General features: G+C 73.1%; 54 protein-coding genes and 1 riboswitch (1 of these 55 only partly in view). Of the genes, 11 read left to right on the top strand and 43 right to left on the bottom strand.

Translation table 11 applies throughout. From position 1 onward, the window contains the following. Positions 1–122 precede the first annotated feature (122 nt). From araA to araB, 7 genes are all read right to left on the bottom strand, one after another. A complete protein-coding gene (gene araA / locus ACFFHU_RS27390) occupies positions 123–1,625 on the bottom strand; it encodes an L-arabinose isomerase (protein ID WP_377343197.1) in 1,503 nt (500 codons plus the stop codon). 32 nt (positions 1,626–1,657) lie between these two features. Further along, positions 1,658–2,647 carry a galactofuranose ABC transporter, permease protein YjfF gene (gene yjfF, locus ACFFHU_RS27385; protein WP_377343196.1) on the bottom strand — a complete coding sequence of 330 codons (990 nt, stop codon included), beginning with the start codon at positions 2,645–2,647 and terminating at the stop codon, positions 1,658–1,660. Continuing rightward, entirely contained in the window at positions 2,644–3,762 is a 1,119-nt protein-coding gene (locus tag ACFFHU_RS27380; RefSeq protein WP_377343195.1) for an ABC transporter permease, read from the bottom strand. The genes yjfF and ACFFHU_RS27380 overlap by 4 nt, the downstream gene beginning before the upstream one ends. Continuing rightward, positions 3,759–5,321, bottom strand: a complete 1,563-nt coding sequence (locus tag ACFFHU_RS27375; RefSeq protein WP_377343194.1) for a sugar ABC transporter ATP-binding protein — start codon at positions 5,319–5,321, stop codon at positions 3,759–3,761. Before ACFFHU_RS27375 ends, ACFFHU_RS27380 begins: the two co-directional genes overlap by 4 nt. A gap of 153 nt (positions 5,322–5,474) precedes the next feature. Beyond that, positions 5,475–6,467, bottom strand: coding sequence for an ABC transporter substrate-binding protein (locus ACFFHU_RS27370; protein WP_377343502.1), 993 nt, complete (start codon positions 6,465–6,467; stop codon positions 5,475–5,477). Positions 6,468–6,614: 147 nt separating this feature from the next. Then, positions 6,615–7,307, bottom strand: a complete 693-nt coding sequence (locus tag ACFFHU_RS27365) for an L-ribulose-5-phosphate 4-epimerase (RefSeq protein ID WP_377343193.1) — start codon at positions 7,305–7,307, stop codon at positions 6,615–6,617. Next, complete coding sequence (gene araB, locus ACFFHU_RS27360; protein WP_377343192.1) at positions 7,304–8,995, bottom strand: ribulokinase; 1,692 nt, start codon at positions 8,993–8,995, stop codon at positions 7,304–7,306. Before araB ends, ACFFHU_RS27365 begins: the two co-directional genes overlap by 4 nt. 885 nt (positions 8,996–9,880) lie before the next feature. Here araB and ACFFHU_RS27355 point away from each other — a divergent pair. Next, positions 9,881–11,362, top strand: coding sequence for a lectin (locus ACFFHU_RS27355; protein ID WP_377343190.1), 1,482 nt, complete (start codon positions 9,881–9,883; stop codon positions 11,360–11,362). Between the two features lie 69 nt (positions 11,363–11,431). Here the strand turns inward: ACFFHU_RS27355 and ACFFHU_RS27350 are convergent, their stop codons facing one another. Further along, positions 11,432–12,418 carry a LacI family DNA-binding transcriptional regulator gene (locus ACFFHU_RS27350; protein WP_377343501.1) on the bottom strand — a complete coding sequence of 329 codons (987 nt, stop codon included), beginning with the start codon at positions 12,416–12,418 and terminating at the stop codon, positions 11,432–11,434. Between the two features lie 142 nt (positions 12,419–12,560). Continuing rightward, positions 12,561–13,502, bottom strand: a complete 942-nt coding sequence (locus tag ACFFHU_RS27345; RefSeq protein ID WP_377343189.1) for an aminoglycoside phosphotransferase family protein — start codon at positions 13,500–13,502, stop codon at positions 12,561–12,563. Positions 13,503–13,662: 160 nt separating this feature from the next. Between ACFFHU_RS27345 and ACFFHU_RS27340 the strand changes: the two genes are divergently transcribed. Beyond that, positions 13,663–14,286 carry a LysE family translocator gene (locus ACFFHU_RS27340; protein ID WP_377343188.1) on the top strand — a complete coding sequence of 208 codons (624 nt, stop codon included), beginning with the start codon at positions 13,663–13,665 and terminating at the stop codon, positions 14,284–14,286. Here the strand turns inward: ACFFHU_RS27340 and ACFFHU_RS27335 are convergent. After that, complete coding sequence (locus tag ACFFHU_RS27335; RefSeq protein WP_377343187.1) at positions 14,283–14,777, bottom strand: GNAT family N-acetyltransferase; 495 nt, start codon at positions 14,775–14,777, stop codon at positions 14,283–14,285. The two genes, ACFFHU_RS27340 and ACFFHU_RS27335, sit on opposite strands and share 4 nt — an antisense overlap. A gap of 46 nt (positions 14,778–14,823) precedes the next feature. Here ACFFHU_RS27335 and ACFFHU_RS27330 point away from each other — a divergent pair, with 46 nt between their 5' ends. Continuing rightward, complete coding sequence (locus tag ACFFHU_RS27330) at positions 14,824–15,372, top strand: TetR/AcrR family transcriptional regulator (RefSeq protein WP_377343186.1); 549 nt, start codon at positions 14,824–14,826, stop codon at positions 15,370–15,372. A gap of 158 nt (positions 15,373–15,530) precedes the next feature. Here the strand turns inward: ACFFHU_RS27330 and ACFFHU_RS27325 are convergent, their stop codons facing one another. The 3 genes from ACFFHU_RS27325 to ACFFHU_RS27315 all read right to left on the bottom strand — a co-directional run bounded on the left by ACFFHU_RS27325 (position 15,531) and on the right by ACFFHU_RS27315 (position 20,477). Beyond that, positions 15,531–16,943: an aminotransferase class V-fold PLP-dependent enzyme gene (locus tag ACFFHU_RS27325; RefSeq protein WP_377343185.1), complete on the bottom strand. Its 1,413-nt coding sequence runs from the start codon at positions 16,941–16,943 to the stop codon at positions 15,531–15,533. A 7-nt stretch (positions 16,944–16,950) separates the two neighbouring features. After that, complete coding sequence (locus ACFFHU_RS27320; protein WP_377343184.1) at positions 16,951–18,360, bottom strand: FAD-dependent oxidoreductase; 1,410 nt, start codon at positions 18,358–18,360, stop codon at positions 16,951–16,953. 122 nt (positions 18,361–18,482) lie between these two features. Then, positions 18,483–20,477 carry an ATP-binding protein gene (locus tag ACFFHU_RS27315; RefSeq protein WP_377343182.1) on the bottom strand — a complete coding sequence of 665 codons (1,995 nt, stop codon included), beginning with the start codon at positions 20,475–20,477 and terminating at the stop codon, positions 18,483–18,485. A gap of 264 nt (positions 20,478–20,741) precedes the next feature. On the opposite strand from ACFFHU_RS27315, the gene ACFFHU_RS27310 reads away from it, so the two are divergent. Then, positions 20,742–21,653 carry an NAD-dependent epimerase/dehydratase family protein gene (locus tag ACFFHU_RS27310; protein WP_377343181.1) on the top strand — a complete coding sequence of 304 codons (912 nt, stop codon included), beginning with the start codon at positions 20,742–20,744 and terminating at the stop codon, positions 21,651–21,653. Beyond that, the gene (locus ACFFHU_RS27305) at positions 21,650–22,573 is read left to right on the top strand and encodes an RNA polymerase sigma-70 factor (protein WP_377343180.1); all 924 of its coding nucleotides are present in this window, start codon (positions 21,650–21,652) and stop codon (positions 22,571–22,573) included. The genes ACFFHU_RS27310 and ACFFHU_RS27305 overlap by 4 nt, the downstream gene beginning before the upstream one ends. Positions 22,574–22,665: 92 nt before the next feature. Here the strand turns inward: ACFFHU_RS27305 and ACFFHU_RS27300 are convergent, their stop codons facing one another. The 6 genes from ACFFHU_RS27300 to ACFFHU_RS27275 all read right to left on the bottom strand — a co-directional run bounded on the left by ACFFHU_RS27300 (position 22,666) and on the right by ACFFHU_RS27275 (position 26,603). After that, positions 22,666–23,205, bottom strand: a complete 540-nt coding sequence (locus ACFFHU_RS27300; protein ID WP_377343179.1) for a hypothetical protein — start codon at positions 23,203–23,205, stop codon at positions 22,666–22,668. 82 nt (positions 23,206–23,287) lie between these two features. After that, the gene (locus ACFFHU_RS27295) at positions 23,288–23,761 is read right to left on the bottom strand and encodes a hypothetical protein (protein WP_377343178.1); all 474 of its coding nucleotides are present in this window, start codon (positions 23,759–23,761) and stop codon (positions 23,288–23,290) included. Next, positions 23,748–24,719, bottom strand: a complete 972-nt coding sequence (locus tag ACFFHU_RS27290; protein ID WP_377343177.1) for a type VI immunity family protein — start codon at positions 24,717–24,719, stop codon at positions 23,748–23,750. The genes ACFFHU_RS27295 and ACFFHU_RS27290 overlap by 14 nt, the downstream gene beginning before the upstream one ends. Further along, complete coding sequence (locus tag ACFFHU_RS27285) at positions 24,716–25,711, bottom strand: WD40 repeat domain-containing protein (protein WP_377343176.1); 996 nt, start codon at positions 25,709–25,711, stop codon at positions 24,716–24,718. Before ACFFHU_RS27285 ends, ACFFHU_RS27290 begins: the two co-directional genes overlap by 4 nt. Positions 25,712–25,752: 41 nt before the next feature. Then, on the bottom strand, positions 25,753–26,457 hold the full coding sequence (locus ACFFHU_RS27280; RefSeq protein ID WP_377343175.1) for a hypothetical protein: 705 nt from the start codon (positions 26,455–26,457) through the stop codon (positions 25,753–25,755). Then, on the bottom strand, positions 26,454–26,603 hold the full coding sequence (locus ACFFHU_RS27275; RefSeq protein ID WP_377343174.1) for a hypothetical protein: 150 nt from the start codon (positions 26,601–26,603) through the stop codon (positions 26,454–26,456). Before ACFFHU_RS27275 ends, ACFFHU_RS27280 begins: the two co-directional genes overlap by 4 nt. A gap of 462 nt (positions 26,604–27,065) precedes the next feature. On the opposite strand from ACFFHU_RS27275, the gene ACFFHU_RS27270 reads away from it, so the two are divergent. Both ACFFHU_RS27270 and ACFFHU_RS27265 read left to right on the top strand, forming a co-directional pair. Continuing rightward, positions 27,066–27,644, top strand: coding sequence for a dihydrofolate reductase family protein (locus ACFFHU_RS27270; protein ID WP_377343500.1), 579 nt, complete (start codon positions 27,066–27,068; stop codon positions 27,642–27,644). A gap of 44 nt (positions 27,645–27,688) precedes the next feature. Beyond that, positions 27,689–28,144 (top strand): cupin domain-containing protein, encoded by a 456-nt coding sequence (locus ACFFHU_RS27265; RefSeq protein WP_377343173.1) that lies wholly within the window; start codon positions 27,689–27,691, stop codon positions 28,142–28,144. 71 nt (positions 28,145–28,215) lie between these two features. Here ACFFHU_RS27265 and ACFFHU_RS27260 read toward each other — a convergent pair whose 3' ends face one another. Beyond that, positions 28,216–29,127, bottom strand: coding sequence for an RNA polymerase sigma-70 factor (locus ACFFHU_RS27260; RefSeq protein WP_377343172.1), 912 nt, complete (start codon positions 29,125–29,127; stop codon positions 28,216–28,218). Between the two features lie 166 nt (positions 29,128–29,293). Here ACFFHU_RS27260 and ACFFHU_RS27255 point away from each other — a divergent pair, with 166 nt between their 5' ends. Further along, positions 29,294–29,779, top strand: a complete 486-nt coding sequence (locus tag ACFFHU_RS27255; protein WP_377343170.1) for a carboxymuconolactone decarboxylase family protein — start codon at positions 29,294–29,296, stop codon at positions 29,777–29,779. Here ACFFHU_RS27255 and thiD read toward each other — a convergent pair. From thiD to ACFFHU_RS27170, 17 genes are all read right to left on the bottom strand, one after another. Then, on the bottom strand, positions 29,776–30,621 hold the full coding sequence (thiD, locus tag ACFFHU_RS27250; protein WP_377343169.1) for a bifunctional hydroxymethylpyrimidine kinase/phosphomethylpyrimidine kinase: 846 nt from the start codon (positions 30,619–30,621) through the stop codon (positions 29,776–29,778). The two genes, ACFFHU_RS27255 and thiD, sit on opposite strands and share 4 nt — an antisense overlap. Beyond that, entirely contained in the window at positions 30,618–31,211 is a 594-nt protein-coding gene (locus ACFFHU_RS27245; protein ID WP_377343168.1) for a thiamine phosphate synthase, read from the bottom strand. The genes thiD and ACFFHU_RS27245 overlap by 4 nt, the downstream gene beginning before the upstream one ends. An 11-nt stretch (positions 31,212–31,222) precedes the next feature. Then, complete coding sequence (locus tag ACFFHU_RS27240; protein WP_377343167.1) at positions 31,223–31,990, bottom strand: thiazole synthase; 768 nt, start codon at positions 31,988–31,990, stop codon at positions 31,223–31,225. Between the two features lie 4 nt (positions 31,991–31,994). Continuing rightward, entirely contained in the window at positions 31,995–32,195 is a 201-nt protein-coding gene (gene thiS / locus ACFFHU_RS27235; RefSeq protein WP_377343166.1) for a sulfur carrier protein ThiS, read from the bottom strand. After that, entirely contained in the window at positions 32,192–33,322 is a 1,131-nt protein-coding gene (thiO, locus tag ACFFHU_RS27230; protein ID WP_377343165.1) for a glycine oxidase ThiO, read from the bottom strand. Before thiO ends, thiS begins: the two co-directional genes overlap by 4 nt. Further along, positions 33,319–33,942 carry a thiamine phosphate synthase gene (gene thiE, locus ACFFHU_RS27225; RefSeq protein ID WP_377343164.1) on the bottom strand — a complete coding sequence of 208 codons (624 nt, stop codon included), beginning with the start codon at positions 33,940–33,942 and terminating at the stop codon, positions 33,319–33,321. Before thiE ends, thiO begins: the two co-directional genes overlap by 4 nt. Continuing rightward, positions 33,939–35,306, bottom strand: a complete 1,368-nt coding sequence (locus ACFFHU_RS27220) for a purine-cytosine permease family protein (protein ID WP_377343163.1) — start codon at positions 35,304–35,306, stop codon at positions 33,939–33,941. The genes thiE and ACFFHU_RS27220 overlap by 4 nt, the downstream gene beginning before the upstream one ends. Then, positions 35,300–35,409, bottom strand: a riboswitch (TPP riboswitch). Its footprint overlaps the gene before it by 7 nt. Positions 35,410–35,542: 133 nt before the next feature. After that, positions 35,543–36,154, bottom strand: coding sequence for a class I SAM-dependent methyltransferase (locus ACFFHU_RS27215; RefSeq protein ID WP_377343162.1), 612 nt, complete (start codon positions 36,152–36,154; stop codon positions 35,543–35,545). Further along, a complete protein-coding gene (locus ACFFHU_RS27210) occupies positions 36,151–37,290 on the bottom strand; it encodes a prenyltransferase (protein ID WP_377343161.1) in 1,140 nt (379 codons plus the stop codon). Before ACFFHU_RS27210 ends, ACFFHU_RS27215 begins: the two co-directional genes overlap by 4 nt. Continuing rightward, positions 37,283–38,020, bottom strand: coding sequence for a class I SAM-dependent methyltransferase (locus ACFFHU_RS27205; RefSeq protein ID WP_377343160.1), 738 nt, complete (start codon positions 38,018–38,020; stop codon positions 37,283–37,285). The genes ACFFHU_RS27210 and ACFFHU_RS27205 overlap by 8 nt, the downstream gene beginning before the upstream one ends. Next, positions 38,017–39,342: a glycosyltransferase family 4 protein gene (locus tag ACFFHU_RS27200; RefSeq protein ID WP_377343159.1), complete on the bottom strand. Its 1,326-nt coding sequence runs from the start codon at positions 39,340–39,342 to the stop codon at positions 38,017–38,019. Before ACFFHU_RS27200 ends, ACFFHU_RS27205 begins: the two co-directional genes overlap by 4 nt. Before the next feature lie 171 nt (positions 39,343–39,513). Next, positions 39,514–40,290, bottom strand: coding sequence for a pectate lyase (locus tag ACFFHU_RS27195; RefSeq protein WP_377343158.1), 777 nt, complete (start codon positions 40,288–40,290; stop codon positions 39,514–39,516). A 279-nt stretch (positions 40,291–40,569) separates the two neighbouring features. After that, the gene (locus ACFFHU_RS27190) at positions 40,570–41,310 is read right to left on the bottom strand and encodes a polyamine aminopropyltransferase (protein WP_377343157.1); all 741 of its coding nucleotides are present in this window, start codon (positions 41,308–41,310) and stop codon (positions 40,570–40,572) included. 137 nt (positions 41,311–41,447) lie between these two features. Further along, positions 41,448–42,041, bottom strand: coding sequence for a dihydrofolate reductase family protein (locus tag ACFFHU_RS27185; protein ID WP_377343156.1), 594 nt, complete (start codon positions 42,039–42,041; stop codon positions 41,448–41,450). A gap of 96 nt (positions 42,042–42,137) precedes the next feature. Next, positions 42,138–42,596, bottom strand: a complete 459-nt coding sequence (locus ACFFHU_RS27180) for a DUF3291 domain-containing protein (RefSeq protein WP_377343155.1) — start codon at positions 42,594–42,596, stop codon at positions 42,138–42,140. A gap of 21 nt (positions 42,597–42,617) precedes the next feature. Beyond that, the gene (locus tag ACFFHU_RS27175; RefSeq protein ID WP_377343154.1) at positions 42,618–43,232 is read right to left on the bottom strand and encodes a helix-turn-helix transcriptional regulator; all 615 of its coding nucleotides are present in this window, start codon (positions 43,230–43,232) and stop codon (positions 42,618–42,620) included. Positions 43,233–43,242: 10 nt separating this feature from the next. After that, complete coding sequence (locus ACFFHU_RS27170) at positions 43,243–44,079, bottom strand: alpha/beta fold hydrolase (RefSeq protein ID WP_377343153.1); 837 nt, start codon at positions 44,077–44,079, stop codon at positions 43,243–43,245. Positions 44,080–44,189: 110 nt separating this feature from the next. Here ACFFHU_RS27170 and ACFFHU_RS27165 point away from each other — a divergent pair, with 110 nt between their 5' ends. Then, positions 44,190–44,609: a cupin domain-containing protein gene (locus ACFFHU_RS27165; protein WP_377343152.1), complete on the top strand. Its 420-nt coding sequence runs from the start codon at positions 44,190–44,192 to the stop codon at positions 44,607–44,609. A 31-nt stretch (positions 44,610–44,640) separates the two neighbouring features. Here the strand turns inward: ACFFHU_RS27165 and ACFFHU_RS27160 are convergent, their stop codons facing one another. Then, entirely contained in the window at positions 44,641–45,630 is a 990-nt protein-coding gene (locus ACFFHU_RS27160) for a quinone oxidoreductase family protein (protein ID WP_377343151.1), read from the bottom strand. A 109-nt stretch (positions 45,631–45,739) separates the two neighbouring features. After that, positions 45,740–47,176 (bottom strand): MFS transporter, encoded by a 1,437-nt coding sequence (locus ACFFHU_RS27155; protein WP_377343150.1) that lies wholly within the window; start codon positions 47,174–47,176, stop codon positions 45,740–45,742. Positions 47,177–47,278: 102 nt separating this feature from the next. Here ACFFHU_RS27155 and ACFFHU_RS27150 point away from each other — a divergent pair, with 102 nt between their 5' ends. Both ACFFHU_RS27150 and ACFFHU_RS27145 read left to right on the top strand, forming a co-directional pair. Beyond that, complete coding sequence (locus tag ACFFHU_RS27150) at positions 47,279–48,145, top strand: helix-turn-helix transcriptional regulator (protein ID WP_377343149.1); 867 nt, start codon at positions 47,279–47,281, stop codon at positions 48,143–48,145. Positions 48,146–48,493: 348 nt separating this feature from the next. After that, positions 48,494–49,828 (top strand): CE1 family esterase, encoded by a 1,335-nt coding sequence (locus ACFFHU_RS27145; RefSeq protein ID WP_377343148.1) that lies wholly within the window; start codon positions 48,494–48,496, stop codon positions 49,826–49,828. Between the two features lie 122 nt (positions 49,829–49,950). On the opposite strand, the gene ACFFHU_RS27140 is transcribed toward ACFFHU_RS27145, so the two are convergent. The 4 genes in view from ACFFHU_RS27140 to ACFFHU_RS27125 are tightly spaced (at most 6 nt apart) and all read right to left on the bottom strand, a layout consistent with a single transcriptional unit that may run on beyond the window. Further along, positions 49,951–50,916 (bottom strand): sulfotransferase family protein, encoded by a 966-nt coding sequence (locus tag ACFFHU_RS27140; protein WP_377343146.1) that lies wholly within the window; start codon positions 50,914–50,916, stop codon positions 49,951–49,953. Positions 50,917–50,922: 6 nt separating this feature from the next. Next, positions 50,923–52,134 (bottom strand): glycosyltransferase family 4 protein, encoded by a 1,212-nt coding sequence (locus tag ACFFHU_RS27135; RefSeq protein ID WP_377343145.1) that lies wholly within the window; start codon positions 52,132–52,134, stop codon positions 50,923–50,925. Then, positions 52,125–53,108, bottom strand: a complete 984-nt coding sequence (locus ACFFHU_RS27130) for a glycosyltransferase family 2 protein (protein WP_377343144.1) — start codon at positions 53,106–53,108, stop codon at positions 52,125–52,127. The genes ACFFHU_RS27135 and ACFFHU_RS27130 overlap by 10 nt, the downstream gene beginning before the upstream one ends. Continuing rightward, positions 53,105–54,512 carry the 3' portion of an O-antigen ligase family protein gene (locus tag ACFFHU_RS27125; RefSeq protein ID WP_377343143.1) on the bottom strand. The gene runs 56 nt beyond the window's last position, so 1,408 of the gene's 1,464 nt are visible here — the last part of the coding sequence; the start codon falls outside the window, past its right edge; the stop codon is at positions 53,105–53,107. The genes ACFFHU_RS27130 and ACFFHU_RS27125 overlap by 4 nt, the downstream gene beginning before the upstream one ends.

The following is a 54,512-nucleotide window of genomic DNA, read 5'->3' as shown; positions in this document are numbered from 1 at the left end:
TCGGGAGGCGTTGATCACATCCACCCCGCCCAGCCTCGGAGATCTTGGAATTCTGCTGCCCGGCAAAGGGCAGCAGAATTCCAAGATCTGATGTGTTCCGGACGCTCGGTCAGGCCCGGGGGTCAGAAGCCTCGAGCGAGGCGGTGGTACGCCTGGTTCCAGCGAAGCTCCTGGGCGAAGCGGCGTGGCTCGGTGTCGGCGTCGATGACGACCAGTTCGGTCCGGCTCATCTCGGCGAGGTCGTGCAGCTCCTCGACCCCCACGGCGGCGGAGAGCACGGTGTGGTGCGGAGCGCCCGCGGTGATCCACGCCTCGGCCGAGCCGGCGAGATCGGGGCGGGGGCGCCAGACGGCCCGGGCCACCGGCAGCCGGCGCAGCGGCTGCGGCGGTGGGACCACGTCGATCTCGTTGGCCACCAGCCGGAACCGCTCCCCCATGTCGGCGAGGCCGAGCACCACGGCCGGTCCGGGCGCGGCGTCGAAGACCAGCCGGACCGGGTCCTCCCGCCCGCCGATGCTCAACGGGTGGATCTCCACGGCGGGCACGTCCGCGGCGATGCTCGGACACACCTCCAGCATGTGGGCGCCCAGGATCAGCTCCTGGCCCGGGGTCAGGTCGTAGGTGTAGTCCTCCATGAACGACGTCCCGCCGTCCACGCCGACCGCCATGGCCTTGACGGTGTGCAGCAGGACGGAGGTCTTCCAGTCGCCCTCGCCGCCGAACCCATAGCCGTCGGCCATCAGCCGCTGCACCGCGATCCCGGGCAGCTGGCGCAGCCCGCCGAGGTCCTCGAAGTTGGTGGTGAAGGCCCGGAATCCGCCGCTGGTGAGGAAGTCGCGCAGGCCGAGCTCCAACCGCGCCGCGTAGCGCAGCGAGGCGTGCCGCTCGCCGCCGGGGCGCAGCTCGGGCACCACCCGGTAGCCGTCGTCGTACTCCTTGACGAGGTCGTCCACCCGCGCGTCGGCCACCTCGTTGACCACCCGGACCAGGTCGTTGACCCCGTAGGTGTTCACCGAGACGCCGAAGCGCAGCTCCGCCTCCACCTTGTCGCCCTCGGTCACCGCCACGTCGCGCATGTTGTCGCCGAAGCGGGCCAGCCGGAGCGAGCGCATGGCCGACCAGCCCAGCGCGGCCCGCGCCCAGGCGCCCACCCGGGCGAGCACCCGCGGGTCGCTGACGTGCCCGGCCACGGTCTTGCGGGCCACCCCCAGGCGGGTCTGGATGAACCCGAACTCCCGGTCGCCGTGCGCGGCCTGGTTGAGGTTCATGAAGTCCATGTCGATGTCGTCCCACGGCAGCCGGACGTTGGCCTGGGTGTGCAGGTGCAGCAGGGGCGTCCGCAGCGCGTCGAGGCCGCCGATCCACATCTTGGCCGGCGAGAAGGTGTGCATCCAGGCGACCACCCCGACCACGTCCTGCGCGGCGGCGTCCCGGCACACCCGGAGGATCTCGTCGCTGCTGGTCAGGACCGGCTTCCAGACGACCCGGACGGGGACGTCCGGCGAGTCGTCGAGCGCCGCCGCGATCCGCCGGGACTGCTCGGCCACCTGGCGAAGGGTGTCCTCGCCGTACATGGCCTGGCTGCCGGTGAGAAACCAGACCTCGGGCTCAGGGTGTGCTGCCATTTGCGCTTTGCCTTCCGCAGGAGAGGGTCGGATCACTTGTACCGGATGCCGATGAGGCGTTGGAGCAGGATGAACGCGAACAGCAGCCCCCCGATCACGATCCTGGTCCACCAGGAGTTGAGGGTGCCGTCGAAGGTGATGAGGGTCTGGATGACGCCGAGGACGAGCACCCCGAGCACGGTCCCGAAGATGTAGCCGGAGCCGCCGGTGAGCACGGTGCCGCCGATGACCACGGCCGCGATGACGTCGAGTTCCATGCCCACGGCGATCAGCGGGGCGCCGGAGAGGGTGTAGAAGGACAGCAGGATCCCGCCGATGGCCGAGCAGAGACCGCTGATGGTGTAGACGGCAATCCGGGTACGCGCCACCGGCAGGCCCATGAGCAGCGCCGACTGGCCGTTGCCGCCGACGGCGTACACGTTGCGACCGAGCCGGGTGTAGGCCAGCACGTACGCGGCCACGAGCACGACGGCGAACGCGATGAGCACGCTGATCGAGACGAAGTTGCCGCGCGGGTCGCCGATGCGCTTCTGCGACATGGCGGTCCAGAAGCCGTCGGTGATCGAGATGGAGCTCTTGCTGATGAACGTGCACATGCCGCGGGCGAAGAACATCCCGGCGAGGGTCACGATGAACGGCTGGATCTCGAAGAACTGGATCACGCAGCCCATTCCGAACCCGAGGAGGGGGCCGATGAGCAGCGCGATGACCAGCACCAGCGCCGCGGGCAGGCCGTGCTGCAGCAGCGACGCCGACACCATCGCGGTCATCGCCACCACCGACCCGACGGACAGGTCGATGCCGCCGGTGAGGATCACGAACGTCATCCCCACCGCGACCACGAGCAGGAAGCCGTTGTCGATGAAGACGTTGAAGACCACCTGGATGTTGGAGAAGGCGCGGTACTGCGAGACGCCCACGCCGTACAGGATCAGCAGCAGCACGAGGGTGGTCAGCACCGGGAGGTGCCGGCGCGGCAGCCGGGCCCAGCCCGGCACGGCCCGCAGCGAGATGGTGGTCATGCCGGTACCTGCTCCTTGGGTGCGTCCGCCACCACGGCGGCGGGTGGGGTGCCGGGCCTGCGCCGACGACGGCGCAACCTGGCCCGGAAGGCCGGCGCCTGGATCAGGCAGACGATGATCACCACGATGGCCTTGAACAGCAGCGCCGTCTGCGGGGCGATGTTCATGGCGTACACCGTGGTGGTGAGCGTCTGGATGAGCAGCGCGCCGAGGATGGTGCCGCCCAGCGAGAACCGGCCGCCGACCAGCGACGTGCCGCCGATGACCACCGCGAGGATGGCGTCCAGTTCCACCCACAGCCCGGCCGAGTTGCCGTCGGCGCTGGAGACGTTCGCGGTCATCATGAAGCCGGCGATGGCCGCGCAGGCGGCGCTGATGACGTACACCAAAAGGGTCACCCGGGCGGACCGGATGCCCGCCAGCCGGCTGGCCCGGGCGTTGCCGCCGACGGCCTCGATGATCATGCCGAGGGCGGTGCGCCGGGTCACCGCCGCGACCAGCAGCACGCCGGCCAGCGCGATGAAGATCGCGAGCGGCAGGGTCAGCAGGTGGCCGACGCCGATGGCCTTGTACGGGCCCGAGTTGATCGTGATGATCTGCCCCTCGGTGATCAGCTGCGCCACGCCCCGGCCGGCCACCATGAGGATGAGCGTGGCGATGATGGGCTGGATCCCGATGACCGCCACCAGGACGCCGTTCCAGGCGCCCAGCACCAGCGACGCCCCGAACGCCAGCGCCAGCGCGGTGAGCACCCCGGCCATCCCGTTCTGGTCGGGCTGCTTGCTGATGTAGAGGCAGGCGATCGCGCCGCTGATGGCGCAGACCGAGCCGACCGACAGGTCGATGCCGCCGGTGGAGATGACCAGGGTCATCCCCAGCGCCACGAGGATGAGCGGGGCGCTGAGCCGGATGATGTCGATCAGGCTGCCGTACAGGTGCCCCTGCCGGACCTGGATGGACAGGAACCCCGGCCGGTAGATCGTGTTGGCCACGACGAGGGCCACGAGCACGACGACCGGCCAGAACAGCCGGTGCGCGGTCACCGCCTGGAAGCGGCCGAGTCCCCCGGCACGCGGGTCCACGGTGGCCGTTTCGCTGCTGGTTCGCTCGCTCATACCTCTGCCCTCTCGTCCGTCCGGGCCCCCTCGTCCGGCCGCGCCCCGCCGGCGATCGTCTGCATGATCCGGTCGGCGTCGACGCTGTCGTCGTTGGTCAGCTGCGTGACCATCTCCCGGTCGCGCATCACGGCGATCCGGTGGCTGAGCCGGAGCACCTCGTCCAGTTCGGCGGAGATGAACAGCACGGCCATCCCGCCGTCGGACAGCTGCACCACCAGCTTCTGGATCTCCGTCTTGGCGCCGATGTCGATGCCCCGGGTCGGCTCGTCGAGGATCAGCAGCCGAGGCTCGGTGATGAGCCAGCGGGCCAGCAACACCTTCTGCTGGTTGCCGCCGGACAGGTTGGCCACCGGTATGTTCGGGTCGGCCGGCCGGATGCTCAGCGCCTTGACGTACCGCTCGGCCAGCTCCTCCTGGCGGCGGCGCGGAATCGGCCGGAACCAACCGCGCGCCGCCTGCATGGCCAGGATGATGTTCTCCCGCACGGTGAGTTCCGGTACGAGGCCCTCGGCGCGGCGGTTCTCCGAGCAGAAGCCGATCCCGTGATCGATGGCGGTCACCGGGTGCCGCAGCGCGATCGGTTCGCCGTCCACCGAGACGGCGCCGTGGTCGGCCCGGTCGGCGCCGAACAGCAGCCGGGCCACCTCGGTACGCCCCGACCCGAGCAGGCCGGCGAGGCCGACCACCTCACCGGCGTGGATCGTCAGGGTGAACGGGGCCACCGACCCCTTGCGGCCCACCTCGCGCGCCTCGACGAAGACGGTGTCCCGCCGCGCGGCGGCGGCGTCGCGCCCGGTCTGCTCGTCCAGCCGCTCGAGCACGTCGAGCTCCTTGCCGATCATCTTCTCGACCAGGCTGAGCTGTGGCAGTTCGGTGGTGGGGTACTCCCCCACGAGCCGCCCGTTGCGCAGCACGGTGATCCGGTCGCTGACCGCGTACACCTGGTCCAGGAAGTGGGTGACGAACAGGATGGCGATGCCGGAGTCGCGCAGCTGGCGCATGATCCGGAACAGCTGGGCCACCTCGCCGGCATCGAGGCTCGACGTGGGCTCGTCGAGGACCAGCACGCTGGCCTGGACGTCGATGGCCCGGGCGATGGCCACCATCTGCTGGACGGCCAGCGAGCAGCTGCCCAGCGGGGCGTTCACGTCGATGTCCAGGTCCAGCCGGGCGAGCAGCTCGCGGGAGCGCCGCCGGATGTCCCGCCAGCGCACCGCGCCGAAGCGCCGCGGCTCGCGGCCGATGAAGATGTTCTCCGCCACCGACAGGTTGGCGCAGAGATTCACCTCCTGGTAGACGGTGCTCACCCCGGCGGCCGAGGCCTGCATCGGGCCGGTGAACGAGACCGGGGCGCCGCGCAGCGTGATGGTGCCGCCGTCGATGCCGTACACGCCGGTGAGCACCTTGATCAGGGTGGACTTGCCGGCGCCGTTCTCGCCCATCAGCGCGTGCACCTCGCCGGGGAAGAGCCGGAGATCGACGTCCTGGAGTGCCCGTACGCCCGGGAACGACTTGTCGATCCCCGTCATCGTCAGCACCGGATGGCTCTCTGTCATCCCACCAGACCTTTCCTGAGGCTTCGAGCGGAGGGCGCGGGGTGGGCCGCGAGCCCGTCCGGTGGTTCCGATCCGGGAGGCGGTCGACGGGCCGCCGCGGCGGCCGGGCCCGAGGCCCGGCCGCCGCGGCGGAGCCTCGGCCCCGTGGTCGGATCAGTACTTGCGGCCCGGCAACGCCTCCTTGGCCTTGTCCTGGGTGAAGGTCGTCTCGATCGTCTCGATCCGCTGCGGGACCTCCTCGCCGTTGTGCACCTTCTTGACCAGGTCCATCAGCTGTGGGCCGAGCAGCGGGTTGCACTCGGCGATGAAGTTGAACTTGCCATCGGCCAGCGCCTGCATGCCGTCGTGGACCGCGTCCACCGTGACGATCTTGATGTCCTTGCCGGGCACCTTGCCGGCCGCCTGGATGGCCTCCAGAGCGCCCAGGCCCATGTCGTCGTTCTGCGCGAACAGCACGTCGATCTTCGGGTTGGCCTTGAGGAACTGCTCCATCACCTGCTTGCCGCCCTCCCGCTTGAAGTCGCCGGACTGGGAGGCGATGATCTTCAGCTTGGGGTTGGCCGCGATGGCCTCGGCGAAGCCCTTGGTGCGGTCGTTGGCCGGGGCCGACCCGGTGGTGCCCTCGAGCTGCACGATGTTCACCTGGCCCGTGGCGTCCTTGGTGTTCTGCACGACCCAGTCGCCGGCCGCCTTGCCCTCCTTGATGAAGTCGGAACCGAGGAAGGTCTTGTACAGCGACTTGTCCTGCGAGTCCACGGCGCGGTCGGTCAGGATCACCGGGATGTTCGCGTCCTTGGCCTCCTTGAGCACCGTGTCCCAGCCCGACTCCACCACGGGCGAGAAGGCGATCACGTCGACCTTCTGCTGGATGTAGCTGCGGATGGCCTTGATCTGGTTCTCCTGCTTCTGCTGCGCGTCGTCGAACTTCAGCTCGATGCCGGCCGCCGCCGCGGCGTCCTTGATCGAGGTGGTGTTCGCGGTGCGCCAGCCGCTCTCGGCGCCGACCTGGGAGAAGCCGAGCACGATCTTCTTGTCGCCGTCGGACTTTCCGCCGGTGTCGCTGTTGCCGCACGCGGCCATGCCGGCCACGAGCAGCGCGGCGCTGAGCACCGCGACGGCGCGGCGCGGCGCGAGGGACGTTCGCATCTTCCTCACGGGTACTCCTCGTTGGTGGGGGGCGTGATCGCCGATCGTCGGCCGGGCGTGGGGCCAACGGTCCGCGCGGGTGGTGCGGGTTCATCTGGGGTGGTGCACCGCGGCCGCCGGGGCGGTCCGGGGAGTCGGGCGCGACCGTCAGGGGCCGGCGGTCGACGCGGGACGCTGGCCGTAGACGTTCTGGTAGCGGTCATAGAGGGCGTCGACGTCGGCCGGGGCGATCGGCGCCGGGTCGCCGAGGGTCCGGGCCAGGTGCGCGGTACGGGCGACGTCCTCGCACAGCACCGCGGCCTTCACCGCCGCCCGGGCGTCCCGGCCGATGGTGAACACGCCGTGGTTGCGCATCAGCACGGCCGGCGAGCGGTGTCCGGACAGGGTCTCCACGATCCCCTTGCCGATGTCGTCGCCGCCGATCAGGGCGAACGGGCCGATCGGGATCTCGCCGCCGAACTCGTCGGCCTGCGCGGTGAGGTGGCAGGCGATCGGCTCGCCCCGGGCCGCCCAGGCGGTGGCGTACGGGCTGTGGGTGTGCACCACCCCGCCGACCTCGGGCATGGCGCGATAGACGTACGCGTGCGCGGCGGTGTCGCTGGACGGCGAGAGGTCACCCTCCACCACGTTGCCGTCGAGGTCGCAGACGACCATGGTGGCCGCGCTGAGATCGTCGTAGTCGACGCCACTCGGTTTGATCACCATGAGGTCGCGGCCGGGCACCCGGGCCGAGACGTTCCCCGCCGTCCAGGCCACCAGCCGATAGCGGGTGAGTTCGGCGTGCAGCCGGGCGACGCTCTCCCGGAGCCGCCAAAGCTGCTGGCCGGAGTCCGCGGTCATGCGACCACCTCCACGGGCGTCGGGGCCGGCGCGGCGGATCGGCCGGCGGCGGCGTTGCGGATCGCGCGCAGCCGCGACATCACGTCGTTACCGCCGCGCCCGAAGTGGTCGTGCAGCAGCCGGTACTCGGCGTACAGCGCGTCGTAGGCCCGCGCCCGGTCCGGGTCGGGCCGGTAGACGTCGCGGTCGACCCGCCCCATGGCCGCGGCGGCCGCGTAGACGTCGGGGTACGCGCCGGCGGCCACCGCGGCATGGATGGCCGAGCCGAGCGCGGGGCCCTGCGCGGAACCGATGATGCTCAGCGGCCGGTTGGTGACGTCCGCGTAGATCTGCATCAGCAACGGGTTGGAGAGCAACCCGCCGGCCACCACCAGCTCGTGGATCGGCACCCCCGCCTGGACGAACGCCTCGACGATCATCCGCGTGCCGTACGCCGTGGACTCCAGCAGCGCCCGGTAGATGTCGGCGGGCCGGGTGGCCAGGGTCAGCCCCACGATCAGGCCGCTCAGGTCGTGGTTGACCAGCAGGGAACGGTTGCCGTTCCACCAGTCCAGGGCGATCAGCCCGTGCGCCCCGACCGGCTGCGCGGCGGCCAGCTCGCAGAGCCGCTCGTGCGAGTCGACGCCCGCCGGCGCGGCGTGCTCGACGAACCACCCGAAGATGTCGCCGACGCCGCTCTGCCCGGCCTCGTAGCCCCAGGCGCCGGGGCTGAGCCCGCCCTCTACCACGCCACACATGCCCGGCACCTCGGCCAGCCGGGCGCCGTTGACCACGTGGCAGGTCGAGGTGCCCATGATGGCCACCAGGTGACCGGGGACCAGGGCCTGGGCCGCGGCCGCCGTCACGTGCGCGTCGACGTTGCCGGCCGCCACGGCGATGCCCTCGGGCAGCCCGGTCCAGGCGGCGGCCTGCGCGGTGAGCGACCCGGCCCGGGCGCCCATCGGCAGCAGCGGACCGTCCAGCTTGGTCACGAAGTCGACGAATGCCGGATCGAGCGCGGCCAGGAAGTCCTCGGCGGGGTACCGGCCATCCTGACGGATGCCCTTGTAACCGGCCGTGCAGATGTTGCGGCTCTCCGCCCCGCACAGCTGCCAGATGATCCAGTCGGCGGCCTCGATGAACCGGGCGGCACTGCGATAGATCTCCGGATCCTCGTCCAGCATCTGCAGCCCCTTGGCGAACTGCCACTCGGCGGAGATCTTCCCGCCGTACCGGTTGAGCCACGGCTCGCCGCGAGCCTCCGCGAGGGCGTTGACCCGGTCGGCCTGCGGCTGCCCGGCGTGGTGCTTCCAGAGCTTCACCCAGGCGTGCGGCCGGCTCCGCAGCTCGGGCACCTCGCACAGCGGGGTCCCGTCGGCCAGCGTGGGCAGGACCGTGCAGGCGGTGAAGTCGGTGGCGATCCCGATCACGCGCGCCGGGTCGATCCCCGCCGCCGCCACGGCCGCCGGCACCGCGTGGCGCAACACGTCCCGGTAGTCGTCGGGGTCCTGGAGGGCCCAGTCCGGCGGGAGGGCGGCGTCGGGCGCGTCCCCGGGAAGGGCGGAGTCGATCACCCCGTGCCGGTACTCGTGGACCGCCGTGCCGAGCTCCGCGCCGTCGCCGACCCGGACCACCAGGGCCCGGCCGGACAACGTTCCGAAGTCGACCCCGACGACGTACCGGTCCGCCGAGCCGTCCACACCCGCCATTTCCACCTCCGCATGCCGTGGATCACATTGTTAGCGCTCACATCGGCGTTGGTCAAGATGTGATCGCAACAGTCGGGTAACGGTGGCGTAATCCACGACGGCGACCCGCTGGCAGCTCCGGCGGCGACCACAAAGAGCGTTGTGAACGTTAACAGTTGTCGATCCTTTGCGGCATGCCTCATCGGACGGTCCGGGCGGGCATTCCCCGTTGTTGATCTGTTAGCGCTAACCGGCGTCCTTGACGGTGCCCGAGGGCGGCGAGCCGCGCCGGAACTCCATCCCGCATGCCCGGGGCCCCGGGGCGTCCGACCGCCCCGCCGGCGGTCGACGGCCCGCCGGCGGTCGACGGCCCGCCGGCATCGCGCCGGAACGGTCCAGGAACCCAACGCCCGTACGCCTGCGCATGCGCGACCCGGCGGCGGCAGCCGGGGCCGGGAGCGCCACCAAAGCGCCGTACCCGCGCCCCGAGCCGGGGCCGAGCCGTTGGGCGCGCTATGTCGCCGTGTCCGAAGCTTGATCAACACGACTTCCGCGTAGGTGGGCGATCGTGGTCGCCCGAACCCCCCAACTACACCGCTGTCGTGTCGATCAAGTGGCATGCCGGCGGGGTCGACCGGGGCCATGCTTCGATCCGCCTGCCGCCGGGCGGGGTCCGAGCACCGGGCGAGGTCCGGGCACCGGGCGAGGTCCGGGCACCGGACGGGGTCCGAGCACCGGACGGGGTCCGAGCACCGGGCGGCAGCCACACCGAAGGCGGCCGTGCGGAGTCGCCGAGCGGTCCGGCGAGCGCCCCAGCACCAAGACGTTGACATCCGCCAATATGAACGCCACGCTACGTATTGATGTTAACGCTCACACCGCTGTAACGACCTCTGGAGGGGATCGATGGATACCAACATCCGTCGCCGCCGGCTGGTGGCCGCCGCGGCGCCGCTGGCGCTGCTCGTCGCGGTCGCCGCGGCGCTGGCGACCGGCGCCGCGCCGCCGGCCCTGGCCGCCACATCCGGGCCCTGCGACATCTACGCCAGCGGCGGTACGCCCTGCGTGGCCGCGCACAGCACCACCCGGGCGCTGTTCGGGGCGTACAACGGTCCGCTGTACCAGGTCCGCCGCTCCTCGGACAACACCACCCGGGACATCGGCGTGCTCAGCGCGGGCGGGGTGGCGAACGCGGCCACCCAGGACTCGTTCTGCGCCGGCACCACCTGCCTGATCACGATCATCTACGACCAGACCAGCCGGCACAACAATCTCACCCAGGCGCCTCCCGGTGGCTTCTCCGGCCCGGCCGCCGGCGGCTACGACAACCTCGCCAACGCCACCGCCGCGCCGATCACGGTGGGCGGCCAGAAGGCGTACGGCGTCTATGTCGCGCCCGGCACCGGCTACCGGAACAACACCGCCACCGGCACCGCCACCGGCGACCAGCCCGAGGGCATGTACGCCATCTTCGACGGCACCCACTACAACGGCGGCTGCTGCTTCGACTACGGCAACGCCGAAAAGAACAGCCGCGACAACGGCAACGGCACCATGGAGGCCATCTACTTCGGCAACATCAAGGTCTGGGGCTACGGCACCGGCAACGGACCCTGGATCATGGCCGACCTCGAGAACGGCCTCTACTCCGGCGTCAACGCCGGCTACAACGCCAACGACCCCACCATCAACTACCGCTTCACCACCGCCATCATCAAGGGCGAAGCCAATCACTGGGCCATCCGCGGCGGCAACGCCCAATCCGGCGCGCTGTCCACCTTCTACGACGGCAAACGGCCGAACGTCTCCGGCTACAACCCGATGAAGAAGGAAGGCGCCATCATCCTCGGCATCGGCGGCGACAACAGCATCGGGGCGGCCGGCACCTTCTACGAGGGCGTGATGACCTCCGGCTACCCGTCCAACGCCACCGAGGACGCGGTCCAGGCCAACATCACCGCCGCCGGCTACTCGACGTCCGGCAGCACGCCGCCGCCGAGCGGCGGCCAGGAGATCGTGGGCGCCCAGTCCGGCCGGTGCGTCGACGTACCGAACGGCAGCACCACCAACGGCACCCAGGTGCAGCTGTACGACTGCTGGGGCGGCGACATGCAACGCTTCACCTACACCGCCAGCAAGCAACTGCAGGTGCTGGGCAAGTGCCTCGACGCCAACGGGCAGGGCACCAGCAACGGCACCGCGGTCATCATCTGGGACTGCAACGGCCAGGCCAACCAGCAGTGGAACGTCAACTCCGACGGCACGATCCGCGGCGTGCAGTCCAACCTCTGCGTCGACGCCAACGGCGCCGGCACCGCCAACGGGACGAAGATCATCCTCTGGTCCTGCAACGGCGGCGCCAACCAACGCTGGAGCCTGCGCAGCTGACCTGAAAGGACGAACCCTCCGGGGGCGCTTCGGCGCAGCATGCGCCGCCGGAGGGTTCGCTGGTCCGCCCTAACTGGACGGGGGCGCGACGCTCTGCCGAGGCACCAGGGTCGGCGCGATCGTCAACCGGGACTCGCCGACCAGGCCCGACTCGATCTGCGCCAGCAGCAGGTCGAGGCTGGCCCGGGCCACCGCGGTGAAGTCCGGCCGGACCGTGGTCAACGGCGGGATGAAGTATGCGGCCTCCGGCACATCGTCGAAGCCCACCACGCTGATCTCGTCCGGCACCCGACGACCGTTCTCGTGCAGGGCCCGCAGCACGCCCAGCGCGAGATGGTCGTTGGCCGTGAAAATCGCGGTGACCTCGGGCATCCGCGCCAGCATCTGCCCGCACCGGTAGCCGGAGGCCGCCGACCAGTCCCCCGGGATCAGCGGCGGCACGTCGGCGCCGGCCGCCCGCAACGTCTCGCGCCAGCCCTCGATCCGGCCGGCGCTGTCGAACCAGTCGGCCGGCCCGGAGACGTGCCAGACCGTACGGTGTCCCGCGTCCAGCAGGTGCCGCGTCGCGTCCCGGGCCCCCGCCACCTGGTCCACCGTCACCAGCGGCACCGGCCGGCGCGGGTCGCCGTCGACCGTCACCAGGGGAACGTCCTTGGGCAGGTGTTCCAGCGCCTCACCGGCCGACTCCACCGGGGCGATCACCACGATGCCCGCCACCCGGTGCGCGAGGTGGCGCTCCACCACCGCGGAGATGGAGACCCGGTCCAGGTCCCGCACGCTGCCGACGCTGACCGCGAAGCCCTCCTCGGCGGCGGTCTGCTCGAGCGCCGCGAGCAACGACGCCGGCCCGTACAGCGTGGTGTTCTGGGTCACCACCCCGATGACCTGCGAACGGCCGGTGACCAGCGTGCGGGCCGCCCGGTTGGGGCGGTAGCCGAGTTCGGCGATGGCCGCCTGCACCCGCAGCCGGGTCTGCTCGCGGACGTTGGGATGGCCGTTCAGCACCCGCGAGACCGTCTGGTGGGAGACCCCGGCAAGGCGGGCCACATCCGTCATCGCGGGACCACGCACGGCACCCACCCTTCCCGCCAGGCCCCCGATCACGCCCCGGCAATCGACGCCAGAGCGGCTGGACGCACCCGTTCGCGGCGCTGCCCCGCAACGGCACAGGCCAGCGTCAGTGTACGCCCTGACGTGATCACGTCACCGATGCGGACCGCTCGTGATCGTCGAGCACCTCCCGGATCACCCGCTGGTTGACCGCGGCCTGCTCGGGATCGGTGTCGATGGTTCCGGTCAGCACCAGCAGCGCCTTCCACAGGGCCCAGCCGCGGGCCCGGGCCCACATGCCCGCGTCCCGCGCCACCGTCTCCCGGAACGCCCGCCGGCTCGCGCCCGAGAACATCGTCCAGGCGATCACGAGGTCGCAGGCCGGGTCGCCGACCCCCGACGTACCGAAGTCGATGACGGCCGTCAGCCTGCCCTCGGCCACCAGCAGGTTCCCCGCCGCCACGTCGCCGTGGAACCACACGGGCGGCCCGGACCAGCGGGCGGCCCGGGCCGCCCGCCAGACCTCGGCGGCGCGGGCGGTGTCGACCCGTCCGGCGAGCGCGGTCAGGCAGCGCAGGGTTTCCTCCTCGTAGTGCGCCAGCGACGCTCCCCGGTAGAAGCTGTGCTCCCCCGCGGCCGGACCTCCGGTGGTGTCGCAGCGCTGCAGGGCCCGGATGAACTCGGCCACCGAAACGGCGAACCGCGGCAGTTCGTCCACGCGGCTGCGGTCGGCCGTCTCGCCGGGCAGCCAGCCGCGCACCGACCAGGGGTACGGATAGCCCTCGCCCGGCACTCCCAGGCCCAGGACCGGCGGCACCGCCACCGGCAACGACGGCGCCAGGCGGGGCAGCCATTCGTTCTCCTTGGCCACCGCCGGCACGTACCCGGCCGCGGTGGGCAGCCGGACGGTCATGTCCGTGCCCAGCCGGTAGGTCCGGTTGTCCCAACCGTCGACCGGCACCGGCGTCACCGGCAGCCGGCTCCACCGCGGGAACTGCGCGGCGACGAGCCGCCGCACCAGGCCGGCATCGATGCCGGCGCGACCGTCCTCGCCTGCGGGAACGATCGTTCCGGCGTCGCTGTCGAGCATCGGACCACCTCCGTCGCCGGCCTTTCTACCCGTGCGGGCCGTGCCGATCAAACCGTTTGCGCTGGCGGCGGGCCGGCCGTCCCGCTGGGCGAAAACGCCGCACCGGCCGTCGACGTACCGCCTAGGCTGACGCCTCTGGGGTGGAAGGGGGCAACGGGTCATGCTCGTCGGGCTGCTCGCCTACCTCGGCGTCGCGCTGGTGGTGATCTGCACGCCCGGTCCAGACACCGCGCTCACGGTACGGAACGCGCTCGCGGGTGGCCGCCGCAGCGGGGTCTGGACGGCGGCGGGGGTGGCCGCCGGGCAGCTCGTCTGGACGGTCGCCGCGAGCGTCGGCATCGCGGGTCTCATCCGTGCCTCCGAGCCGGTGTTCGTCACGATGAAACTGCTTGGCGCCGGCTACCTGATCTGGCTGGGCATCCAGTCGCTGCGCGCCGCGCACCGGGCCGAGGGCGGACACGGTCGGCCCGGCCCGGCGCCGCGGGTGGGCACGACCCGATCGCTCCGGCAGGGGTTGATCAACGACCTGGCCAATCCCAAGATGGCGGCGTTCTTCATGAGCCTGCTGCCGCAGTTCGCCCCGGCCGACGGCCGGGCGCTGCCGGCCATGCTCGGCCTCGGCCTGTTGTTCAGCCTGCTGACCTTCGCCTGGCTGGCGCTCTACAGCGTCGCCGTCGATCGGCTGCGCCGGCTGTTCACCCGCAGCCGGGTGCGCCGCGCGCTCGACGCCGTGGCCGGCACGATCCTTATCGCCTTCGGCGCCCGGCTGGCGTGGTCGAGCTAGCCGGACAGGTCGAGTTCGTAGGTCTGGCCGGTCAGGTGGGCGCCGAAGCTGTCGTGCGGTTCCTGGCGCACCAGGGTGAAGCCGCGGGACAGGTAGATGCGGCGGGCCGCCGCGAGTGGATCGTTGGTCCACAGGGTCATCCGCCGGTAGCCGGCGTCGCGGGCGAACCCGAGGCATTCGTCCACCAGCCGCCGGCCCAGCCCGTGCCCCCGGGCGACGGGGTCCACGAGCAGGATCCGCAGCTGCGCCGTGGTGGCGTCGGCGCGTACGCAGAAGACGCAGCCCACCCGGCGGCCGTCCAGCTCGGCGACCCATGCCGCCTCCCCGGACGGGTCGTGGTCCGCCGCGTAGTCGGCCACGATCCGGGCCACCAGGGCCTCGAAGGTGGCGTCCCAGCCGAACTCCCGGGCGTAGATCTCGCCGTGCGCCTGGACGACCCAGCCCAGGTCGCCCGGCTCACCCAGCCGGCGAATCACGATGGTGGCGGTCATGGGTCACCTCCGACTGAAACGACTGTTTCAGTGGGATAGTAGCTCCGTGTCCGACGAACAGCGACCCCCTTCCCCGCGGCGCGCGGAGCTGCTCGCGCGGGCGTACGACTATGTGTTGAGCCACGGCCTGGCCGAGCTGTCGTTGCGACCGCTCGCGGCCGCCATCGGATCGAGCCCGCGCGTGCTGCTGTTCCTGTTCGAGTCGAAGGACGGCCTGATCCGGGCGCTGCTCGCGCACGCCCGCGCCGATCAGCTGGCCCTGCTGTCCGGGATCCGCCGGGAGCTGGCCGGCGCCGAGCGCGGCACGGTGGTCCGGGCGGTCTGGCGGTGGCTCAGCGACCCGAGCCACCGCCCGCTGCTCGTGCTGTGGCTGGAGGCGTACGGCCGTTCGCTGAGCGAGCCGGACGGGCCGTGGGCGGACTTCGCCCGGCAGACCGTGACGGACTGGCTGGCCATCCTGTCCGGCCCCGCCACGGAACCGACCCTCGCGCTGGCGGTGTTGCGCGGCTGCCTGCTCGACCTGCTCGCCACCGGCGACGCCGACCGGACCACGGCCGCGCTGGAGGACTTCCTCGCGAGTTCGTCCGCCCGCTGACCAGACCTCGCGCCATCCCGAGGCCGGCTGCCGGGCCAACAGCGGCCGGAGCCGTGGTCGGCGCGTTCCGGGTCGGCCTGGAGCCGTGGATCGACAGCGAGGCCGGTACGGACCTGCCGGGCGCGGTCGCCGGTAACCTGGACGTCCCCACCAGTGGCCTACGCCTCGGCGGCCGACCGGGCGCGCCGCGCAGTGGGCGCATTCCCCGCCGCGCCCGGCGCCGGCGCGTCGGCTGGCACCGACGCGGCGCGGCCGGCCGCGACGGCGGCCACGGCGGCCACGATCCGGTCCACCTCGTCGGGGGTGTTGTAGAGATAGAAGCTCACCCGGCAGCTGGCCGGCGGGACCAGCCCGAGCGCGTGGTGCGCCAGCGTCGCGCAGTGGCAGCCGGCGCGCGCCTCCACCCCGGCCCGGTTCAGCGCCTCGGCCACCCCGATCGGGTCGCGTCCGGCCAGGTTGAAGGCCACCAGGGAGGTCCGCCGGGCGGCGTCCCGCGGTCCGTAGATGGTGATCCCGTCCACCGCCTCGAGCCCGGCCAGCGCCCGGCCGGTCAGCGACCGGTTCCAGTCGGCCACCCGGTTCATGGCCGCGCGCACCGCCGGGCGCTCGATGGCGCGGCCGGTGCCGAAGTACATGGGACGGCCGGGGGTGAGCGCGAGGTCGAGCAGCAGCCGCAGCGCCTGCGCCGACACGATCGTGCCGAGGATGTTGGGCGAGCCGGCCGCGTATTTCCAGGGCAGCGCGTTGTATTCGACCCGGTCCGGGAACACCCGCCCCTCGGCGATCATGTCCCCGCCGTACAGGAACGGCAGTCCGGCGGCGAGCAGGTGTGGCCGGGCGTACAGCGCCCCGACGCCGAACGGGGCGAGCATCTTGTGGAACGAGAACGCCAGGTAGTCGACGTCCAGGGCGCGCACGTCGACGTACGCCCCGGGGACCAGCTGGGCGGCGTCGACCAGCAGCCGGGACCGCCGCTCGCCGGTGGGCTGGGGATAGCCGCTCGCGTCGCACAGCCCGCGGATCGTCCCGATCGGGTTCCGGGTGCCGAGGAAGTTCGAGGCCGCGGTGCAGCACACCAGCTTGGTACGGGAGTCGATCAGCGCCGCCAGGTGGTCCAGGTCCAGCTCGCCGGTGCGCGGATCAAAGCGGGCCAACCGGTGCTGCACCGAGCGGCCGAGCCGGGGCAGCACCTCGCGGCACAGCGCATACCACGGGACGTGGTTGGAGTTGTGTTCCATCATGGTGGTCACCACGTTGTCGCCGTCCCGGAACTCGGTGAGCAGCGCGTACATGACCGAGTTGATGGCCTCGGTGGTGTTGCGGTAGAGCGCGATGCCGGTCCGGTCCGGCGCGCCGATGAAGTCGGCGATGGTGTCGTACGCGTCCTCGAACAGCGCGGTCATCTCGCGCGACGCGTCGGACTGTCCCCGGTGGACGTTCTCGTACCGGTCGGCCAGCGACCGGTACAGCGCGAGCAGTTCGCGCGGCGGTTGGGTGCTGGCCGCGTTGTTGGCGACGATCCGGCCGAAGTCCGCGAAGGCGAAGTGCCGGCGGATGCTGTGCACGTCCATGGCGGCCTCACCCGAGCGCGTCGAGCAGTTCGGCGCGGGTTGGCCCGGGATGCGGGTACTGCGCGGCGCCACCACCGAGCGCGAGAACCCGGTCGAGCACGCCCGGGACGCCCAGGACCTCGCCGGGCTGGGCGAGGAACGAGGTGATGTCCAGGTGCGCGCGGGTCAGCTCGGGATCGGTGAGGCTGGCCACGTACAGCGCCTTGCTCGCCAGCCAGCGCGGATCCGTGGTGCGGTACGGCTGCCCGGCGAGGTCGGCGGCCAGCTCGGCGAGGCGGTGCCGGTCGTACCAGAGGGTGGCCCGGTACAGCGGCTCGATGGTGGCGGCGGTGGCCTCGTCGAACCGGCGGGCCAGCTTGTCGTGGTCCCGCGGGTCGGTCTCGCGCAGCAGGTCGCGCAGCAGGACGGCGTGGATGAGGGCCATCGACGCCCCGCGACCCAGGGACGGGTTGGTGCACGCCGCGGCGTCGCCGAGCGCGACCGCGCCGGTGACCACCGGCCGGCCGTCGATCGCCAGCCGCCGGTACCGGTCCTCGATCCCGGCCATCACGTCGACCCCGGAGATCGGTTCGCCGTCCGCCCAGTGCGCCGCCAGCGGGTAGCGGGCGAGCGCGCCGTGCCACCGGTCCGGCTCCCGCAGCGCGCGAAGCGCGCCGTCCCGGCCGCCGGTGGTGAACACGACGCTCCAGGTGCCGTTGTCGCCGGGCAGGGTGAGCACGGACAGCGAGTCGTAGTTCTGCTGGATGCTCGTCAGCGCCTCGGGGAGCCGGCCGGTGGGCGACCGGAAGTGCCGGGCGTAGTACACGAAGCCGGAGTCGGCGCGCTCCTCGACCGGCCGGCGGGCGCCGACCGTGGGCAGCCAGGAGGCCAGCGCAGAGCGCCGGCCACCGCAGTCCACCACCAGGTCCGCGCCGATGCTGCGGCCGTCGGCGGTCAGCACCCCGGTGATCCTCGGTACGTCCAGCCGCTGATCGGCGGTGACGCCGGTGACCGACACACCGCGTCGCACGATGACTCCGGCCGCCTCGGCGACCGCGCTGAGCGCCGCCTCCAGCACCGGTCGCCGCGCGGTGACCGTGTCGAAGCGCGCGTCGGAGTCCCGCAGCGCGCCCCGGCGCGCCTCGGGCAGCACCGCCAGGGTGTTCAGCCGCGTCGCGCCCGCGGCCGCCAGCGGGCCGCCCGCCCCGGGCAGGTGCGTGGACAGCAGCGACCACCAGCGCGGCAGCATGAAGTGCGGCAGGCGGAACTGGTTGACGCCGCGACGCTGCCAGCCGGTCCACGCGATTTCGGGATGTTCGGGCGGCGGCGGCCGGTCCGGGTCGCGTTCCAGCACCGTCACCCGGTGTCCATCGCGGGCCAGCAGCGCGGCCGTGCTGAGGCCGGCCAGGCCGGCGCCGTGGATGAGGATGTGAGCCATGCCCGGAAGGGTGGGCCCGGACGCTGCTCATTCTCCAGGTCAGTCGCTGCTCAATCGGTGCCCACCTCGCCCCGCTGCCGGCGGGCCGTCGCCGGCGTGATCGGCCGGCCGTCGCCGGCCCCTCACCGGCGGGCGGTGCCGATCTCCATCGACCACAGCAGCTCGGTCACCTCCTCCACCGCCCGGGCCAGGTACCGCCGGTAGGTGCTGAACGGCAGTCCCAGCACCTCGGCGGCGGCCTCCTGGCTCGGCGCGGGATGCCGGAAGGTGCGGTTGAGCACCGCCCGCAACTGGTCGCCGCGGGGCTCGCCGGCCAGCCGGTCCACCGCCGCCGCCACGGCCGCGCGCAGCGCCGCCGGATCGGCGGCCAGGGCCGTGCCGCACAGCGGGTTGCCGGCCAGCCGCTCCGGCCGGTTGAGGTGATGCAGCGCCGCCCGCACGGCCGCGCCGAACGCGGCACGGTCCAGCGGCGGCGGCAGCAGCGCCGACTCGGGCGGCGGACCGGTGCCGCCGGAGTGCTCCCGCTCGGTCATCAAGTCGAACCAGCGGTCGGCCGGGAAGCGCCGCCAGTCGTGCCCGTACCCGACGTACCGCCGGCCGTCGAACTCCACCGCCACCAGCGGCCGGAAGGCGAGGTAGTCGAAGAACGGCGCCCAGTACGCGGTGTCGTGCAGGACGGCGAACGACCAGGCCAGCGGCTCGGTGGACCAGTTGATGACCGAGGTGACCGAGCCGGCCAGCACCGCGTACCGGTCCCGCTGGTGCTCGTGGACACCGGCCAGGAAGCGGGCGATCTCCACCCGCTCGCCCGGGCGCAGCGGGCCGGCCCGCGCCACGTGGTCGAGCACCGCCCGCACCACCGGGTCCCGCTCCTCCAGCGCCGATCCGGTCGGGCAGAAGAGGTGGTACGCGAAGCCGACGACGCCCTCCTCGGCGCGTACCACCTCGAGGTGCTCGGGCGCCTCGGCGAACCACCGCTCGGCCAGCTCGGCGCTCGCGTCGCCGTCGCCGCGCCGTACCATCGCCACGAGCTGCGCGTACTCCGCCGGGCGGGCCGGGGTGACCGCGGCCGAGCCCTGCGCGCGGAGGCCGTGGTAGACGGCCGTGAGCGGGCTGCGCCGGTGCAGGTAGGCCAGGTGCTGCGCGAGCAGTTGCCGGTCCATGCCGCCGGCCGCGCGCACGCCGGCCAGCACGTGGTCGTGGATGATCCGGTGCAGCGACCGGTACCGGGCCGGGAAGCGGCGCTCGAACTCGGCCTCGAGCACGTCGCGGGTCAGGTCGTGCGGGCTCAGCCCGGTCGGCCGGGTCACGATGAACGGTCGCCGCCGCAGCCAGGCCCAGACCTCGGCGGCCGCGGCCGGGTCACCGACCGTCTCCCGCAGCAGGTCCTCGGTGGTGAGCCACGCCTTCGCGCAGGTGGCCAGGCCCACGAGCTGGGCGTCCGATGACACATCCCGGAGCAGCGACTCCAGCAGCGTGTTGATCAGATCGGGCACCTCGGCCAGCGTCTCCGGCACCCGGCCGCCGAGCGCCACGTCGGCCAGCAGGGCGAGGGCCAGCGGGTGGCCACGGCCCAGCCGTACCAGCCGGTCCCGCTCGGCCGCCGCCACGCCGGCCCGGGCCAGCAGGTCGGCGCTGTCGGCGCGGTCCAGGTGGTCCAGCCGGCACACCGCCGCCACCTCCCGCCACCCGGGGTCGGTCCGCCAGGCCGGGGCGGGCGGCTCCCGGCCGGCCAGCACGACCAGCTGGCCGGCCGGCAGCGCCGGGAGCAGCTCCCGGCGCAGCCAGCCATCCACCCCGGCCAGCTGTTCGTACCCGTCGATCAGGATGACGTCGCCGGCGCCGGCGCCGGTCAGCGCGGCCTTGAGGCCTTCGGGCGACGGGTCGAGCTCCCGGCCGTCGAGCAGGATCGTCGGCCGACCGGCCTCCCGGGCCCGCGCGCGCAGCTCCAGCACCAGCGTCGTCTTGCCGATGCCGCCCGGCCCGTACAAAAAGAGGATCCGGCGTGGCGAGCGCCCGGCGAGGGCGTCCGCGAACGCGCGGAGCTCGGCCCGACGGCCGACGAAGGCCTGCCGCCGGGCGCCGTCCACCACGTCCGCGAAGCTGCCGGCCGCCACCCGCTCAGTGTCGACCGGCGCGACCCGGCGCCGCCAGTGCGGCGCCGGGACCGCAGGTGTCCGTTCCCCGACGGCGGCCCCGGCTACCGGGGCGTCGGGCCGTCCTCGCCGAAGAACCCGCCGTTGGGCCCGTCCGGGCCAAGCGTGGCCCGCGTTGTCGACGAGCATGGCGGACCGGCCGGCGATCTGGCGATGTCACGGGCGGCCGGGCGGTCTCGTCAGGAGATAGTGGAGTCGACCGGGTGTGTCAGAAGGGTGCAGCTCATGCGGGTGTTCGTGGCGGGCGGGGCCGGGGTGGTGGGGCGCCGGCTGGTGCCGCAGCTGGTGGCGCGCGGCCATCAGGTGGTGGCGACGACGACGGGCGAGGGCAAGGTGGGCCTGCTGGAGCGGCTGGGCGCCGAGCCGGTCGTGATGGACGGGCTGGACGCCAGGTCGGTGGCCGAGGCGGTGGCCCGAGCCCGGCCGGAGGTGATCGTGCACGAGATGACCGCCATCTCCGGCAAGCCGGACATCAAGCACTTCGACCGCTGGTTCGCCACCACCAACCGGCTGCGCACCGAGGGCACCGACCACCTGCTGGCCGCCGCCGCGGCCAGCGGGGTGGGGCACTTCGTCGCGCAGAGCTACGGCTCGTGGAACGGCATCCGCCACGGCGGCTGGGTGAAGACCGAGGACGATCCGCTGGATCCGACCAGCATCGGCCGGGGCGCGGCCGCCATCCGGCACCTCGAGGAGGCGGTGCTGGCCGCCGGCGGGGCGGTGCTGCGGTACGGCGCGTTCTACGGGCCGGGCGCCACCGACGACCAGGTGGAACTCGTACGCAAGCGGCAGTACCCGGTGGTCGGCGGCGGCGGTGGGTACAGCTCCTGGGTGCATCTCGACGACGCCGCCGCGGCCACCGTGCTGGCCGTGGAGCAGCGGGCGCGGGGCGTCTTCAACATCGTCGACGACGAGCCGGCGCCGGCCCGCGAGTGGCTGCCGTACCTGGCCGAATGCGCCGGGGCCAGGCCGCCGATGCGGATCCCGACCTGGCTGGCCCGGCCGCTGGCCGGGCCGACGGCGGTGGCCATGATGACGCAGGGGCGCGGGTTCTCCAACGTCAAGGCCAAGCGGGAACTCGGTTGGCGGCTGCGGTACCCGTCCTGGCGGATCGGCTTCAAGGAGGAGCTGGCGTGACCCGGACCGAGGAGTTCGAGCAGCTGCGACCGCTGCTGTTCTCGATCGCCTACCGGATCCTCGGCAGCGTGAGCGAGGCCGAGGACGCGGTCCAGGAGACCTGGCTGCGCTACGAGTCCTCGCCGACCCAGCCCCGGTCCGTGCGGGCGTTCCTGTCCACCACCGTGTCCCGGATCGCCATCGACGTGCTGCGCTCGGCCCGGGTACGCCGCGAGGAATACTTCGGGCAGTGGTTCCCGGAGCCGCTGCTGGCCGACCCGTACACCGATCCGGAGCGGTCGGCCGAGCTGGCCGACTCGGTCTCGATGGCGGCGCTGCTGCTGCTGGAGCGGCTCAGCCCGCTCGAGCGCGCGGTGTTCGTGCTGCGCGAGGTGTTCGGCTTCGGCTTCGCCGAGGTGGCCGCGGCGGTGGGCCGCTCGGAGGCGGCCTGCCGCCAGCTCGCCGTACGGGCGCGCCGGCACATGGACGCCGGCCGGGTACGGTTCGACGCCGACCGCCGGGAGCGCACGGAACTCGCCGGCCGGTTCCTCGACGCCTTCCGCGACGGCGACGTGGCCGCGCTGCGCGAGCTGTTGGCCGCCGATGTCCGGCTGGTCGGCGACAGCGGCGGCAACGCCCCGCTGTGGGGCCGGGGCATCTTCGGGGCCGACAACGTCACCCGGGTGCTGGCCGCGATGATCACGCCGTTCCGCCGGGTCGGCGGCGTCGTGCAACCGCACGAGGTGAACGGCCAGCCCGGCGCCATCTTCCGGGACAGTGGCGGCCGGATCGTCAACACCTGGACGCTGGACGTCCTCGACGGCCAGGTCCAGACGATCCGGGCGGTGCTCAACCCGGACAAGCTCCGGCACCTGGGCCCGGTAGCCGACGCCTGGGCGATCCTCGACCAGGCCAACCGACTCCGCCGGGCGGCGGACTGAAGCCGGCCGAACAGAATGGGCTATTGCCGGCGCTCCACGACGATCTCATCGATGGTGGCCCCCTCGGGTAACCCGGCCGTCGCGTGGGCCAGCTACGTAGAGAGCTCGAAGTAGACCTCGCGGTCGGTCAGCTCGAGGTTGGACACCTCCTCCGGCCCGCCGAGGAAGAGCGGAATCCGGTAGCCGACCACCTGGTCGAAACGCAGCACGATCCCGGGATTGGCCTGCTGCCACTCCTGGTAGAACGAATGCGCGAGCAGGTCGTCCTCCCCGCACATCACGTCGTGCCACTCGTCCAGCTCACAGTCGGTCCGGCAATACTCGCCCCATCCCGGGTCGACCACGATGACCGCCGGCCGGCGTCCCCGGACGTTCACGGCGATCTCCCGACCCAACCAGTCGAAGGCGAAGCAGTGAAAGCGTCCGGCGAAGCCGTCGATCAGGGCGGCGCAGGCCACGTTGGCCTCGGTGGCCGTACGGGCGGTGTGGAACCGGTAGAAGCCGTGGTCGAGGGTGCAGCCGCCGACCTTGGTGACGAGATCGCGCAGCAGCGCCGGCGTTTCGCCGGACTCGGCGCTACCGGTCCGATCGGTCACCGGACAGACCGAGAGCAGCCTCGTGACCATGCTCACCCGCCATCACCTCCAGCGATCTCAGTGGCGCGCCGGCGACCGTACCCGTTCGACGTTCCGGCGCGTCGGTCGCCTCCGGCGGTCAATCGCCGGAGAAGCCCCAGATGGCAATCTCGGTCGGGCGACCCTCGCCGTCATGCAGGACCACGCTGTGGCCGCTCCACCGCTGCCCGAACGAGCCCAGCGGACCCTCATGACGGCGGGCGTACGCTCCCTCGAACGTCTGACGGGTCAGCCGGGGTCTGCCGAACAGGTCCACCTGTTCCTGGGGGGTCAGCGGGCGCAACGTCCCATACGCGTCCTCCTCCCCCGAGCCGATCACGTGGAAGATGTCGAGCACCGAATGGGTGCCCTCGTACTGCACCGACTCCTTCTCGAACAGCTCCGCCATGGTGGCCGGCCAGCGACCGGCGTCCCCAGCCGTCTCTTCGCGGTCATCGTCATCGTCATCGAAGTAGTAGTCGTGCTCGTCGAACACCCGCTGTCGCAGGGTCGCCAGGACCTGCTCCAGATCCGGCCCGTACGGGACCAGGTAGCACCAGTCAGACGACCCCATCGCCAGCCCTCCGAACCTCGTCGGGGGCACGCGCGGGAACCAACAGCGGCTGCCCATCCCTCGTCTTGCGCAGCCACGGCTGTCCACCGGGCAACACGGGCGCCAGCACGTCGAACGCCTTCTCCACGCCTTCCATCCCGTAGTCGCAGAAATCCTCGGTAGCCAGCAGCCAGACGCCCCCCTTGGCCAACTGACGGACCTCCGCAAACACGCCCGTCCGCTCGAGAGCCTGTGCGCCGCCGAGCCGGTCGGCCAACTCCTGCGCCAGGATCGTCAACCACGAATACCCCCGGAGCCGCTGCCGGGAAGCGCCGATGTTGTACTCGGGATCCCTCTCCTGCCAATGCCTCGACCGTGGAGCGGCGTGTTCGAACGCGGTGGATCCATCGGAGAGGTAGTAGGAAATCTGGCCAAAGCCGGGATTCAGGTCATCGGCCAGTGTCCGTACCGCAGCCAACCAACGCCGCTGGATCAGCGACCCGCCCGACCCGGTGAACCGCGACACCGGCAGCGTCGCGCTCAGCGTCAACCAGCCCGGCGAATACTCCACCGACCGAATCGAAGCGGAAAAGCGGTCTCCCGACCGCTGACCCGTCTCGTCGAGATTACCCACCTCCACATCCACCCGCGCCGGGAAGTCGCCAACCAGCTCCTTCCGCAACCAGGCCAAGCCCTCATCCGACAGGCTCCGCCTGGTCACCCTCGGCGGCCGACCCTCCCGCGCTCGCCAAACCTCAACCAGGCCGAACAGCGCCCCCTCGGGGCCCAGCGGCTCCGCCAGATCCCTCACCAGCCGGGACCGCGCGGGCAGGGCAGCCAACGCCGCCCGCTCGGGCCCGATGATCGCCGCCGACAACTCATCCACCCACCGGTACGCCACGTCCGCGAACAAACCCGCCGACCCGTCGACGTTGAGCTGCACCTCCAGCGGAAAATCTCGCTGACTGCTCCGGGTCATCGACTCTCCATCTGCTCCGTCGACACCCGCCCCGACCCTCCGGTCCTGTCGAACGTCAGCAGGGTGATCCCACCATCGAGGCCGCCCACCACCAACGCCGGATTGACGCCTACCACGCCGGTGGCCGCCGACGCGCCACGTAGTCCGTCGTCCAGGAGGTCCCCCGTCAATCCGTGCCAGCGCCGGACCACCTGGTCGTAGCCGGTGGTGATCACGGTGGCACCCCGACCAGTGCCGAGCACGCAGACGTCGATGATGCCCCCTTCGTGCGCCCGGATCGGCGACCCGATCTGCTCGCCGGTGCCGAAGTCCCACCGGCTCAGGGCTCCCGTGGTGTCCCCCGCCAGAATGATCGGAGACCGACCGACGTCCGCGATCAACGCCGCCGCGACCACCGAGCCGGCGTGACCTGCGAGTGGCTCGCCCAACGAGACCCCGCGGGCAGCATCCCATCGTCGAATCATCTGATCGTCACCGCCGGACACCATCGCCACGGTCCCATCAGCCAGCGGCGTCGCCGCCACGGCCTTGACGCTGTCGGTGTGACCAGTAAGCGGATCGCCATACGATTCGCCCGTGGCTTGAATCCAACGGTGCACCCTGCCGTCATGGCCACCCGCCACCCACAATCGGTGCCCGTCGGGTCCGGGCGCAGACGCAACGGACCAGAATCCGCCTCCGCCCGTCAGAGCACGGACCTGCTTCCCCGTCTCCGCTACGTGAACCCGGATGTCGTCCTCCTCCGCGACGGCGAGGAGCTGATCCTTGCCATCCGAGGAGTCCAGCCAGAGACGACGTGCTGACCCGACTGACGGACGGTGCATGACTCGGGAACCGGTGGTGGCGTCCCAAAGACTCATGCCGTCGTGGCTGGCCGAAGCGATCAACGAACGGCCCGATGGTTCGCAGGTCATGGCAAGTGGCCAGACCGGTCCTTGATGCGCCGCCGCTATGCGCCCGCCGCTTCGTGTCCGCCCGGTCATCAATGCCATCTTTGCGTTCTGCTGCGGTCCGAGCCGGGGGGTCCGGCGGATCACAGGTTTTCGGCTCGCCATTGGCCGCTCGGCATCGTCCGAGAATCTCCCCAGCCACTGGTATCCAGGCTGACGAGGGTCGCCTGCGGGCCGTAGAACCCCGGCTCCGCCCGGTGGATGCCCAGCCGGGCGCAGTACCGGTTCAGCGCTGGCAGATCGAGGCGGTCCCTGACAGCGCGCCTGGTGTACAGCTCAGGCTCCTCGAACGGTTGAAGCTCGCCGGACGACTCCCAGCACCAGTCGTCCTGGGTCGTCGCCTGAATCACCCGAAGGATGTGCTGCGGTCCCAGGTCCGCACGAGACCCGTCGGTCAACCAGAATGCGGTGTCGCCATAGCTGACAACCTGTCCGTCGCGAACGACGTGCGGCAGGTAGCTGGTGCGCAGGCTCCGGCAGGACAACTCCCAGCTGACGACATCGAAGGTCGGCACGTCGCTGCCCTGGCTGAACAACGCCGTCCACGGTCCCTGGGTGGCAACGATCAGTTCCTTCCAGGATGGCATCGCCCACGGTTCCAGCTCCGTCAGCAGAGCATCCAGTCGACCGCTCACTTCGATGAACCGGACGGCGCCAGCCAACCTGCCGCGCCACCGTCGAACGGAGTCGACCACTCGCGGATACGGCGCCTCGATGAACCAGATGGTGGAAGTGAACGGTTCCGCTTCGCCGGCGAACAGCACATCCAGCCTCGGCGAGACCGTCACGTCAGCCGGTCCAGGACCAGGTCGTGGATCGCGGCCAGCATGGCCTCGTCGCGTTCCGAGTGCGCATTCCACACGCCCAGCCCGTACCCGTGGATGTACTGCTCGCCGCGGATGGCCGGGCTGCTGTCGACGCGCTCGGCCGTCATCCGCCGCACGTAGTCGGCCGGCACGACCTGGCGGTCGCCCCAGCGTCCGTCCTGCAGGAGCAGCCGCCCGAATCGCGCGACCTCCTCGGTGCGCAGGAACAGGCCGGCCTCGGCGAACGGGTAGCCGAGCGGGCACGTGTGCCAGGCCGGGTTGTGCAGGTCCAGCGGCGCGAACAGCCCGAATAGAGGTGCACCCGATCGTCGGACCGGAACCGGTGCTCGATCGCCGACTCGCCCTCGCGGTACAGGTGAATCCCGTACGCGCCGAGGCCCTGCTCCGCGTTCGCTCTGACGAACTCATCCAGCAGACGATCATCCACCCCCGAGATCGTAGGCCAGCCGAGAAGTCGAGGCAGGCCGGCGCGACGCGCCGCCGACGCGGGACCGCCCGACCAGGCCCGAGCGCCTAGCATCACCGGAAGCCCGATGCGACACCGGCGAACCTACGGATGGGACTTCGAGATGCGTACGCTGATCTACACCGCCTTTGTCTCGCTGGACGGCGTGGTCGACTCCCCCGGCGGCGGACCCGCCGAGTCGCACCGCAGCGGCGGTTGGACCTTCAAGGACATCGAGTTCCGGCCCGAGGCGTACGAGCTCAAGGGCCGGGAGATGCAGGAGGCCGGCGCGCTCATGTTCGGCCGCATCAGCTACGAGGCATTCGCGCCGGTGTGGCCGGACATGGCGGACTTCGCGGTCGTCAAGGACCTGCCGAAGTACGTCGTCTCCACCACGCTGGGCCAGGACGCCCTGGTGGACAACTGGGGCGAGACCACCATCCTGCGTTCCCTCGACGAGGTGGCGAAGCTCAAGGAGACCGACGGCGGCCCGATCGTCGTCAACGGCAGCGCCACGCTGGCCCGCGGCCTCTCCGACGCCGGCCTGATCGACCGCTACCACCTGCTGCTCTATCCGGTGCTGCTCGGCGCCGGCAAGCGGATGTTCAGCGACACCGACCGGGAGAAGCAGTCGCTCAAGCTGGTCGAGTCCGAAACGTACGCCAACGGCATCACCAAGCTGGTGTACGACGTCGTTCACTGAGACGGCGGGCGGCGACCGGCGCGGCGCGGTGCTATGAACGGGCAATGACGTCATTCGCCAGCTTCGGCCCCCCGGTCGACGGCGCGCCCGGATACCGGGTGGTCGCCGGTCCCGGTCAGGCCCTGGACCGCCTCCTCCTGGTCGCCGGCCGGCTCGTGGCGGCCGAGGAGGGGCCGGTGCATCTGCATCGCGGCGAGGAGATCCTGCACGTGCTCAGCGGCAGGCTGTTGGTGCGGATCGGCGACCTGCGCCGGGAGTGCGGGCCCGGCGAGGTCGTCGCGGTGCCCGCCGACACCTGGCACGGCTACCGGGCGCTGACCGACACCGTGCTCGAGGTCGTGGCCGAGCAGCACATCGGCACCGTATTCCCGGTCGGTGGCGGGCAGCTGGAGGTCTACCGGGCGGACATGCCGTGGGGCCGTACCCCGCCGACCGGGCAGCCCTGGACGTCCGACACCGAGATCAGCGAGATCCTGGCCTCGCTGGACCGCACGGTGTAGACCGGCGGCAGGGTCCGGCGTCGGCGCGGGGCGACCGGCGCCGGACCGGCCACCTCGACCGCGGTCGAGGATCAGCGGCGCAGGGCGCTTGCCCGGCCCATGTGCGACAGCTTGTCGGGGTTGCGCACCGCGTATAGCCCGGTGATGAGGCCGCCGTCGATGCGTACGGCCAGCACGGTGTCGAGCTCGCCGTCGAGGCGGAGGATGAGCGCGGGGTATCCGTTGACGTGTGCGGGCCGCATCGACATGGCGCCGGCGAGCCGGGCCAGCGCGGCGGTCAGCAGCCGGCCCACCTTGCCGGCGCCCACGATCGGCCGGGGCACGGCCTGCCGCACGCCACCGCCGTCGCCCAGCAGGACCACGTCGGGCGCGAGGATGTCGAGCAGGGTCTGCAGATCGCCCGTCTCGACGGCCCGGCGGAACGCGTCGAGCGCGGCCCGGGTCTCCGCCGCGGAGACGACCTCGCGGGGCCGGCGCGCGGCCACGTGCGCCCGGGCCCGGTGGGCGATCTGACGGACGGCGACCGGGGTCTTCTCGACGGCCTCGGCGATCTCGTCGTATCCCAGGTCGAACACCTCGCGCAGCACGAACACCGCCCGCTCGGTCGGGCCGAGCGTTTCGGGCACCAGCAGCATGGCCATCGAGACGCTGTCCGCCAGCTCGACGTCCTCGGCCACGTCCGGGGTGGTCAGCAGCGGTTCGGGCAGCCAGGAGCCGACGTAGGACTCCCGGCGCCGGCGCAGCGTGCGCAACCGGTCCAGCGCCTGCCGGGTGGTGATCCGGACCAGGTACGCCCGGTGGTCCCGGACCGTGTCGAGGTCGACGCCGGTCCACCGGAGCCAGGTCTCCTGCAGGACGTCCTCGGCGTCGGCGGCCGAGCCGAGCATCTCGTACGCGACCGTGAACAGCAGGTTGCGGTGCGTCACGAACGCCTCGGTGGCCTGCTCCGGGTGTTCGAGTGTGCCGCGCGACGTGCCCACCATGGCTGACCCCTGTTCCGCTCGACGGTGGTCACCCCATCAGACGCCGCGCCCCGCCGCGCCGTGACATCCGGGACTCGCCCGCCATGACGCGCGTCACACCCTGTCACGACGCCCCGCCGGCCGGCATCTCGTGTTCGTCCCAGTACCCAGCAGTCGAGGAGTAGCAATGGATGCCCGGTTCAACATGTTCGAGAACGAGCTCGCGGGCAGGTTCTTCAAGCGGTTCGCCAACTCCGCTCAGGTGATCCACCAGTCGCCGCTGCCGCCGGCCACGCAGGAGCTCGTGTCGCTGCGGGCCAGCCAGATCAACGGCTGCGGGTGGTGCATCGACATGCACACCAAGGAGGCGGTGGCCGCCGGGGAGACGGCGGTCCGGCTCAACCTGGTCGCCGCGTGGCGTGAATCAACCGTGTTCACCGAGGCCGAGCGGGCCGCGCTGGCGCTGGCCGAGGAGGGCACCCGGCTCGCGGACGCGTACCAGGGGGTGTCCGACGAGACCTGGGCGCGGGTGCGCGAGCACTACGACGACGACCAAATCGCCGCGCTGGTGTGCCTGGTCTCGCTCATCAACGCGGCGAACCGGCTGGCCGTGATCGTGCACCAGAGGGGCGGCTCCTACCAGCCCGGCGCGTTCGCGGCCGCGACAAGTTAACCCGGCGCCGGGCCGGACGCCCAGCCGAAGTGGTCGAGGGGCCCGTGGCCGGCGCCGAGGGACCACCCCGCCGCGCCGCGGATGGCCGTCCAGATGTACGCCTTGGCCTCGGTCACCGCCGCCTCGACCGGCCGGCCGCGGGCGAGCAGGGCCGCGATGGCGGACGCGAACGAGCAGCCGCTGCCGTGGTTGTTGCCGCCCTCGACGCGCCGGGACCGCAGCTCCCGGGCGGCGCCGCGGTGCCACAGCACGTCCACCGCCTCGCCGGGGGTGTCCGACACGCTGTGGCCGCCCTTCACCACGACGGTGGCCGGGCCGAGCGCCGCCAGGTCGGCGGCGGCGGCCCGCTGCTCGGCCAGCGTGCCGATGCGGCGGCCCAGCAGCACCTCGGCCTCCCTCAGGTTGGGGGTGAGCACCTGGGCGTGCGGCAGCAGCTCCTCGACGTACCGGCGTTCGGCGTCCGGTTCGAGCAGCCGGTGGCCGGACGAGGACACCATGACCGGGTCGACCACCAGCCGGGGCAGCCGTCCGGCGGCCGCCAGCCCGGCCACCGTGCGCACGATCTCGGCCGTGGCAAGCATGCCGGTCTTGACCGCGGCCACGGGCAGGTCATCCAGCACCGCCTCGACCTGGGCCAGCACGAACGGCGCCGGGGTGGGATGCACGCCGCGTACGGCCGCGGTGTTCTGTGCGGTGAGCGCGGTGACCGCGCTTGCGCCGAAGACGCCGAGCGCGGCGAAGGTCTTCAGGTCGGCCTGGATGCCGGCGCCGCCGCCGGAGTCCGAGCCGGCGATGGTGAGAGCCACCGGCGGGTTCGCCGCAGAGTTCGCCGCTGCGTTCATCCGGCCAGCCCTTCCAGATAGTCGAGCACGATCCGGGGCGTACGCAGGACGGGTCCCATGACGGCCACCCCGTACGCGCCGGCGGCCAGGCACTCGGGCACCGCCGCGGGGGTGACGCCGCCGAGGGCGTACACCAGCGGACCCGGCCGGTCGCGGCCGGCCAGCGCCGCCAGTCCGGCCAGCCCGGCCGGGCCCAGCGGCGGTCCGTACCCGGGCTTCGACAAGGTCGGGTAGACGGGCGAGACGGTGACGTAGTCGCAGCCCTCGGCCGCGGCCCGGGCCACCTCGTCGGCCGTGTGGCAGGACCGCCCGACCAGGGCCGGGCGCGGCGTCGGGAACGGCTGCCGGGTCGCCAGGTGGACGGCGTCGCCGGGGCCGTGCAGCTCGCCGCCGTCCTGCGGACCGGCCAGGATGAGCCGCCCGCCGACGGGCTCGAGGATCCGGCACAGTGCGGCCGCGTACCGGTCCCGGGTGTCGCGCGGCAGGTCGCGGGCGCGCAGCACCACCGCGCGGGCGCCGGACCGGACGGCCTCGGCCACGATCGCGGGCAGCCGGTCGCCGGCGGTGGCGGCGTCGGCGATGGTGAGCAACCGGGGCAGCGTCACAGCTCCGGCAGCCCGTCGGGCTGGGTGGAGGCGCGCGCGTGCCAGCGCCGAGGGATGCGGCCGGCCCGGTACGCGAGCCGGCCGGCCCGGACGGCGTCCCGCATGGCGGTGGCCATCAGCTCCGGGTCGCGGGCCCGGGTGACGGCGCTGGCCAGCAGCACCGCGTCGCAGCCCAGCTCCATGGCCAGCGCCGCGTCGGAGGCCGTGCCGATGCCCGCGTCGAGCACCACCGGCACGGTGACCGACTCGCGGATCAGCGCGATGTTGTGCGGGTTGCGGATGCCGAGCCCGCTGCCGATGGGCGAGCCGAGCGGCATCACGGCAGCGCAGCCCAGGTCGGCGAGGCGGCGGGCGGTGATCGGGTCGTCGCTGGTGTAGGGCAGCACGGTGAAGCCGTCCGCCACCAGCTGCTCGGCCGCGTCGAGCAGCTCGACCGGGTCCGGCAGCAGGGTGTGCTCGTCGCCGATGACCTCGAGCTTGACCCATGAGGTGTCGAAGGCCTCGCGGGCCAGCCTGGCGGTGAGCACCGCCTCCCGGGCCGTCGCGCAACCGGCGGTGTTGGGCAGCAGCCGCACCTTGGCCCGGTCGAGCACGTCCAGCAGCGGTCCGCCGGCGGCCGCCTCGACCCGGCGCAGCGCCACGGTGACCAGCTCGGCGCCGGCGGCGGCGATCGACCGGTCCAGCACCTCCAGGCTCGGTACGCCGCCGGTGCCGAGCAGCAGCCGGGACCGGAACTCCACCCCGGCGATGATCAGCGGGTCCATGCCGTCACCCGCCCGCGACCGGAGTGAGCACCTCGACGACGTCCGCCTCGACCAGCGCGGTGCCGTCCCAGTCCCCGCGCGGCACCACCTCGCCGTTGCGGGCCACCGCGATGCGGCGCCGGTCCGGGGCGTACCGGCGGACGAGATCGCCCACGGTGGCGCCGTCGGCCATGTCGGTGGCGGTTCCGTTGAGGGTCACGGTCATCGGGTCGTCCCTTCCGGACGCGGAGCGGGAAAGCGGTCGGGCCCGAACCCGGCCGCGACGGCCGGCAGGGCGCCGTCGGCGAGCAGCGCGGCGATCGCGTCGGCGGTCACCGGGGTGAGCAGGATCCCGTTCCGGTAGTGGCCGGTGGCCAGCACCAGGCCGGGAAGGTGGCCGGGGCCGAGCAGCGGGGCGTTGTCCGGGGTGCCGGGGCGGAACCGGACCACGGTCTCGGTCAGCTCCAGCTCGGTGACCGCCGGCACGACCTCGATGGCGTCCCGCAGCAGTTGGTACACGGCGCCGGCCGCGACGGCCGGGTCGAAGCCCTTCTCCTCCACCGTGGCGCCGACCACGATCTCGCCGCCGGGCAGCGGGACGAGGTAGACGGAGTTGCCCCGGACCAGCGCCCGGACCGTGCCGCCGAGGAGATCGGCGGCGCCGCGCAGCCGCAGCACCAGACCCTTGACCGGTCGTACGGGCAGCGGCGGCAACCCGGGCAGGGTTCCGCTGCCGGCGCCCAGCGCCAGGACCACCGTGCCGCCGCGCAGGCTCGTACCGCCGGACAGCCGGAGCCCCGCGGCCCGGCCGCCCTCGACGGCGAGCGCGGTGACGCGGCCGGTTTCGATCCGTACGCCGGCGTCCAGGGCCGCGGTCCGCAGCGCCGCCCGCAGCGCCCGGGCATCCACGGAGTGGTCCGCCGGGACGTGCAGCGCGCCGCGCAGCCGCGGGGTGAGCGCCGGTTCCCGGCGTCGGGCCTGACCGGGGGTGAGCCGCTCGGCCGGCAGCTCGAGCTCCCGGTGGAAGCGGTGCAGGTCGTCCAGCGCCCGCATGTCGTCGGCGTCGAAGCCGACCTGCAGGGTGCCGGCGGTGCGCAGCGGCACCTCGATGCCGGTGGCGTCCCGCAGGTCGGCCACGAACCGCGGGAACAGCCGCAGGGACGCCAGGCCGAGCCGCAGCAGCGGCTCCTCGCCGTACCCGGCCTCGGCCACCGGCGCCAGCATGCCGGCGGCCGCCTGCCAGGCGCCGGCGCTGCCGTCGTCGACCACGGTGACGGCGAGGCCGCGCCGGGCGCACCGCCAGGCCACGGCCAGGCCGATCGGCCCGCCGCCGGCGACCAGCACGTCGGTCATGCCTCCCCCAGCGCGTCGAGCAGGGACCCGGTCGCGGCGGCCGGGTCGGCCGCGTCGGAGACCGCGCCCACCACGGCCACCCCGTACGCCCCGGCGGCGAGCACCGGCCGGACCCGATCGGCGGTGATGCCGCCGATCGCGATGACCGGCACGTCGACCGCGCGGGCCACCGCGCCGACGCCGGCCGGCCCGATCGGCGTCGGCAGCCCCGCCTTGGTGCTCGTGCCGTACGCCGGACCCACCCCCAGGTAGTCCACGCCCTCGGCCACCAGCCGCGCCGCCCGCCCCGGCTCCCGGGCCGTGCCGCCGATCAGGTGGCCCGGGCCCACCAGCCGGCGGACCGCGGCCACCGGCAGGTCGTCCGCGCCGAGGTGGGTGCCGTGCGCGCCGATCGCCAGGGCGAGGTCGGGCCGGTCGTTGACGACGCAGACGGTGCCGTGCCGGGCGCAGATCGCCATCAGCCGGGTGCCCAGGTCGTACAGCTCGCGGTCGGTGCGGCCCTTGACCCGCAGCTGGATCACCGGCGCGCCCGCCTCGACCGCCCGGGTCGCGACGCCGAGCGCGTCCCGGCCGGCGCGGGCGTCGGTGAGCACGTGCAGCCGGCCCAGCGGCGGACTCATGCCGGCCGCTCGGGCGTCGCGCGGCGGACCACGGCGGGCAGGCTGACCACGGCCGTCAGCGCGGCCGCCACGACGAGGCTCACCAGCGACGCCGACCAGCCGTTGGCCGGGTCGATGCCGAGATCCGCCTGCCACCGTCCCCACCAGGCCGTCCACCCGGCCGCGGCGCCGGCCAGCGCCGAGGGCAGGGTGAGCTGGTAGGCCACGAATCCGGCGGCCCACGGCACCAGCAGCACCGGCCGGGCGCGGGCTCGGTCGGAAGTGTCCCAGGCGCCGCGGGGCACGAGGAAGTACCGGACCACGAAGACGCCGACCAGCGGCACGAAGGTGGCGCCGATGAGGAACAGGAACGGCTCGTACGAGAGCACGTCCAGGGTGAACGCCAGCAGCGTGGCCAGCGCGCCGACCAGCGCCGCGAGGATCCGCCGGTCCAGCCGGGCGGCGATGTTCTGCGCGGACAGGGCCGTCGAGTAGATGTTCGCGAACGCCTCGTCGAGCTCGACGACCACGAGCACGCCCACGGCCACCGCGCCGAGCGGCACGGCCAGCAGCGCGCCGATCACGTCCAGCCCGGCCGCCCGGTACGCGGACAGCGCCAGCACGCCGAGGGCGAAGAAGGCCACGGTGGCCAGGCCGTACCCGACGGTGGCGCCGGTGAAGGCGGTGCGCGGGCCGCGGGCGTGCCGGGTGTAGTCGGCCACCAGCGGGAACCAGGACACCGGCAGCGCCACGACGATGTCGGCCGCGGTCCAGAACGAGGTGGCGCCGCCGGACCCGGCCGGCGCGATCGGATGGGTGAGCACGTCGACGAACAGGTAGGCGGTGCAGGCCAGCGCGGCCCAGACGGCGTACCGGGCGAGCACCCGCACGGCGCCGAGCGGGCGCAGCGCCATGAGCGTGGCCGCCACGCCCGCGGCCAGCACGAAGGGCCAGCGCGGCAGGTGCAGCGCCCGCGCGGCGGCCTCGGCGATGACCCAGATCTCGAAGGTGGCCCAGCCGACGCACTGGACCAGGTTGAGCGCCGTCGGCAGGTAGGAGACCCGGCGGCCGAGCAGGCCGCGCAGCAGGACCATCATCGGTACGCCCTCGCGGGCCCCGGCCGCGGCGCCGAGGCCGAGCAGCACCGAGCCGATGGCCGCGCCCACCACGATGGCGGCCATGCTGACCCAGAGCGGTCGCCCGGGCAGCACCACGAATGAGGCCGCCACCGGCAGCAGCAGGCTGATGCCCAGGTTGCCCCAGAAGCCGAGGACGTCGCGCAGGCCGAACGGCCGCGGCGCCGGCTCGGTCAGGGTGAGCGGGGCGTCGCCGTCACGCGCGGTCGGCGCCGCGTCGCGGCCCACGGACGAAACAGGGGTGGCCATCGCATGCTCCCTACGCCGGCATTACCCGGACAGGTTCCAGCGGTCGGCGGCAGGTTCGTCCGCCCTCTCAGCCCGGTCATCCCCGAGCTCCCGTGAGCCTGCTGGCGAACCGGCAGGCTCTGATGGCGGCAACTCTACGCCACCCGGCCGCCGCTGTCCGACGCCGCCGCCCGCCGACGCCGCTCGCCGGCGCCGTCGCTCTGGGGCGGCGCCGCCGGCGGCCGGTCGGGGGCGCGTCAGGCGCGGCGCAGCACCCGCAGCGAGCCGTGCACGGCCAGCTGCGCGAAGTCGCCGGACCCGAGGGCGGTCCGTACCACGTGCCAGGGCGCCTGGCCGCCGTCGGCCGGGTCCGGGAAGACGTCGTGGACCAACAGCAGACCACCGGGTACGAGGTGCCGGGCGAACGCGTGAAAGTCGTGCTGGGCCACGTCCTCGGTGTGGTTGCCGTCGAGGAACAGCAGCCGCAGCGGCGCCGACCACCAGCGGGCCACCAGCTGGGTCGGGGCCACGACCGGGCTCACCACGTCGGCCAGGTGGTCGTCGAGGACCCGCCGGAAGGCGGGCAGGGTGTCGAGCCGGCCGGTCCGGGGGTCGACCAATGCACGGTCGTGATAGTCCCAGCCCGGTTGGTTCTCCTCGGAACCGTGGTGATGGTCGACGGTCACCAGGCAGGCGCCGACCGAGCGGGCCGCGTCGGCGAGGATCAGCGTCGACTTGCCGCAGTACGTGCCGATCTCCAGCCAGGTGCCCGCGGCCGCCTCCCGGGCGGCCGCGTGCAGGGCCTCCCCCTCGTCCGCCGGCATGAACCCGGGCACCGCGGCCACCAGCCGGGCCAGCTCCGGGTTCACGGCGCCACCCCCTGCCCGGCGAGGTCGTACCGGGGCTCGGCGTCGGGCGGGCAGCCGCAGCCGGCCACCGGGGTCCGCGCGGCCCGGGCCATCGCACCGGCGTCGGCGAACACGGCCGCGCCCGGTGAGGTGCGTGACAGCGCGTCGGCGGCGAGCAGCACCGCGGCCGCCGTCCAGGTTGGACGCTCGTCCGGCCAGGCGACCCGGTCGTCCACCACGTACCCCATCTGGTAGCCGCCGTCCGGGTCGCGCAGCCGCTGCACGTCCCGGAACAGCCGGTGTGCCCGCGGATCGCCCACGGCGTCGAGCGCCAGCACCAGCTCGCAGGTCTCCGCGACGGTCACCCAGGGCCGGTCGGCCACGCACCGCACCCCCCAGGCCGGCCAGACGAAGGTGTCCCAGCCGTCGGCCAGGCGTTGCCGGGCCGCGCCGCCGCGGCAGGCGCCGCCGAGCACCGGGTAGTACCAGTCCATCGACCAGCGGGACCGGTCGGCGAACCGGCCCGGATGGTGGCGTACGGCGTGCGCGAGCCGGGCGGCCGCGGCATGCCAGGGTCGCGGGTCCGCGCCCACCGTGCCGGCGATGAGGCTGGCGCTGTGCACCGACTGCACCGCGCTGGCGCTGCCGGTGAGCAGCGCGAAGTCCTCGGTCTGGCCGCGGCGGTTGACCGCCCAGGCCAGCTCGCCGGTCGGCCGCTGGGCGGCCAGCACGAACTCCGTGAGCCGCCGGACGGTCGGCCACATCGCGTCGAGGAAGCCGCGGTCGCGGGTCACGAGGTAGTGGTGCCACACCCCCACGGCCAGGTAGGCGCACTGGTTGGTGTCGGCCGCCGGGTCCTCCACCACGTCGCCGCGCACCAGCATCGGCCAGGACCCGTCCGGCCGCTGGGTACGGGCGCTGTACGCGTACGCCCGCTCCGCCTCGGCCCGCAGCCCGCTCGCGGACAGCGCCATGGCCGACTCCACGTGGTCCCACGGGTCGAGCGGCCCGTCGGCGGTGCTGGGGATGCCGCCGTCCGGGCGTTGCTGCGCGGCGATGAAGCCGGCCGTGGCGCGCAACTGCGGCCCGCTCAGCGCGGCCGGCCTGTCCGGCGCGGCCCGTCCGTGCGGCGCGGTCCGCCCGTCCGGATCAGGCATCGGCCGGCTTGCGGACGTAGAGCACCAGGCTCTTGCCGAGCGCCGGGTTGAGGGCACGCTCGGTCCACCGGGTGGTCCGCGGCGCCCGCATCAGGTCCCAGACCAGCAGTCGGTGGTAGGCCCGCACGGGCGCCACGTCCCGGTCCACGCCCACCGCGCACTTGAGCCACCAGTACGGCGAGTGCAGCGCGTGCGCGTGGTGGTGACGGCCGGCGGCCCGCAGCCCCGCCCCGCCCAGCCGGTCGGTCAGCTCCGCTCGGCGGTAGATGCGCACGTGCCCACCCTCGTTGGCGTGGTAGGCGTCGGACAGCAGCCAGCACACCCGCTCCGGCCACCAGCGCGGCACCGTCACCGCGGCCAGCCCGCCCGGGCGCAGCACCCGGGCGATCTCCCCGATGGCCGCGGTGTCCGCCACGATGTGCTCCAGCACCTCGGCCGCGATCACCCGGTCGAAGCTGGCGTCCGGAAACGGCATGCGCCGCGCGTCACCCTGCACGGTCGTGGCCCGGGCCAACGGTCCGGCCGGGCCCACCCGACCCGCCTCGCCGGTCTCGGCCATCGCCCCGAACATCCCGCCGACCGCGCGCAGGTCGTCGGCGTTGGTGTCGAAGGCGGTGACGTGGGCGCCCCGCCGGTACGCCTCGAAGGCGTGCCGGCCGGCGCCGCAGCCCACGTCGAGCAGCCGCTGGCCGGGCCGGACGTCCAGCCGGCGGTAGTCGACGGTGATCATGCGGCCGCCGGGCAGCCGGAATCGGCGTCGACCGGGGCGGGTCCGGCGGCGGTCGGGACCGGCCCGGTGGCGGGCGCCGGGCTCGGGACGGCGGGCGCCGCTGCGACGGGGTGGCCGGCGATTTCGGCGTACAGCTCGGCCGTGGCCCGGGCGACCGCCGGCCAGCCGTAGCCGGCCAGCACCCGGCGCCGGCCCTCGGCGCCGAGGTCGGCGCAGGCCCGGGGGTCGGCCAGCAGCTCGGCCAGCGCCGCCGCCAGCGCCTCGGCGTCGCCGGGCGGCACGAGCGTCCCGCACCGGCGGTCGCCGCCGAGCAGCTCGGGCAGGGCGCCCACATTGGACGCCACCACCGGTGTCGCGCAGGCCAGGGCCTCCACGGCCGGCAGCGAGAACCCCTCGTACCGGGACGGGACCGCCAGCGCCTGGGCGGAGCCGAGCAGCTCGGCCAGCTCGGTGTCCGGCAGGCCGCTGACGAACCGGACCCGACCGGCCAGGTCCGCCCGCTGGACGGCCCGGGCCGTGGCCGGGCTCGCCGTGCCCACCACGACCAGCTCGCGCAGCACGGTGGGCGGCACCCGGCGGACCGCGTCGATCAGCACGTCCATCCCCTTCATCGGGGCGTCCGAGCTGGCCACCGTGACGACCCGGCCGGCGGTCCTGGCCGACGCCGGCCGGAAGGTGTCGGTGTCCACGCCCACCGGCACGACCCGGATGCGCTCGGCCGGCACCCCGAAATCGGCCGCGATGTCCGCGGCGGCGCGCTGGGAGACGGTCAGCACGTGCGGGCTACGCCGGGCCACCCGGCGCTGCATGGCCACGAAGCCGTACCAGCGGCGTACCCCCGGACGTTTCGCCCGGGTGGCTGCGGCCAGCGCGGCGCGGCGGTCCGCGGTGATCGGGTGGTGGATGGTGGTGAGGACCGGCAGCCCTCGGTCGGCGATGCGCAGGATGCCCGGCGCCAGGGTCTGGTTGTCGTGCAGCAGGTCGAAGTCGCCGGCCCGGTCGGCCAGCAGCCGGGACAGTCGCATGCCGAAGGTGCGCGGCTCGGGGAAGCCGCCCGAGCACATCGTCAGGTATTCCAGAACGTCGATCCGGTCGCGGAACTCGCGCAGCGCCGGCCGCCGGAACGGGTCCTCGGGACGGTAGAGGTCCAGGCTGGGCACCCGGGTCAGCCGGACGCCGGGATCGAGCCGCGGATACGGCGGGCCGGAGAACACCTCGACGTCGTGGCCCAACGCCACCAGTTCGCGGGACAGGTTGCGCACGTACACGCCCTGGCCGCCGCAGTGTTGCTTGCTCCGGTAGGAAGCCAGCGCGATCCTCACCAGACTCCCATCGCCGTCGGCACCGATGACCTTGCAGGGGCTGGGTCGAGCCTAGAACACCCGATCATGTTTCGCCGCTGTGCCCGCTGAGCGGTTGGCCACTTGGCAACGACGGCGAGCGTCCCGCGCCTCCCCCGGTCGGGAGGTACGCGGGACGCCCGGTGGATGCTGCTACTGGCGGGTCACGTCCGACTGCTTGACATGGCAGTACGCGTCGTCCCAGCCGTCCCTGAGGTACGTCGGCTCGCTGCCCTTCGGCGCACCCTGGTACTCGGCGCAGACGTGCGTGCTGCCGCCGTTGATGAGGGTGATGCCGTGCATCGTCGCCTGGTCACCCCAGTTGACGTTGATGCCCACCACATACTTGGCGCTGTCCAGGATCACGTTGTCCACGGTCACCTGCCGCTTGTACGACTTCGAGCAGTTGCCGCACGCCCGGTACAGCTTGCCGAGGGTCTTGGCGTAGAAGCCGGAGATGTGCACCGTGCCGGCGCCGTTGTGCTGGAAGACCTTGTCCGAGGCCGACCTGGCCCCGCCGCCGATGACGTATGAGTCGCCGCTGGTCGCCAGGAACGTCGCGGCGTCCTCGCCGACGTCCTCCCACCACACGTTCTGGATGGTGCACCGGCCGGTGCAGTGCACACCGTCACCGGCGGGCGAGCCGATGATGACGTTCTTCAGCGTCGCGCCGTCCGCCAGCTCGAACATCGGCGGTTGGCTCTCGCTCTGGCTTCCGCTGCCGATGCAGCAGTACCGCTTCATGCCGCCGTCCAGCGTCCCGCTGACCTTGATGGTGCTGGAGACGCCGACGTCGCCCGACTTGGTGGGCCAGGTGGGGACGGTGGCCGCGGACGCGGCCTGCGGCACGGCGAGCATGGCGGCCAGCACCGTCAGGGCCGCGCCGATCGCCGAGAGCAGCCGGGCTGGTCGCCTGGGCCGGTTCTGCATCGTTGCCTCTCTCTCTGCCCGCCGGTACGGGGGCGCCGGCGGACACGTGGGCGATGGTTGTTTGGAAAGCGCTTTCTCAGCGCGCAAGCAGACTACGTCCGAGAACGATGTACGTCAATATTTCAATCAGCCTTCAAAGAGGTGGCCGGCGAATTCATCGGGGCTGTCCTGGTCAGGTAAGCGCTTGCTTGGTCGCCGCAGCGCCCAGCGCCGGCTCGGCGGGCCGGCCCGCCGATCAACCCGGGTGAGAGCATGCGGCGCCGCTGGCGGACCTGATGCTCATCCCCCGCTCGGTCGATCCCCTTCGGCCCCGCTCGCGACGTAGACCGTGTTGGCGCTCTGGCCGCCGGTCAGCGGGTTGGGAAACGTCACGACGGGGGCCCGGACGGCCCGGAACACCTCGCTGAGGGTGGCCGTGAACCCATCGTCGGGCGGGTCGTCCGACCAGAGCGCGAACACGCCGCCCGGCCGCAGCCGGGCGGCGAGCCGGCGCAGGCCCGCGGGAGTGTAGAAGGCCGCATGGCTCGGATGCAGAACGTGCCGCGGGCTGTGGTCGATGTCGACCAGGACGGCGTCGAACCGGCGGCCCGGCGAGTCCGGATCGAGGCCGGCCGGGTCGGTTGCCAGCGCGAAGAAGTCCCCGCGGACCAGCCGGGCGCGGGGATCGCCGGTGAGCCGGCCGGCCAGCGGCAACAGGCCCCGCCGGTGCCAGGAGATCACCTCGTCGAGCGCCTCGATCACGGTCAGCGTCCGTACCCGCGGGTCGTCCAGCACGGCCGCGGCGGTGTGCCCGAGGCCGAGGCCGCCGACGACGACGTCCAGGTCGGCGCCGGGCAGTTCGGCCAGGCCCAGCCGGCCGAGCTCCTCCTCGGCCACGGTGAACAGGCTGGACATGAGGTAGTCGTCGTCCAGCTTCACCTCGTAGACGTCGACGTTGAGCGCCGGGTCCAGCCGCCGCCGCAGGCTGATGGCGCCCATCGGCGTCTCCCGCCAGTCGAGCTCCTCGAAGCGCCGTCCCATCGTGCCTCCCGGCTTCCTGCGGTCACGCGTCCGCCAGCGTGACATCATGCCCGATCACTCCTGGACCGACGCCTGCCGCCGCAGGTCGGCGCGCCGTCCGGCGCGCGCCGCCGCGCTCGCCGGCCACCCGGCACACCTCATCGCGGGCGGTAGCTGGCGATGATCACGCCGGCCGGCGTGGTCTCCGACGCGACCAGCTCCAGCTCGCCGTACGCGTCCGTTCCCTCGGCGAACAGCCGCATTCCCGTCCCGAGGACGAGCGGATGGATCGACAGCGTGTACGCGTCGACCAGCCCGGCCGCGGCCAGGGACCGCACCAGTTCCCCGCTGCCGAGCACGACCAGGTCGCCACCGAGGTCGTCCCTGAGCCCGGCCACGGCGGTGACCGCGTCGCCGGTCAGCAGGGTGGAGTTCTGCCATGGCAGTGGCTCGGAACGGCTCCGCGAGGCGACGTACTTGGTCCGGCGGTTGAGGACCTCGGTGTACGGGTTGCCGTCGGTCTGCGTCGACCAGAAGCCGTGGAACTGCTCGTAGGTGCGCCGGCCGAGCAGCAGTCCGCCGTCCTCGCCGGCGCCCGCGCCCAGGCCCGTCCGCTCCGCCAGGGCCCGATCGGCGTACGGGCGCGCCCAGCCGCCGTACGGGAAGCCGCCCCGGACATCCTCGTCGGCCCCGCCGGGCGCCTGCATGACCCCGTCGAGCGTCACGTTCTCCACGACCACAACCCGGCCCATCGTGCCCTCCCTCGCCGCGGGGCCCGCCCAGCGCCGGCCCGGCACCGGCTACACGAGCGAGCCGGGCCGGAATCGACAGGCGCCCCCGCCGCACCGTCAGGCGGTGAGCAGGCCGGGCGCCGGGTACGCCTCGCGCAGGGTGAACGCCTGCGGCGACGGACCGTTCCGGCGCAGCAGGTCCAGCCGTTCGCTGGCCTCGGTCAGGCTCGGGAGGACGCCGGCCGGGATCCACCACAGCACCAGGTGAGCCTGGTCGAGGGGAACGAACCAGTCCCGCCGCCGCCGCATCGGCTCCAGGTGGGCGGTCCGGTACACGAACTCGCGCAGCGACTCCACCGACCGCCACACGGTCAGGTTGATGATGACGTCCGGTTCGAAGGGGCGCCACGCGGTCGCGTCGCCGGACTCGTCCTGCAGCCGCCAGACGTAGCCGGGCGAGCGCTCGGCCAGACCGTTGATCTCCGGTAGCTGGGCGACGAAGTCGGCGAGTTCCGGACTGTCGATGGGGGCGCGCAGGCGGGCGATGTTCAGCTGCGCGAGGTGATGGTCGGTCATGAGGACAGCGTACGGTCTATGTCAATGCTCTTTGTTTTTAGAACGGATCGCGACGCAGCAACCGGTCGGGCGCGGATCGAGCCGTACGGCGCGGTCGTCGCCGACCATGCCCGCGAGCAGCGCCAGGTTCAGCCCGCAGACCAGCGGCGGGTGCCCCTCGGCCAGCGCATGGAACGGGCAGTTGCGCAGCCGGACCGTCCCGTCCGCGTCCTCGAACGGCTCGTAACCCAGCTCCGCCAGGTGCGGAATCGGGTCTCCCCCGGTGAGCTTGGCCCCCATCTCGCGGGCGACCGCGTAGGCCGCCGGCTCCGCGCCGGCCCGCTCGACCGCGGTCGCCAGCACGTCGCCGAGCAGCCGGTAGTCGCGCGGGGGCAACGTGACCGCATGCTCGGCGGCCGATCGGCGGTACAGCTTGGCCGGCCGGCCCGCCCCCGGGCCACCGCTGCGCGGCGCGTACGCGACCTCCAGCAGCCCCGCCTCGACCAGCTTGTCCAGGTGGAACGCCGCCAGGGTGCGGCCGATGCCCACCGCCGCGGCCACCTCGTTGCGGCTCGCCGGCTCCGGCCGCGCAGCGACGAAGTCGTACACGGCCCGGCGCACCGGCTCCCGCAACGACCCGATGGCCTCCACTGACATGCGCCCGACGCTACCCCCCACCCAGCGCGAAGGCGCGGATCGCCTGGGCGCAGCGCGCGGGCTGATCCTCCGGGATCAGCGTGTAGCTGTCGGGGATCCGGACGAGGCGGGCGCGCGGGAGGCGGGCGGCCAGTCGTTCGCCGTGCTCCGGTGGCATGATCCGGTCCTCGGGCGACCACACCACCAGGGCCGGCCGGTCGAACCGGGACAGCCGCTCCGCCGCCCGGAGATACTCGCCCCGGCGGCTGGCGAGCAGGTACGCCCGCACGTCTCGCCGGACCTCCGCGCTGGTCAGGGCCGGCTCGAACCACGCGTCCATGATCTCGTCCGGGACCGGCCGCTTCGACATCCAGCCGAAGGTGAACGGCATCCGACGCGCGGGTCGCCACCGCAGCGGCCGCAGGGCCGCCGCGAGGCCCCCCGGCATCCGCGCCGCGAGCCGGACGAAGCGGCCGGGAAGCCCGGGCGGGAAGTTGTCGAAGGCCTCCTGCGGCAGCAGCACCAGGCGCCCGACCCGCTCGTCCAGGCCCTCGGCCACCAGCAGCTGCGCCCCGCCCCAGTCGAGTCCGACCAGCGTGACGTCGCGCAGATCGAGCGCCGTCAGGAGGTCGGCGACGAGCCGGGCCAGCCCGCGGCCGCTCAGGTCGGCGCCCGCCCGCATGGGTCGACGGTGGGCCCCGAGCGGCAGCTCGGGCACCACGCACCGGAAGTCGCCACGCAGCCGGTCGACCACGCCGCGCCAGACGGACCCGCCGACGAACAGTCCGGTGAGGAGCACCAGCACCGGACCCGGGCCCCCGGTGTCGGTGTAGGCGATGACGCCGGGCCGCAGCTCCACTTCGGACATCCGTGCCTCCCTGCCGCGCGGGCCGGCACCCGGTCTCCGCCGTTCGGTCACCGATACTTGTACCGCATGGTACATGTACCATGCGGTACATTCTTGCTAGCGTTCGGGTCATGGATGCGCTTGATCTCAAGACCCCGTCCGCGCCGCAGGCCATGCTGCTGTCGGTGGGACCGCCGTCGACGCCGCGGCCGCTGGAGGTCATGACCACCTGGGTGGACCTCGCCCCGGGCGACCTCGGGACGCCGCCACATCGCCATTCCGGCCCGGTCCTCGGGTACGTGCTGGAGGGCGCCCTGCGGTTCGAACTGGAGGGCGCGATCCCGCGGACGATCCGGGCCGGCGAGGCGTTCTCGGAGCCGGGCGGCGACGTCATCCACTACCAGGCGGCCAACGACCTCGACGACGCCTGGACCCGGTACGTGGTGGTCACGATCGCGCCCTCCGGCCAGCCGATGATCACGCCCGCGACCGAGGCGGAACTCGAAGCGCGCAGGGATCGGCGAGCGCCGGGGCGGTTGGCGAGTGGGTGACGTCCCGGCCGGTCGCCGCCGGTCGGCCGGCTCAGCCGGACACCCGGACGACGTACTTGCCCCTGCCGGCGCCGTCGGCGAGCGCCTGCTGGGCGTCCGGGGTCGCGGCCAGGCCGGGAAGCACGACCACCTCGGACGTTGACTCCCCGGCGGCCAGCATGTAGAGGGCGGCGCGCATGGCCGCGGCGACCATCGCCGGGGCGTCGGCGGAGAGTGCCGCGAGGCTGAAGCCACCCACGGACGCGTTGTGCCGGTACAGCAGGTGGGTGGGGGGAAGCGCGGCCAGCTCGCCGCCCGCGGCGTTGCCGAACAGGATGATCCGGCCGCCGGGCGCGAGCGCGGCGAGGTCCTCGTGGAGGAAGGCGGTGCCCTGCGGGTCGAGCACCACGTCGACGCCCCGGCCGGACGTGCCGGCGCGGACGTCGGCCGCGAGGGCGTCGCCGCGGACCAGGACGGTCGGGTAGCCGGCGTCCCGCGCCGTCCCGACGCGGGTGGCCGCGCCGACCACGCCGACGAGCCGGGCGCCGCTGCGGGCCCGGGCCACATCGGCCAGCGAACGCCCGACCGCGCCGCCGGCGCTGTGCACCAGGACGATGTCGCCGGCGCGGACCCGCGCGGCGTGATCGTGCAGCAGGATGGCGGTGGTGAGGGCGCCGGGCGCGCTGGCCGCCCGGCCGGGGTCGAGCCCGGCGGGCATCGGGACGGTCAGCGCCGCCTCGGCCACGGCGATCTCGGCCAGGCCACCCTCGTTGGTCAGCGCCACCACCGGGTCGCCGACGCGGTGCCCGGACGCTTCCGGTCCGAGCCCGACGACCGTTCCGCTGACCTCCACGCCGGGGACGAACGGCCACCGCGGCGCGTACCCCGGGTCACCGCGGCGGGACATGACGTCCTTGAAGTTGATGCCCGCGTACGCCACGCGGATGGCCACCTGCCCCGACCCGGGAGTCGGCGGCTCGAGGCGGGCGATCCGGGTGGCGCTGGTGTCGAGGGCCGGCCGGTCGAACACGAGGGCCTGCATCGCTGTCCCTTCGAATGCGGCATGTCGGAGCGTACGCGGTAACGGGAGGCGTGCGCGGATGGCACAGGCCCGCGGGCCGCCGGTCGCGACGGTCGCGCCTGGCCGCTGCTCAGGCCGGCACCTCGCGCTGGGCGGCCGGGAGGGTACGGGCGAACAGGACCGCCGCGGCGACGCAGGCCGCCGCGTTGACCGCGAGAGCCGTACTGACGCCGTGCGACACGCCGCCAGCGGCGGTGGCGCCCGCCGCCGTGACCACCGCGGACATCATCGGCGTTCCCAGGGTGATTCCCACCTGCTGGCTCATGGTCGCCAACCCGGTGGCCAGCCCCTGTTCCGCGTCCGGCAGGCCGGAGGTGGCGGTCACCATGAAACCGACGATCGCCACCAGGTTGGCGACGCCACCGACGAAGGTCGCCACCAGCAGCACGGCCAGCCAACCTGGGAGCTGGCCGAGAAAGGCGAGCGGGAGCGTGGCCGCGGCCTGCGCGACGAACGCAGCCACGATGGCGCGCTTGCCGCCCATTCCGCCGATGAGACGCGGTGCGAGCAGGCCGCCGAGGACGGTTCCCGCGCCCAGCACGGCCAGGGCGAGCCCGGCCTGCAGCGGGGTGTATCCCCGGACCCGCTGCAGGTACAGGGTCAGCAGGAACACCACCGAGGTCTCGGTGGCGAAGGCGAGCACACCGGCGAGGTTCCCCCAGCCGACACTCCGGCGGGCCAGCACGTGGAGGGAGATCAGCGGGTCGGCGACGACGCGCTCGGTGAGCACGAACGCGCCGAGCAGTGCCGCGGCTGCCAGCAGGGACGCCCAGCACCGGGGGTCGGCCCAGGAGCGCACGCCGGCCTGGGTCAGCCCGTACACGCCGGCGACCAGGGCGAGCGTCACGGTCACCGCTCCCGGGGCGTCGAGGCGGGACCGACCGGCGGCACGGCTCTCCCGCAGGGTCGCGGGCCCGGCCACGAGCACGAGGGCGGCCACCACCACGTTGACGAAGAAGGCCCATCGCCAGCTGATCAGGTCGGTCAGCAGGCCACCGATGATCGCCCCGGTGGTGAAGCCCGCCGCCATCAGCGCGCCGTTGAGGCCCAGCGCGCGCCGGCGCATCGGTCCGGCCGGCACCGACGTGGTCAGCAGCGACAGCGCGGCCGGGGTCACCGCCGCCGTGGCCAGGCCCTGGGCGACCCGGGCGAGCAGGAGCACCCAGGGGGCGCCGGCCAGGCCGCCGGCCAGCGAGGCCACGCCCAGCAGAGCGATGCCGGCGTGAAACTGGCGGCGGCGCCCGAACAGATCGGCGCAGCGGCCGAAGAAGAGCGTGAACCCGGCGGCGCACACGGCGAAGGCGGTAGAGATCCACTGCAGGTCGGCCAGCGCCATCCCCACGTCGGCGCCGATCCGCGGCAGGGCGACGTTCAGGATGGAGAAGTCCACGGCGAGGGTGAAGCTGGCGGTGAGCAGGACGGCCACCGCGATCCGGTCCGATAGCCGGCCGGCCCGCGTGGCCGGCTCGTCGGGGATGGCGAGGGTGGTGGCGGAGTCGGAGTTCATGCGTCCGACTCTGCGGCCACGCCGTCGTCGCGGCCAGCACCCGCCGCTTGGTACCCCTGGCAGGGACAGTCACCGCTCCGGCGCAGCGAGCACACTGGAGGCGTGAACGGCCACCCGCACCGCATCCGGCAGACCGACGAACTGGGTGACTTCCTGCGTACCCGGCGGGCGGCGCTGACCCCCGCGGACGCCGGAATCACCGCCTGGGGCGCCCGCCGCGTCCCAGGGCTGCGCCGCGAGGAACTCGCCCGGTTGGCCGGCATCTCCGTCAACTACTACATCCGGCTCGAACAGGGGCAATCGACCAACGCCAGCGACGCGGTCATCGAGGCCCTGGCCCGGGCGCTCGACCTCGACGACGCCGAACGCACCCACCTGTTCGCGCTGGCCCGACCCCGACCCGCCAAGCGGCGGGCGGCCGCCCGGACCGAGACACCGGCCCCCGGCGCGGCCGCTCTCCTGGCGTCCATGCCGAACGTTCCCACGCTGCTGCTGGGGCGGCGCTGCGACATCCTCGCCTGGAACCCGATCGGCCACGCGCTGTTCGCCGGCCACCTGGACCCGTCCGCGCCCGAGCGGCCCGGAGCCCGCCCCAACCACCTGCGCCTGCTCTTCCTCGACCCGCACACCCGAGAGCTGTACCGCGACTGGGCCGAGGAGGCGGCCCTGGCCGTCGCGTCCCTGCGGTACATCACCGCCCAGTATCCGGAGGACCGGCGCCTGGCGGAGTTGATCGGTGAGCTGTCCATCAACAGCCCGGAATTCGCGCGGCTGTGGGCCAGACACGACGTACGCCTCTGCTCGAGCGGCACCAAGCGGCTGCACCACCCCCAGTTGGGCGACCTCGACCTGCACTACGAGGCCCTACACCTGCCCGACAGTCACGGACAGCGGCTGCTGACGCACACCGCGGCCGCCGGCTCCCCCGCCGCGGACGCGCTCAGCCTGCTCGGGCGCGGGAGGCGCTGAATCCGCGGCGGCCCGCGCCGTGGGAAGAGCGGGCGGCGGGTGCCGGCTCTCACGGCGCTCCGCCGACCGATCGGTCCAGCAATTGACACACGTTAACACCGGTGCAATACTCCAATCGACCGGAGTCGATCGGTTGTTCGTGTCGACATCGGTCCAGCCGGGCACCCAGCACAGCCTCTCGCCGGAGCAGAGCACATCCGGCCGGGACGACGCGCGCGGGGCAGCCGAAGCGGCCCCGACGTACGGCGGCGCGCCCGACCCGGCCGAAACCACCCCGGTCCCTCGGAGAGCGATCAACCTGCGGCCTGCTGTTAACGCTAACAGCCCCTACTTCCCCGGAGTTGCGTGATGTCAAGACCGAAGTACCTCGCCTCGGCCGTCGCGGCCGCGGCACTTCTCGTCGTGGCGGCGGTGGGTGGAGCACTCAACGGTGGCCTCACCGGCACCGCGGTGGCCGCCACCAACGGCACCCTCGCCACCACCGCCGGCTGCGGCAAGGCGCCCACGCTGACGAACGGCACGCACACGATCTCCAGCGGTGGCCAGAACCGCAGCTACATCCTGCGGATCCCCGACGGCTACGACCGGAACCACCCGTACCGGTTGATCTTCGCGTTCCACTGGCTGAACGGCTCGGCCAGCAACGTCGCCTCGGCCGGCTACTACGGCCTGCAGCCGCTGTCGAACAACAGCACCATCTTCGTGGCGCCGCAGGGCATCGACGCGGGCTGGGCCAACACCAACGGTCGGGACCTGACCCTCTTCGACGACATCGACCGGCAGCTCGAAAACGACCTGTGCGTCGACACCACGCAGCGCTTCGCGCTGGGCTGGAGCTACGGCGGGGCGATGAGCTACGCGGTCGCCTGCGCCCGGCCAACCATCGTCCGCGCGGTCACCGTGCTGTCCGGCGCCAACCTCAGCGGATGCAACGGCGGCACCCAGCCCGTCGCGTACTTCGGCATCCACGGCATCCACGACAGCGTCCTGAACATCTCGAACGGGCGGTCGTTGCGGGACACGTTCGTCCGCAACAACGGCTGCACCCCGCAGAACCCGCCGGAACCGAGCCAGGGCAGCCTCACCCACATCACCACGGCGTACGCCGGCTGCCGGGCCGGTTACCCGGTGCAGTGGGCCGCGTTCGACGGCGACCACACGCCCAGCCCGGTCGACGGCTCCGGCAGCCCCAACGACTCCCGGACCTGGACGTCGGGTGAGATCTGGCGGTTCTTCAGCCAGTTCCAGTCCACCACCCCGCCCACCAGCGCGCCGCCGACGACCGCGCCGCCCACCACCGCGCCGCCCACCACGGCGCCGCCGACCACCCCGCCGCCCAGCACGGCCCCGCCCACCACCCCGCCGCCGACCGGCGGGCCCGGCGCCTGCACCGCCACCTACCGCTCGGTCAACAGCTGGCCCGGCGGGTTCCAGGGCGAGGTCACCGTCACCAACAACGGCGGCACCCCCCTGAACGGCTGGACCGTACGCCTGACGCTGGCCGGCGGGCAGGCGATCAGCAGCCTCTGGAACGGCACCAACACCGGCACCACCGGCAACGTCACCGTCCGGAACGCCGCCTACAACGGCAACCTCGGCGCGAACGCCTCGACCACCTTCGGGTTCACCGCCACCGGCGACGGCGCCACCCCGCCCAGCAACGTCGGCTGCACCGGCTCCTGATCGTCGGCGGGCCCGGAGCCGATCCCGGCTCCGGGCCCCCGGCCCGCCACCGACTCACCGGGCTCGCCGCGCCGCGGCCAACCCACCGCGACCGACCCACGCGACCGACCCACCGCGCTCGGCTACTCGTCGAGCCGGGTCCGCAACGGGTAGCCGTACGCGACGAGCAGCGGAGCACACAGGGCCGTGACCAGCCGGCGGTGCCGCCGCGGGAGGGCGGTCCGCCACACGTCGTCGCGCCGCAACGGCAACCGCCCGGTTCGAAAGCGCATCGGGTTGCCACCGATCATGTGGTGGACCGGCAGGTTGACGTGGTCGTCGGTCAGGAAGGCCAGATCATCGGAGCCGACGTCCAACCCGACGAACGCGCCGATGCCGCGGATCGTGCCCTGCGGATCGGACACGAGGTGCTCGTAGTGGAGCCGTTTCACCGGAAGCCCTTCCGGGGCTCGCCCGGCGGGTCGGCCCGATCGACCGGCCAGCGCGGCCCCGAGGTTGTGTACGTCCCAGCTGAGCGCCGAGCGTACCGGCGGGAACCGCGGCATGGTCTGCCCGACGTTCGACTCCAGTCGGGGGACCACCTTCGTCCACGAGTACGCCACGCCGCGCGGGTCCCGCACCAGATGCACCATCCGCAGATCGGACCCGGCCGCTCGGCGCAGGCAGAGGGCTATCGCCGGAACCTTCGACGAGTCCACCACCAGCTCGGCCCCGGTCAGCGAGGCCGCTGCGGCGTACACGGCCGTGGTGTAAGCGGCGTACTCGGCCAGCTGCCCGCGCAGCCGAGGACCGAGCCGACCGCCGACCAGCGCTGGCACGTTACGCAGCCGAAGCGCCAGCGTACGCAGTTCCCGCACGCGCCCGAGGTCGATCTGGTCCCATCCGCCGAACGCCTTGTCGCCCACCGCGACCCAGAAGTCGCAGCGCGCGTAGGAACGGCCGCAGGCGCAGTAGTCGTCGGTCAGCCGGACGACGCCCCACAGGTTCACCACCTCACCGAGCGCGCTGACGCCGGGGAGGGCGCCGAGCATCCGGTCGAGCAGGGTGCTACCGCTGCGACCCGCCCCGCCGATGTAGAGCACCCGCATGACGCCTCAGCTCCGTCCGGTGGTGGTGGCGCCACCCGATCCGGCCAGGACGCCGTCGGTGCGGCGCCGGAACCTGGCCCGATCGTGCTCGGCCGACCAGATCCGGCACAGGGTCTGGGCGATCCGATCCCAGCCGAACTCGCCCACGGCCCGCTCCCGGCCAAGGGCAGCGAACTTCCGGGCCAGCTCCGGATCGTCCCGCAGCTGGGCCAGGCGGTCGACCAGGGCGGTGGCGTTCCCCGCCGGGTAGGTGAGGCCGGCCGGACCGATCACGTACGGGATCTCGCCGACCTCGCTGCCCACCACCGGGACCTCGCAGGCCATCGCCTCGACCAGCACGCGGCCGAACTGCTCCCGCAACGGGATCCCGACCCAGGGAAGGACGTTGCGCTGGACGAGTTCGACGGAGGGCAGAACGAGCGCGTCCATCCGGCCGATCAGCCCGGGCAGCGTGGCATGGTCGGCCCAGTCCCGCAGGGTGACCCGCCCGGGCCGACGGGCGGCGGCGCGTTCCACCTCGGGCCGCAGGCTGCCGTCGCCGACCAGCAACAGGTCGCAGTCGAGCAGTTCGCCGGCACAGAGCAGGTCCCGGATCCCCTTGTGCGGCTCCAACCGGCCGACGAACCCGGCGGTGAACGGCCTGGACCGGGCCGCCCGTACCGGCGCCGGCGCGAAGCGGGCGGTGTCCACTCCCAGCGGCACGATGGTCGCGGGTCCGTGATACCCCTTGGCCCGTAGCACCGCGAGGGCGGCCGGAGTGATCGGCAGCGCATGGTCGACCGACCGGTACGCGTGCCGCTCGAGCAGCGGAAAGGGTACGGGCAACCGCATCACGACGTTCTGCGCCGCATAGAGCGTCACCGGCACCCGTGGCCACCACCGCCGCCGGAGCCGCAACATCTGCCAGGTCGAGAGGTACGACGACTCCCCGATCAGGTGCAGAACGTCCGGGCGATCGCGTTCCGCCACCGACCGCAAACCGTCCCGGTCGAAGAGCACCGACGCCATGTGCCCGGTGCGGCCCTCGCTCCACCGGTGCGCCAGGACGTGGTAACGCAGCCCGGTGCGCTCTTCGATGGCCGCCAGTTCCTGGCGGGCGGTCGCGGAAACGTCGGCGACCACCACGGTCACCGTGAGGTCGGGTTGGGCGGCCAGGACCGCGAAGAGGTCCATCCAGTGCTCGGTGCGGGCACCAACCGCGGTGATCATCACGTGCATGATGGGCTCCTGCTGGTCATCGGTACCGGTTGGCTCAGCGTCGTCCGGTCGGCCGCGGCGGCGATCCGGTAGATCTCGCGCCAGGCCCGGACCCGCCGCCGCGCGGCCGGCCCGGGCCGGAGGAGACCACGCGCCAGGGCCAGCGCCGTCCCGAGCAGCGCGCGGAGCAGCACCGCCAACCGGACCGGGCCGAAGGTCGAGGGTCGGTGCCGGGCAAAGAAGCGCAGGCGGCTCGCGTACAGGTGCGGCCAGGTCTGGCCCGGGCTGCTGCTGGCTCCGCCCACGTGCGTCGCGGAGACGGTGGGCAGGTAGAGCACCGCCGCGTTCCGGCGCCAGGCCCGCAGGCACAGCTCCTCATCCTCGTAGTACATGAAGTAGCCCTCGTCCAGGCCACCCAGGTCGAGCAGCAGGTCGGTCCGTACCGCGAGGCAGGCGCCGCTCACCCAGTCGACCGTGCGGGGCTCACCGGGCCGCAGGCAGGCGTCGTACGCCCGACGACGGCTACGGCCGCTGAACAGCTTGCGTACGGGCACCGGCAACAGGGCCGCGCCGAACTGACAGCCCAGGACGCTGGTCAGTGACTCGAACGGATGGGCGCTCACCGCCACCCGTCCGTCCCGGGCGATGAGCCGCGGCGCCACCACGCCGACCTCCGGGCGGTCCCGGAGCGCCTCGACCAGGCCCCGGGCGGTGGCCGGCGGCAGCACACAGTCCGGGTTGACCAGCAGCACCGAGCCGGTGCGCACGCCCGCGAGGCCCTGGTTCACCGCCCTGGCAAAGCCCACGTTCTCGTCGTTCACCAGCAGGTCCACCGCCGGAAACCGCGCGCCGACCAGGGCGGGAGTGCCGTCGGTCGAGGCGTTGTCGATCAACCGTACCGGCAGCCCCGCCGACAGTAGCGCCGACAGACAGTCCTGCACCTGGGACACGGAGTTGTGGGTGACGACGATCGCCGTGGCATCCACTGTGGTCATCGAGCCTCCATGAAGACGGGATGGACGGGACGACCGTCATCGATCGGTTCGGCCGACTGCCGCGGTGCGGCGGCCGCCGCACCGCCGACCGCCGGAACAGCAGCCGCGGGCGGGTGGCCGGCCGGCGCATCGGCGCCGGCCATCCCCCACCGCATCGTCAGCAGGACCAGGGCCGGCAGCAGGCCCAGCGTCCAGTGGCCGGTCGTCGGCCCCGAGAAGGCGACCGCGACGATGAAGCCGCAGATCAGGGCCGCGAAGGCGAACGGTGGGCCGGAGCGGAAGGCGAGCCCGACGCGCAGCGTCCGGATGAGCGGCCAGAGCAGCGCCGCGAGACCGACGAGGCCGAGGTTCGCCAGGATCATGACGTGGTAGACGTGGTACAGCGGGCCGACTTCCATGAACCCGCGTCCGGACAGGTATGCCTGCGGGGTGACCTGCCCGATGCCGCCGCCGAGGATCGGGTGGTGCAGGAACACCCGCAGTCCCACCATCGCCTCCGGCACCCGGAAGCCGGCGTCCCGATCGAACGCCGAGTCCATCGACTCCGCCCGGATCCGCACACCGGAGCTGAGCGCGAACACGCCGACCAGCAGGGTTGTCGAGGCCAACACCGTGGCCGCCGTCATGCGGCGGACGGCCCGGTCGCCGCGCAGCAGCAGGACCAGCACGGCCACCCCCGTGGCCACCCAGGTGGTCCGGTAGGCGGCGAGCGCGACGTCCATCAGGTGCAGCGCGGCGATCGCCACCAGGCCGATCCGGCGCCAACCCGTCGTCCGGCAGCTGATGACCAGCAGCGGCAGGGCGATCACCAGCGCCCACACCCCGCCGTGCCGCCCGGGCGCGGCCAGGCTGGTCACGATCAGCAGCGCGGACGCCGAGACGAAGAGGACGGCCGCCGAACGGAGTCGAGCCGGGGTGTTCAGGGTGTACGTCGCCAGGAAGTAGTACGCCGGGATCACCGCGAAGTGGTAGCCGGCGAGCATCACCCCGAACGGAGCGTTGCCCAGCAGCAGGCCGTACCCGGCCCCGGTGACGATCACGAGCGCCGCCACCGCCATCGGCACGTCGGCGACGGTCCTGCACCGGGCCTCCGGGTGCCGGAACAGGAGCCGGCGGGTGATCAGCCCCGCGGCGCCGGCAACCAGCACCAGCGCGTGCACGCCCATGACGGCCCGGATCGAGCCGTCACCGAACAGGCCCGCGAGGTTCGTTACGGTGATGACCGCGGTCGGCAGCACCGTCGACGGCCACAGGGTGAACACCGCCCAGCACACCGCCACGCCGGTCACGAGCAGGCCGAGATCACCGACGCGGGCCGTGGACCCGCCCAGGAGGGCCGCGACGAACGATCCGTCGGCCGGAAGGACGACGACCAGCCCCGCCACCCCGGCCGCCACACCGGTC

The organism is Plantactinospora siamensis, assembly GCF_042434095.1.
Classification (GTDB): domain Bacteria; phylum Actinomycetota; class Actinomycetes; order Mycobacteriales; family Micromonosporaceae; genus KBS50.
The sequence above is the reverse complement of the archived record's forward strand: the minus strand, read 5'-3'. Positions and strand labels throughout refer to the sequence as shown.

Excerpts from the sequence above, each read along its gene's own strand:
- ACFFHU_RS27175 (WP_377343154.1), bottom strand. The coding sequence starts at position 43,232 with ATGTCAGTGGAGGCCATCGGGTCGTTGCGGGAGCCGGTGCGCCGGGCC.
- ACFFHU_RS27185 (WP_377343156.1), bottom strand. The coding sequence starts at position 42,041 with ATGGGCCGGGTTGTGGTCGTGGAGAACGTGACGCTCGACGGGGTCATG.
- yjfF (WP_377343196.1), bottom strand. The coding sequence starts at position 2,647 with ATGACCACCATCTCGCTGCGGGCCGTGCCGGGCTGGGCCCGGCTGCCG.
- ACFFHU_RS27310 (WP_377343181.1), top strand. The coding sequence starts at position 20,742 with ATGCGGGTGTTCGTGGCGGGCGGGGCCGGGGTGGTGGGGCGCCGGCTG.
- ACFFHU_RS27190 (WP_377343157.1), bottom strand. The coding sequence starts at position 41,310 with ATGGGACGGCGCTTCGAGGAGCTCGACTGGCGGGAGACGCCGATGGGC.
- ACFFHU_RS27160 (WP_377343151.1), bottom strand. The coding sequence starts at position 45,630 with ATGCAGGCCCTCGTGTTCGACCGGCCGGCCCTCGACACCAGCGCCACC.
- ACFFHU_RS27165 (WP_377343152.1), top strand. The coding sequence starts at position 44,190 with ATGGATGCGCTTGATCTCAAGACCCCGTCCGCGCCGCAGGCCATGCTG.
- ACFFHU_RS27350 (WP_377343501.1), bottom strand. The coding sequence starts at position 12,418 with ATGACGGATGTGGCCCGCCTTGCCGGGGTCTCCCACCAGACGGTCTCG.
- thiD (WP_377343169.1), bottom strand. The coding sequence starts at position 30,621 with ATGAACGCAGCGGCGAACTCTGCGGCGAACCCGCCGGTGGCTCTCACC.
- ACFFHU_RS27260 (WP_377343172.1), bottom strand. The coding sequence starts at position 29,127 with ATGGTGGGCACGTCGCGCGGCACACTCGAACACCCGGAGCAGGCCACC.
- ACFFHU_RS27320 (WP_377343184.1), bottom strand. The coding sequence starts at position 18,360 with ATGGCTCACATCCTCATCCACGGCGCCGGCCTGGCCGGCCTCAGCACG.
- ACFFHU_RS27145 (WP_377343148.1), top strand. The coding sequence starts at position 48,494 with ATGTCAAGACCGAAGTACCTCGCCTCGGCCGTCGCGGCCGCGGCACTT.
- ACFFHU_RS27180 (WP_377343155.1), bottom strand. The coding sequence starts at position 42,596 with ATGACCGACCATCACCTCGCGCAGCTGAACATCGCCCGCCTGCGCGCC.
- ACFFHU_RS27370 (WP_377343502.1), bottom strand. The coding sequence starts at position 6,467 with ATGCGAACGTCCCTCGCGCCGCGCCGCGCCGTCGCGGTGCTCAGCGCC.
- thiE (WP_377343164.1), bottom strand. The coding sequence starts at position 33,942 with ATGAGTCCGCCGCTGGGCCGGCTGCACGTGCTCACCGACGCCCGCGCC.
- ACFFHU_RS27255 (WP_377343170.1), top strand. The coding sequence starts at position 29,294 with ATGGATGCCCGGTTCAACATGTTCGAGAACGAGCTCGCGGGCAGGTTC.
- ACFFHU_RS27135 (WP_377343145.1), bottom strand. The coding sequence starts at position 52,134 with ATGCACGTGATGATCACCGCGGTTGGTGCCCGCACCGAGCACTGGATG.
- thiO (WP_377343165.1), bottom strand. The coding sequence starts at position 33,322 with ATGACCGACGTGCTGGTCGCCGGCGGCGGGCCGATCGGCCTGGCCGTG.
- araA (WP_377343197.1), bottom strand. The coding sequence starts at position 1,625 with ATGGCAGCACACCCTGAGCCCGAGGTCTGGTTTCTCACCGGCAGCCAG.
- ACFFHU_RS27335 (WP_377343187.1), bottom strand. The coding sequence starts at position 14,777 with ATGACCGCCACCATCGTGATTCGCCGGCTGGGTGAGCCGGGCGACCTG.
- ACFFHU_RS27140 (WP_377343146.1), bottom strand. The coding sequence starts at position 50,916 with ATGCGGGTGCTCTACATCGGCGGGGCGGGTCGCAGCGGTAGCACCCTG.
- ACFFHU_RS27265 (WP_377343173.1), top strand. The coding sequence starts at position 27,689 with ATGACGTCATTCGCCAGCTTCGGCCCCCCGGTCGACGGCGCGCCCGGA.
- ACFFHU_RS27325 (WP_377343185.1), bottom strand. The coding sequence starts at position 16,943 with ATGGACGTGCACAGCATCCGCCGGCACTTCGCCTTCGCGGACTTCGGC.
- ACFFHU_RS27130 (WP_377343144.1), bottom strand. The coding sequence starts at position 53,108 with ATGACCACAGTGGATGCCACGGCGATCGTCGTCACCCACAACTCCGTG.
- araB (WP_377343192.1), bottom strand. The coding sequence starts at position 8,995 with ATGGCGGGTGTGGACGGCTCGGCGGACCGGTACGTCGTCGGGGTCGAC.
- ACFFHU_RS27345 (WP_377343189.1), bottom strand. The coding sequence starts at position 13,502 with ATGCTCGACAGCGACGCCGGAACGATCGTTCCCGCAGGCGAGGACGGT.
- ACFFHU_RS27170 (WP_377343153.1), bottom strand. The coding sequence starts at position 44,079 with ATGTCCGAAGTGGAGCTGCGGCCCGGCGTCATCGCCTACACCGACACC.
- ACFFHU_RS27195 (WP_377343158.1), bottom strand. The coding sequence starts at position 40,290 with ATGCAGAACCGGCCCAGGCGACCAGCCCGGCTGCTCTCGGCGATCGGC.
- ACFFHU_RS27290 (WP_377343177.1), bottom strand. The coding sequence starts at position 24,719 with ATGACCCGGAGCAGTCAGCGAGATTTTCCGCTGGAGGTGCAGCTCAAC.
- ACFFHU_RS27205 (WP_377343160.1), bottom strand. The coding sequence starts at position 38,020 with ATGATCACCGTCGACTACCGCCGGCTGGACGTCCGGCCCGGCCAGCGG.
- ACFFHU_RS27240 (WP_377343167.1), bottom strand. The coding sequence starts at position 31,990 with ATGGACCCGCTGATCATCGCCGGGGTGGAGTTCCGGTCCCGGCTGCTG.
- ACFFHU_RS27340 (WP_377343188.1), top strand. The coding sequence starts at position 13,663 with ATGCTCGTCGGGCTGCTCGCCTACCTCGGCGTCGCGCTGGTGGTGATC.
- ACFFHU_RS27285 (WP_377343176.1), bottom strand. The coding sequence starts at position 25,711 with ATGGCATTGATGACCGGGCGGACACGAAGCGGCGGGCGCATAGCGGCG.
- ACFFHU_RS27270 (WP_377343500.1), top strand. The coding sequence starts at position 27,066 with ATGCGTACGCTGATCTACACCGCCTTTGTCTCGCTGGACGGCGTGGTC.
- ACFFHU_RS27220 (WP_377343163.1), bottom strand. The coding sequence starts at position 35,306 with ATGGCCACCCCTGTTTCGTCCGTGGGCCGCGACGCGGCGCCGACCGCG.
- ACFFHU_RS27365 (WP_377343193.1), bottom strand. The coding sequence starts at position 7,307 with ATGACCGCGGACTCCGGCCAGCAGCTTTGGCGGCTCCGGGAGAGCGTC.
- ACFFHU_RS27210 (WP_377343161.1), bottom strand. The coding sequence starts at position 37,290 with ATGCCTGATCCGGACGGGCGGACCGCGCCGCACGGACGGGCCGCGCCG.
- ACFFHU_RS27155 (WP_377343150.1), bottom strand. The coding sequence starts at position 47,176 with ATGAACTCCGACTCCGCCACCACCCTCGCCATCCCCGACGAGCCGGCC.
- ACFFHU_RS27275 (WP_377343174.1), bottom strand. The coding sequence starts at position 26,603 with ATGACGGCCGAGCGCGTCGACAGCAGCCCGGCCATCCGCGGCGAGCAG.
- ACFFHU_RS27355 (WP_377343190.1), top strand. The coding sequence starts at position 9,881 with ATGGATACCAACATCCGTCGCCGCCGGCTGGTGGCCGCCGCGGCGCCG.
- ACFFHU_RS27375 (WP_377343194.1), bottom strand. The coding sequence starts at position 5,321 with ATGACAGAGAGCCATCCGGTGCTGACGATGACGGGGATCGACAAGTCG.
- ACFFHU_RS27380 (WP_377343195.1), bottom strand. The coding sequence starts at position 3,762 with ATGAGCGAGCGAACCAGCAGCGAAACGGCCACCGTGGACCCGCGTGCC.
- ACFFHU_RS27295 (WP_377343178.1), bottom strand. The coding sequence starts at position 23,761 with ATGGGGTCGTCTGACTGGTGCTACCTGGTCCCGTACGGGCCGGATCTG.
- thiS (WP_377343166.1), bottom strand. The coding sequence starts at position 32,195 with ATGACCGTGACCCTCAACGGAACCGCCACCGACATGGCCGACGGCGCC.